This is a genomic window from Nocardia altamirensis NBRC 108246 (assembly GCF_001612685.1).
GTDB lineage: Bacteria > Actinomycetota > Actinomycetes > Mycobacteriales > Mycobacteriaceae > Nocardia > Nocardia altamirensis.
Genome location: NZ_BDAY01000073.1, coordinates 1 through 57,671, shown reverse-complemented (window position 1 = coordinate 57,671; position 57,671 = coordinate 1). Strand labels below are relative to the sequence as shown.

53 protein-coding genes (1 of these 53 running past the window's edge) are annotated in these 57,671 nt (G+C 67.5%); 18 read left to right on the top strand and 35 right to left on the bottom strand.

Annotated features, from left to right (window positions below):
* The 3 genes from NA11_RS32820 to NA11_RS32810 form a co-directional block, all read right to left on the bottom strand.
* Positions 1–37, bottom strand: partial view of an OsmC family peroxiredoxin gene (locus NA11_RS32820; protein ID WP_069165928.1) — the beginning only. It extends 404 nt beyond the left edge of the window; only the first 37 of its 441 coding nucleotides appear in the window; it begins with the start codon at positions 35–37; its stop codon lies beyond the left edge, outside the window.
* 196 nt (positions 38–233) lie between these two features.
* On the bottom strand, positions 234–554 hold the full coding sequence (locus NA11_RS32815; RefSeq protein WP_069165927.1) for a DMT family transporter: 321 nt from the start codon (positions 552–554) through the stop codon (positions 234–236).
* A gap of 1 nt (position 555) precedes the next feature.
* A complete protein-coding gene (locus NA11_RS32810; RefSeq protein ID WP_069165926.1) occupies positions 556–1,203 on the bottom strand; it encodes an FMN-dependent NADH-azoreductase in 648 nt (215 codons plus the stop codon).
* Positions 1,204–1,368: 165 nt separating this feature from the next.
* Between NA11_RS32810 and NA11_RS32805 the strand changes: the two genes are divergently transcribed.
* Positions 1,369–1,989, top strand: coding sequence for a TetR/AcrR family transcriptional regulator (locus NA11_RS32805; RefSeq protein WP_069165925.1), 621 nt, complete (start codon positions 1,369–1,371; stop codon positions 1,987–1,989).
* 104 nt (positions 1,990–2,093) lie between these two features.
* On the opposite strand, the gene NA11_RS32800 is transcribed toward NA11_RS32805, so the two are convergent.
* Positions 2,094–2,939 carry a hypothetical protein gene (locus NA11_RS32800; protein WP_069165924.1) on the bottom strand — a complete coding sequence of 282 codons (846 nt, stop codon included), beginning with the start codon at positions 2,937–2,939 and terminating at the stop codon, positions 2,094–2,096.
* Position 2,940: 1 nt separating this feature from the next.
* A complete protein-coding gene (locus NA11_RS32795) occupies positions 2,941–3,828 on the bottom strand; it encodes an ABC transporter ATP-binding protein (RefSeq protein ID WP_069165923.1) in 888 nt (295 codons plus the stop codon).
* A gap of 197 nt (positions 3,829–4,025) precedes the next feature.
* Here NA11_RS32795 and NA11_RS32790 point away from each other — a divergent pair, with 197 nt between their 5' ends.
* Positions 4,026–5,471 carry a sensor histidine kinase gene (locus NA11_RS32790; RefSeq protein ID WP_069165922.1) on the top strand — a complete coding sequence of 482 codons (1,446 nt, stop codon included), beginning with the start codon at positions 4,026–4,028 and terminating at the stop codon, positions 5,469–5,471.
* Between the two features lie 8 nt (positions 5,472–5,479).
* Positions 5,480–6,142: a response regulator transcription factor gene (locus tag NA11_RS32785; protein WP_069165921.1), complete on the top strand. Its 663-nt coding sequence runs from the start codon at positions 5,480–5,482 to the stop codon at positions 6,140–6,142.
* Positions 6,143–6,275: 133 nt separating this feature from the next.
* On the opposite strand, the gene NA11_RS32780 is transcribed toward NA11_RS32785, so the two are convergent.
* Positions 6,276–6,947, bottom strand: coding sequence for a vWA domain-containing protein (locus tag NA11_RS32780; RefSeq protein WP_245746355.1), 672 nt, complete (start codon positions 6,945–6,947; stop codon positions 6,276–6,278).
* A gap of 247 nt (positions 6,948–7,194) precedes the next feature.
* Between NA11_RS32780 and NA11_RS32775 the strand changes: the two genes are divergently transcribed.
* Both NA11_RS32775 and NA11_RS32770 read left to right on the top strand, forming a co-directional pair.
* Positions 7,195–7,461 (top strand): SHOCT domain-containing protein, encoded by a 267-nt coding sequence (locus NA11_RS32775; protein ID WP_069165920.1) that lies wholly within the window; start codon positions 7,195–7,197, stop codon positions 7,459–7,461.
* Between the two features lie 81 nt (positions 7,462–7,542).
* On the top strand, positions 7,543–8,340 hold the full coding sequence (locus NA11_RS32770; RefSeq protein ID WP_069165946.1) for an LLM class flavin-dependent oxidoreductase: 798 nt from the start codon (positions 7,543–7,545) through the stop codon (positions 8,338–8,340).
* Positions 8,341–8,515: 175 nt separating this feature from the next.
* On the opposite strand, the gene NA11_RS32765 is transcribed toward NA11_RS32770, so the two are convergent.
* Both NA11_RS32765 and NA11_RS32760 read right to left on the bottom strand, forming a co-directional pair.
* Positions 8,516–11,074 carry an ATP-dependent Clp protease ATP-binding subunit gene (locus NA11_RS32765; protein WP_069165919.1) on the bottom strand — a complete coding sequence of 853 codons (2,559 nt, stop codon included), beginning with the start codon at positions 11,072–11,074 and terminating at the stop codon, positions 8,516–8,518.
* 251 nt (positions 11,075–11,325) lie between these two features.
* Positions 11,326–12,264, bottom strand: a complete 939-nt coding sequence (locus NA11_RS32760; RefSeq protein WP_069165918.1) for an esterase/lipase family protein — start codon at positions 12,262–12,264, stop codon at positions 11,326–11,328.
* 219 nt (positions 12,265–12,483) lie between these two features.
* On the opposite strand from NA11_RS32760, the gene NA11_RS32755 reads away from it, so the two are divergent.
* Both NA11_RS32755 and NA11_RS32750 read left to right on the top strand, forming a co-directional pair.
* The gene (locus NA11_RS32755) at positions 12,484–12,984 is read left to right on the top strand and encodes a hypothetical protein (protein WP_069165917.1); all 501 of its coding nucleotides are present in this window, start codon (positions 12,484–12,486) and stop codon (positions 12,982–12,984) included.
* Positions 12,985–12,994: 10 nt separating this feature from the next.
* Positions 12,995–14,134 carry a DUF6545 domain-containing protein gene (locus NA11_RS32750; RefSeq protein WP_069165916.1) on the top strand — a complete coding sequence of 380 codons (1,140 nt, stop codon included), beginning with the start codon at positions 12,995–12,997 and terminating at the stop codon, positions 14,132–14,134.
* A 79-nt stretch (positions 14,135–14,213) separates the two neighbouring features.
* On the opposite strand, the gene NA11_RS32745 is transcribed toward NA11_RS32750, so the two are convergent.
* The 17 genes from NA11_RS32745 to ftsH form a co-directional block, all read right to left on the bottom strand.
* Positions 14,214–14,813, bottom strand: a complete 600-nt coding sequence (locus NA11_RS32745; protein WP_069165915.1) for an anthrone oxygenase family protein — start codon at positions 14,811–14,813, stop codon at positions 14,214–14,216.
* Between the two features lie 142 nt (positions 14,814–14,955).
* The gene (locus NA11_RS32740) at positions 14,956–15,516 is read right to left on the bottom strand and encodes an FHA domain-containing protein (RefSeq protein WP_245746344.1); all 561 of its coding nucleotides are present in this window, start codon (positions 15,514–15,516) and stop codon (positions 14,956–14,958) included.
* Positions 15,517–15,845: 329 nt separating this feature from the next.
* Positions 15,846–16,205: a histone-like nucleoid-structuring protein Lsr2 gene (locus NA11_RS32735; protein ID WP_069165913.1), complete on the bottom strand. Its 360-nt coding sequence runs from the start codon at positions 16,203–16,205 to the stop codon at positions 15,846–15,848.
* A 115-nt stretch (positions 16,206–16,320) separates the two neighbouring features.
* On the bottom strand, positions 16,321–17,820 hold the full coding sequence (gene lysS, locus NA11_RS32730) for a lysine--tRNA ligase (protein WP_069165945.1): 1,500 nt from the start codon (positions 17,818–17,820) through the stop codon (positions 16,321–16,323).
* Positions 17,821–18,123: 303 nt separating this feature from the next.
* Complete coding sequence (locus tag NA11_RS32725) at positions 18,124–18,546, bottom strand: rhodanese-like domain-containing protein (RefSeq protein ID WP_069165944.1); 423 nt, start codon at positions 18,544–18,546, stop codon at positions 18,124–18,126.
* 8 nt (positions 18,547–18,554) lie between these two features.
* Complete coding sequence (locus tag NA11_RS32720) at positions 18,555–19,178, bottom strand: cysteine dioxygenase (protein WP_084655257.1); 624 nt, start codon at positions 19,176–19,178, stop codon at positions 18,555–18,557.
* Between the two features lie 182 nt (positions 19,179–19,360).
* Positions 19,361–20,158 (bottom strand): type III pantothenate kinase, encoded by a 798-nt coding sequence (locus NA11_RS32715; protein WP_069165912.1) that lies wholly within the window; start codon positions 20,156–20,158, stop codon positions 19,361–19,363.
* 13 nt (positions 20,159–20,171) lie between these two features.
* Entirely contained in the window at positions 20,172–20,597 is a 426-nt protein-coding gene (panD, locus tag NA11_RS32710) for an aspartate 1-decarboxylase (protein WP_069165911.1), read from the bottom strand.
* A gap of 21 nt (positions 20,598–20,618) precedes the next feature.
* Positions 20,619–21,554 carry a pantoate--beta-alanine ligase gene (gene panC / locus NA11_RS32705; protein ID WP_069165910.1) on the bottom strand — a complete coding sequence of 312 codons (936 nt, stop codon included), beginning with the start codon at positions 21,552–21,554 and terminating at the stop codon, positions 20,619–20,621.
* Complete coding sequence (locus tag NA11_RS32700) at positions 21,554–22,483, bottom strand: Rossmann-like and DUF2520 domain-containing protein (protein ID WP_069165909.1); 930 nt, start codon at positions 22,481–22,483, stop codon at positions 21,554–21,556. Before NA11_RS32700 ends, panC begins: the two co-directional genes overlap by 1 nt.
* A gap of 158 nt (positions 22,484–22,641) precedes the next feature.
* A complete protein-coding gene (locus NA11_RS45910) occupies positions 22,642–23,712 on the bottom strand; it encodes a DUF6779 domain-containing protein (protein WP_069165908.1) in 1,071 nt (356 codons plus the stop codon).
* 70 nt (positions 23,713–23,782) lie between these two features.
* Entirely contained in the window at positions 23,783–24,253 is a 471-nt protein-coding gene (locus tag NA11_RS32690) for a DUF3180 domain-containing protein (RefSeq protein ID WP_069165942.1), read from the bottom strand.
* A 2-nt stretch (positions 24,254–24,255) separates the two neighbouring features.
* Complete coding sequence (gene folK, locus NA11_RS32685; RefSeq protein ID WP_069165907.1) at positions 24,256–24,804, bottom strand: 2-amino-4-hydroxy-6-hydroxymethyldihydropteridine diphosphokinase; 549 nt, start codon at positions 24,802–24,804, stop codon at positions 24,256–24,258.
* Positions 24,801–25,238: a dihydroneopterin aldolase gene (gene folB / locus NA11_RS32680; protein ID WP_069165906.1), complete on the bottom strand. Its 438-nt coding sequence runs from the start codon at positions 25,236–25,238 to the stop codon at positions 24,801–24,803. The genes folK and folB overlap by 4 nt, the downstream gene beginning before the upstream one ends.
* 14 nt (positions 25,239–25,252) lie before the next feature.
* Positions 25,253–26,119: a dihydropteroate synthase gene (gene folP / locus NA11_RS32675; RefSeq protein WP_174567764.1), complete on the bottom strand. Its 867-nt coding sequence runs from the start codon at positions 26,117–26,119 to the stop codon at positions 25,253–25,255.
* Positions 26,120–26,130: 11 nt separating this feature from the next.
* A complete protein-coding gene (folE, locus tag NA11_RS32670; protein WP_174567763.1) occupies positions 26,131–26,763 on the bottom strand; it encodes a GTP cyclohydrolase I FolE in 633 nt (210 codons plus the stop codon).
* Positions 26,764–27,058: 295 nt separating this feature from the next.
* Complete coding sequence (gene ftsH, locus NA11_RS32665; RefSeq protein WP_069165904.1) at positions 27,059–29,458, bottom strand: ATP-dependent zinc metalloprotease FtsH; 2,400 nt, start codon at positions 29,456–29,458, stop codon at positions 27,059–27,061.
* Positions 29,459–29,817: 359 nt separating this feature from the next.
* Between ftsH and NA11_RS32660 the strand changes: the two genes are divergently transcribed.
* The gene (locus tag NA11_RS32660) at positions 29,818–30,762 is read left to right on the top strand and encodes a hypothetical protein (protein ID WP_069165903.1); all 945 of its coding nucleotides are present in this window, start codon (positions 29,818–29,820) and stop codon (positions 30,760–30,762) included.
* Positions 30,763–30,772: 10 nt separating this feature from the next.
* Here NA11_RS32660 and NA11_RS32655 read toward each other — a convergent pair whose 3' ends face one another.
* A complete protein-coding gene (locus NA11_RS32655; RefSeq protein ID WP_069165902.1) occupies positions 30,773–31,603 on the bottom strand; it encodes a DUF1266 domain-containing protein in 831 nt (276 codons plus the stop codon).
* Positions 31,604–31,873: 270 nt separating this feature from the next.
* Here NA11_RS32655 and NA11_RS32650 point away from each other — a divergent pair, with 270 nt between their 5' ends.
* Complete coding sequence (locus NA11_RS32650; protein WP_069165901.1) at positions 31,874–32,107, top strand: DUF2277 domain-containing protein; 234 nt, start codon at positions 31,874–31,876, stop codon at positions 32,105–32,107.
* A 4-nt stretch (positions 32,108–32,111) separates the two neighbouring features.
* Here the strand turns inward: NA11_RS32650 and NA11_RS32645 are convergent, their stop codons facing one another.
* Positions 32,112–33,437, bottom strand: coding sequence for a PucR family transcriptional regulator (locus tag NA11_RS32645; RefSeq protein ID WP_245746342.1), 1,326 nt, complete (start codon positions 33,435–33,437; stop codon positions 32,112–32,114).
* Between the two features lie 158 nt (positions 33,438–33,595).
* Here NA11_RS32645 and NA11_RS32640 point away from each other — a divergent pair, with 158 nt between their 5' ends.
* The 3 genes from NA11_RS32640 to NA11_RS32630 all read left to right on the top strand — a co-directional run bounded on the left by NA11_RS32640 (position 33,596) and on the right by NA11_RS32630 (position 37,482).
* A complete protein-coding gene (locus NA11_RS32640; protein WP_084655253.1) occupies positions 33,596–35,260 on the top strand; it encodes an aldehyde dehydrogenase family protein in 1,665 nt (554 codons plus the stop codon).
* A 64-nt stretch (positions 35,261–35,324) separates the two neighbouring features.
* A complete protein-coding gene (locus NA11_RS32635; RefSeq protein ID WP_069165900.1) occupies positions 35,325–36,158 on the top strand; it encodes an SDR family oxidoreductase in 834 nt (277 codons plus the stop codon).
* 433 nt (positions 36,159–36,591) lie between these two features.
* Complete coding sequence (locus tag NA11_RS32630; RefSeq protein WP_069165899.1) at positions 36,592–37,482, top strand: LysR family transcriptional regulator; 891 nt, start codon at positions 36,592–36,594, stop codon at positions 37,480–37,482.
* 6 nt (positions 37,483–37,488) lie between these two features.
* Here the strand turns inward: NA11_RS32630 and NA11_RS32625 are convergent, their stop codons facing one another.
* Positions 37,489–39,036 carry an amidase gene (locus tag NA11_RS32625; protein ID WP_245746341.1) on the bottom strand — a complete coding sequence of 516 codons (1,548 nt, stop codon included), beginning with the start codon at positions 39,034–39,036 and terminating at the stop codon, positions 37,489–37,491.
* Between the two features lie 180 nt (positions 39,037–39,216).
* Here NA11_RS32625 and NA11_RS32620 point away from each other — a divergent pair, with 180 nt between their 5' ends.
* The 3 genes from NA11_RS32620 to NA11_RS32610 are packed head-to-tail and all read left to right on the top strand — an operon-like array spanning position 39,217 to position 44,758.
* Positions 39,217–41,814: a serine/threonine-protein kinase gene (locus tag NA11_RS32620; protein ID WP_084655252.1), complete on the top strand. Its 2,598-nt coding sequence runs from the start codon at positions 39,217–39,219 to the stop codon at positions 41,812–41,814.
* Positions 41,811–44,042, top strand: coding sequence for a protein kinase domain-containing protein (locus NA11_RS32615; RefSeq protein ID WP_069165898.1), 2,232 nt, complete (start codon positions 41,811–41,813; stop codon positions 44,040–44,042). The genes NA11_RS32620 and NA11_RS32615 overlap by 4 nt, the downstream gene beginning before the upstream one ends.
* A complete protein-coding gene (locus tag NA11_RS32610; RefSeq protein ID WP_069165897.1) occupies positions 44,039–44,758 on the top strand; it encodes a cyclase family protein in 720 nt (239 codons plus the stop codon). Before NA11_RS32615 ends, NA11_RS32610 begins: the two co-directional genes overlap by 4 nt.
* A gap of 42 nt (positions 44,759–44,800) precedes the next feature.
* Here the strand turns inward: NA11_RS32610 and hpt are convergent, their stop codons facing one another.
* From hpt to dacB, 4 genes are all read right to left on the bottom strand, one after another.
* On the bottom strand, positions 44,801–45,352 hold the full coding sequence (hpt, locus tag NA11_RS32605; protein ID WP_069165896.1) for a hypoxanthine phosphoribosyltransferase: 552 nt from the start codon (positions 45,350–45,352) through the stop codon (positions 44,801–44,803).
* Between the two features lie 109 nt (positions 45,353–45,461).
* On the bottom strand, positions 45,462–46,484 hold the full coding sequence (gene tilS / locus NA11_RS32600; RefSeq protein ID WP_069165895.1) for a tRNA lysidine(34) synthetase TilS: 1,023 nt from the start codon (positions 46,482–46,484) through the stop codon (positions 45,462–45,464).
* 139 nt (positions 46,485–46,623) lie between these two features.
* Positions 46,624–47,757, bottom strand: a complete 1,134-nt coding sequence (locus NA11_RS32595; protein WP_439957122.1) for a zinc-dependent metalloprotease — start codon at positions 47,755–47,757, stop codon at positions 46,624–46,626.
* Between the two features lie 85 nt (positions 47,758–47,842).
* The gene (gene dacB, locus NA11_RS32590) at positions 47,843–49,282 is read right to left on the bottom strand and encodes a D-alanyl-D-alanine carboxypeptidase/D-alanyl-D-alanine endopeptidase (protein WP_069165937.1); all 1,440 of its coding nucleotides are present in this window, start codon (positions 49,280–49,282) and stop codon (positions 47,843–47,845) included.
* A gap of 173 nt (positions 49,283–49,455) precedes the next feature.
* On the opposite strand from dacB, the gene NA11_RS32585 reads away from it, so the two are divergent.
* The gene (locus NA11_RS32585) at positions 49,456–49,947 is read left to right on the top strand and encodes an inorganic diphosphatase (protein ID WP_069165893.1); all 492 of its coding nucleotides are present in this window, start codon (positions 49,456–49,458) and stop codon (positions 49,945–49,947) included.
* A gap of 59 nt (positions 49,948–50,006) precedes the next feature.
* Here the strand turns inward: NA11_RS32585 and NA11_RS32580 are convergent, their stop codons facing one another.
* Complete coding sequence (locus tag NA11_RS32580) at positions 50,007–53,072, bottom strand: AfsR/SARP family transcriptional regulator (RefSeq protein ID WP_069165892.1); 3,066 nt, start codon at positions 53,070–53,072, stop codon at positions 50,007–50,009.
* A 495-nt stretch (positions 53,073–53,567) separates the two neighbouring features.
* On the opposite strand from NA11_RS32580, the gene NA11_RS32575 reads away from it, so the two are divergent.
* The gene (locus tag NA11_RS32575; protein WP_069165891.1) at positions 53,568–54,749 is read left to right on the top strand and encodes a serine hydrolase domain-containing protein; all 1,182 of its coding nucleotides are present in this window, start codon (positions 53,568–53,570) and stop codon (positions 54,747–54,749) included.
* Between the two features lie 66 nt (positions 54,750–54,815).
* Complete coding sequence (locus NA11_RS32570) at positions 54,816–56,336, top strand: alpha/beta fold hydrolase (RefSeq protein ID WP_069165936.1); 1,521 nt, start codon at positions 54,816–54,818, stop codon at positions 56,334–56,336.
* A gap of 102 nt (positions 56,337–56,438) precedes the next feature.
* On the opposite strand, the gene NA11_RS32565 is transcribed toward NA11_RS32570, so the two are convergent.
* Both NA11_RS32565 and NA11_RS32560 read right to left on the bottom strand, forming a co-directional pair.
* Entirely contained in the window at positions 56,439–57,083 is a 645-nt protein-coding gene (locus NA11_RS32565) for a response regulator (RefSeq protein ID WP_069165890.1), read from the bottom strand.
* The coding region (locus NA11_RS32560) for a sensor histidine kinase (RefSeq protein ID WP_245746340.1) at positions 57,071–57,671 on the bottom strand (601 nt) is incomplete at its 5' end. The genes NA11_RS32565 and NA11_RS32560, both read right to left, overlap by 13 nt.

Genomic DNA, 57,671 nt, shown 5'->3' with positions numbered 1-57,671 from the left:
TGCCGGTCCAGGCAGTACGCGCGGTACGTGTAGGCATCACAATCCTTTCGCTGAAAATCGATGTGAAGGTGCAGACCGAGCCTAGCCAGTCCGCGTAGCCGCGTCTCAGCGTCGGACTCGAGTGCAGGCTTAGCAACATCGGTGCCAGGGCAGCACAGCCGTCGACGGATATGGCCCGTGCCCGGCGAGCTGCCCGAGTGCACGCGAAACCAGTTGTCACGCTGCGCCGGTGGCTATTCGGGGTTGGTGACCCTGGCCAGCACGATGCCGCCGACGATCATCGACAGCGCCAGCGCGCGGCCGACGCTGAGCGGGTCCTTGTTGAGCACGATGCCGAGGCCGATGGCGCCGACCGCCCCGATCCCGGTGAAGATCGCGTACGCGGTGCCGACCGGCAGCGTCTGCATCGCCCTGGACAGCAGGTACACCGCGGTGACGCCGAGCACGAAGCAGAGGACGGTCGGCCACAGGCGGGTGAAGTTCTCCGTCGGCTTGATGCTCTGCGACCAGACGATCTCGACCAGGCCTGCGAGACCTAAGACGACCCAGTTCATTTCAGTACTCCTTCGCGAGTCGACGCGCCGTTTCCACGGCGAGCGCGAACGACTCGTCATGCTTGCCGCGCAGGTGTGCCAGCGCGGGATCGTGTCGCGCGTTGGCCAGCTCGGCGTTGACGAAAACCGTGTCCTCGACGGCGAAGTGGCCTGCGAAGAAGTCGCGCAGATAGCGTTCCTGATAGTCGTAGGCGGCCTTCGGCGCGCCGGGCGAGTAGGCGCCACCGCGGGCGGTTGCCACGACGAATCGTCGGTGCCCCAAGGACATTCGGGGAAAGGTGATCTGGTCCAGCCACGCCTTGAGCGCGGCCGGAATCGAGTAGTTGTACATCGGGGTGCCGATCAGGATGACGTCCGCCGCGAGCACCTCTGAGAGCAGCGGCTCCACGATCGCCCATGCCACAGCCTGCTCCGGCGTATCCACCAGCTCACCGAGCCGATAAGGGTCTGTACTACCGAGCGCGAGCACCTCGTCGCACAGTTCGGTCCACGCCTCGCCGATGAACGGAACCGGCTCGGCCGCGAGATCGCGGTATCGGTAGCCACCCCCGGGGTTGGCCGCGCGCCATTCGTCGGCGAAGGCGGTGCTCAGCTCCCGGCTGATGGAACGGCTGCGTGCGCTCGCGTCCAGGTGCAACAACGTGGTCATGATCAGGCCTCACTCTGCGGTTTCCAGCTGGTCGGCGGCGTCGTCCGTGGGGCGGACGACCCCTCGACATCAAATGGACGTCATGTCCACTTAGCGCCGGGACCGACTGTAGCGACAACTGGACAACATGTCCACTTATTTCGGAAATCGGGTACAGTCGGCACCATGACCAGCCACCATGACCTGCTCGGCGGGCCGGCACCCGCGGCGCCGCCCGAGCGCGCGGACGCTGCGCGCAACCGGGCCAAGGTGCTCGCCGCGGCCGTCGAGCTGTTCGCCGCCCGCGATCCGCGCACGGTGACCATGGACGACATCGCCAAGGCCGCAGGCGTCGGGCGCGGCACGCTGTATCGCCGCTACCCGGACACGAATTCGATCGCCGTCGCCCTGCTCGACGAACACGAGCGGGCGCTGCAGGAACAGCTGATCGGCGGCGAACCGCCACTCGGGCCCGGTGCGCCGCCCGCCGAACGGCTGGCCGCCTTCTACGCCGCGATGGTCGAATTGCTGGACGCGCACGCCTATTTGGCGCTCGGCGCGGAAACCGGTGGTGCGCGATTCGCGACCGGTGCGTACGGATTCTGGTCCGTTCATGTGCGAACGTTGTTGCAGGCGGCCGAGATCAGCGACCCGGACGCGCTCATCGATCCGTTGCTTGCCCCGCTCGCGGCCGAGGTATATCAGCAGCAGCGCAGCCGCGGACTGACCTCGACCCAGATCACGGACGCGCTGCGCCTCCTCGCGCACGCCGTGCTCGGCACCTCGTCGTCGGATCGCGCCGGTTAGCGCGGCCAGCCGCACGAATCGGATCCTTGCCGGTCGACGACCCACACCGACGCCGAAAACCGTTGGCAGACTTCTGCCAACGGTTTCGGACTGCACCCGCTCGGTCAGACCAGATCGCGCCTGCGCATCAACAACAGCGTGCCTGCAACGAAGAGCGCGATGTAGATCGCCAACACCACCACGGCCTCGGTGCGGGACAGGATGTCCAGCACGCCGGGCGTGCCTGCGCCGACCGTCCGCATCGCCCCTGCCATCGACCCGGCCGCCGTGCCGGGCAGGTGATCAGTAAGCACCTTGATCGGCTCGAAGATCGCCGCAACGCCGCGCAACAGGTTCTCCACCACCAGCACCCACACCAGGCCGAGACCGACCGCTAGCGCGGGGCCACGGGCGATCACCCCGATCAGCGCGCCCGCCAGCGTCCACATGCCGAGAATGGCCGTGCCCGTCAGGATTCCGAGCGCCGACTGATGCACCGTCGGCAACGCGAGCGACTGCGACTGCGACAGCCCGATCACCGACGCCACCCCGATGTCGACGACGAACGCGGTGAGCACCAGCCCGACCACGACGACCACCAGACTCACCACGACACCGCCGACCGCGGCGATCCGCGACGGTCCCTGGGTGAACACGGTCTTCCAGGTGCCCCAGCCGTAGCCGCTTCCGGTGGCCAGCGCGCCGAGCACCAGCATCAGCGCACCGCCGAACATCGCCATGCCCTGGGTGAACACGCCAGGCACCGCGGCGGGCAACATCTGCTGCAGCAGCTGGTCTTTCGGCAGGCCGTTGGACATCCGACCCGACTCGCCCGAGGTGTAGGCGAGATAATTGAACAGATACGAAAAGGTGAGATTCAGCAGAATCCAGGTGCCGAGAATGATCCAGAACGCGGGCCACTTGCGCAGTCGCAGCGCCTCCGCTCGCGTGCTGGCGATCAGGTCCTTCATGTCATTGTCCGCCCGTCATTTCGAAAAACACTTCTTCCAAGGACTTTTCGTCGAGCCGCAGCTCGAGCAGGTCCGCGCCGGACTCGACGACCGCGCGAGCCACCGCCGCCGCGGTACCGTTCCCCGCTTCGATCCGGATGCCGCCTGAGGTCAGCATTGCGTCGCCGACGACCCCGCGTACCGCCGGGAATGCCACCTCCATCGGTTCGGCCTTGAGCAAAAGCGAAGAGGCGCCGCGTAATTCCGCGATGGTGGACTCGGCGATCAACCGGCCCCGCGAGATCACGCCGACGCGGTCGCAGATTTCCTGCACCTCGCTGAGCATGTGACTCGACAGCAGCACGGTGTGCCCGTCATCGGCCAGAGTGGTGATCAACTCCCGCATTTCGGCCATGCCCTGCGGGTCGAGGCCGTTGGTCGGCTCGTCGAGGATCAGCAAGTCCGGCCTGCCGAGCAGGGCGGCGCCGACCCCGAGACGCTGTTTCATGCCGAGCGAGTAGGTACGGAACTTGTCGTCGGCGCGGGCGGCGAGACCGACCCGGTCCAGCGCATCCTCGACGTCGGTCCGGCCGATCCCGCGGTATTTCGCAAGCACCCGCAGGTTGTCCCTGCCGGAAAGATAGGGATAGAAGCCGGGGCCCTCGATGAGAACGCCGAGCTTGCGGACCACATCCGGATCGCCGGGCACGTGCCCGGCCACCGTCGCGCTGCCCTCGCTCGGGCGGATGAGCCCGACGAGCATCCGCAGCGTTGTCGTCTTGCCCGCCCCGTTGGGACCGAGGAACCCGTAGATCTCGCCGGCCGCGACGCGCATGCTCACGCCGTCGACCGCGGTGTTCGCGCCATAGCGTTTGGTCAGCCCTCGGGTGACCACGATCGAATCTTTCATGCATCGAGAATCCGCCGCCGCCCCACCCCGCCACATCCGCCGCGCGACCATCGCACAGGTACGTAACGCGGCTTACGCGAATGCCTTACCTGACTAATACGTAGCGAGGCGGACGCCGATCGCGGCGCGATCCGAATAGGCTGCTGGGGGTGAGGGCAGGCATTGCGAGTCGAAGCTCGCTTGGATGGGACTGGGGCGTGGCACTTGTGGTGGCCGCGCTGCAGATCGTCGGCGGCACATTCGCGAACATGAGGATGGGCGACAACTCGCTCGACGCGCTCGGCTACCTGCTACTACTTGCCGGTCCGGTGGCGCTGATCTGGCGCAGAGCCAAGCCGATTCCGGTGCTGCTCGTCGCGCTCGGCGCCTGCATCGCCTACCTCACCCTCGGCTATGGCTACGGGCCGATCTTCTTCTCGCTCGTCATCGCCTTCCTGACCGCGGCGAGCACCGGATCACGCTGGTGGACATACCCGCTCGTGCCGATCGGGTATCTCGTGCTGGTCTGGCCGCTGCCCGAACTGTTCGGGCGCGGTGCCAATGTGTGGCAGGTGTTCGCGCTGATGGCCTGGCTCACCGTGCTGCTCGCGGTGGTCGAGGGGATTCGGCAGCGCAATGTCGTGCTGGTCGCGCGCAGGCAGCGGGCCGAGGCCGCGCGCCGTGACGAGGAAGCACAGCGGGAGCGGCGGGCCAGCGAGGAACGCTTGGCCATCGCCCGCGAGCTGCACGACGTACTCGCGCACAGCCTTTCGCTCATCAATGTGCAGTCCTCGGTGGCGCTCGAACTGTTCGACAAGAAGCCGGAGCAGGCGGCCACCGCGCTGGATGCGATCAAGACCGCAAGCCGCGACGCCCTCGCCGAGGTGCACACCCTGCTGCATTCGATCCGCACCGGCGGCGCGGTGGCAGGCGAATCCGAGAGTGTGGCCGAGGAATTCGCCGACACCGAGTTTCCCGACAACCCACCCGCCGACGCCCAGCGCGGGAGCCGACGCCGCGGGCGCGGCTGGGTCGGCCGCAATTCCGCAGGCGCCGAGCGTGTTCCGGCCGAGGACGACCAGACCCGTGCTGCCGGTGCCGATTCCGTCGAGGAGGCGCCGCGGCCCGCCGCACCGCGGACACCCGCACCGAGCATCGCCGATCTGGACATGCTGCTCCAGCGCACCCGTGGCGCGGGATTGTCGGTGGGCACCAAGATCATCGGCACGCCCCAGCAGCTGCCAAGCGTCATCGATGTCGCGGCGGCCAGGATCATCCAGGAATCGCTGACCAACGTGGTGCGGCACGCGCCGGGCGCTGAGGCAACGGTGACCGTGCGCTACGCGGCGCAATCGGTCGACATCACCGTCGACAATTCCCGCCCGACCTCGACAGCGACCAGGTCGGGCACCAGCGGCGGCAACGGGATCATCGGGATGCGGGAGCGCACCCACGCCCTCGGCGGCGCACTCACCGCCGGTCCGCGCCCGAGCGGCGGATTCCGGGTCGCGGCCAGGCTGCCGCTGCGCCCGCTGGAACAGAGCGAGCGCACCCCCGCGCCGAGCCGATCCGACGAGGAGACCGCGCCGCGTCCCGACAACGTGCGCCAGATCCGGCCCGGCGACGCGGCGACGCAACAGCCGAGCGCACCGGGCAGCCGTTAGGAGACACGATGAGCATTCGGGTCCTGGTAGCCGACGACCAGGCGCTGGTACGCGGCGGTTTCGTGGCGCTGCTCGAGGCGCAGGACGGCATCGAGGTGATCGGCGAGGCGGACAACGGCGAACAGGCCGTGCGGATGACCCGCAAACTCACCCCGGACGTCGTGCTGATGGACATCAGGATGCCGATCCTGGACGGGCTCGCCGCCACCCGCATGATCGCCGAGGACGCCAAGCTCGCCGACGTGAAGGTGGTGGTGCTGACCACGTTCGAGCTCGACGAGTATGTCTTCGAGGCAATGCGTTCCGGCGCAACAGGTTTCCTGGTGAAGCACACCGAGCCCGCCGACCTGGTCCGGGCCGTTCGCGTGGTCGCGGCGGGTGACGCGCTGCTGTCCCCCGGCGTCACCCGCCGCCTCATCGCCGAATTCTCCGCACACGCCAAAACCCCGCCGCCCGCGACCCTTTCGGAGCTCACCGAGCGGGAACGCGAGGTCATGGTGCTGGTCGCCGAGGGACTCACCAACGCCGAAATCGGCGACCGGCTGTTCATGAGCCCCGCGACCGCCCGAACCCACGTCAGCCGCATCCTGATGAAACTCGGCGCCCGCGACCGCACCCAATTGGTCGTGCTGGCCTACGAATCCGGCCTGGTGCGCCCCGGCTGGCAGTAAGACGCCTCACCACAACGGGTCCCCTGCAAATGCGGCCAGCAAGCGAAATCCGCACCGGCTCTGTGGATCCGCACTGGTTCTGGGCGCTCAGAACCGGTGCGGATCGACAGAAGAGGTGCGGATTTCGGTTCGGTCAGGTGCCGGGGTTGGCTTGTTCGCGCTCTGCGTCGGTGAATCCGGCGGGGGCGGGGCCGCCGCTGCGCAGGCGCGCCGAATAGCTGGCCGCGGACCTGAATACTCCCGAGACACCTTGCGGCGCAGCGGCATAGGTGATCGACTGGCGCGGGTCGAAGCCCATTTCGCTGCCGATCGCGACCGCGTCCATATTGGCGCCGAGGAAGAGGAAGTTCCAGCTGTACACCTCGCGCTGCTGAGTGATCAGCGATTTCACCGCGGTATGCGTCCATTCCTTGCTGGCATTCTCGTGGCCGTCGGTGAGTACCACGACAATGACGGTGCCAGGCCGCTGCTGCTCGGGCCGTTTCGCCAGCTCGGCGCCGACGTCGGTGACGAGCCTGCCGACGGCGTCGTACAGCGCGGTCATCCCGCGCGGCTGCAGGTCGAGCGGCGGCACCTGCTCGATCGGCCGATTCGCGTAGACACATTCGTATTCGTTGTCGAATTGCGCGAGGGTCACCTCGACGCCGTCCGGCTGCTCGCGCTGCTTTTCGAGATACGCGGCGAAGCCGCCCTCGGTATCGGTCTTGATCGACTGCATCGACCCGGAACGGTCGAGCAGCACGGCAATCAATGTCAGATCTGGATTCGTCATGAGCACCCCCACTGTCGGTTCGGTGAACCTCATCCAACGTACCCCCCGCCAGGAAACATCGATCGGTGTCCGCTGCGACGATCGCCCGCGGTGCCCCCGGTCACCGGAAACACCCGCGTCTTCGTCCCACCGTCGACTCGCCGAGCAACAAATCGGCACCCGCGGCAAGGCCGCACCATCAGGAAACAGCAAACCCCGCGCACCGTACGCGTCGAGGCGTACGGGGAAGAGCGACGCTCGACCGATGCCGAGATATGGGTGCTCGGCGCACGCTTTCGACATGACCATTTTCACCCAACCCGAGGCGATGACCTTTCTCGCCGAACACTCCGACGGCTGGCACCCGTGGCCGTTCTTCTGGATCTTCCCGCTGCTGTTCTGGATCGGCTTCCTCGCCGTGGTGTTCTTCGCGCGCAGACGGTTCGCCGGGCACCAGAGCGGTATCGGCGCATTGCGCACCGCCTTCGCCAAGGGCGAGATCACCGAGGACCAGTACCGCAGCAGGCTCGCGGTCCTGCGCGAGCCCAGCCGCCCCGCCAAGAGCTGACGCTCCGACCACCTGATGCCTCGCCGACCGCCGTCGGATCTGCCGACGGCGGCGGACTTTCGACACCCGGAGATCACCACCATGAGCATGACATTCGGTATCGTCCTCACCCCGCGCTCCGGCGCCGAATGGGCCACCGCCGTGCGCGACGCCGAACAGCAGGGCTACCGGACCCTCCTACTGCCGGACACGCTCTACACCCCATCGCCGTTCCCGACGCTGGCCGCCGCGGCCGCCGTGACCACCACGATCCGCCTGCGCCCCAACGTCCTTGCCGTTCCGCTGCGCACCGCAGCCGCGACCGTCCGGGAAACCGCTGCGCTGCAATTGCTCTCGGACGGCCGCTTCGAACTCGGGGTCGGCTCGGGGCGCCCCGATGCGAGCTCGGAGGCCGAACGCCTCGGCATGCCATGGGGTTCCGCGGCCGAGCGCCGCGGGCAGGTGGCGGCCACCGTCGCCGCCGTCCGGGCTCAGGTCGACCCGGCGCCGCCGGTGATCGTGGCCGCCAACGGCCCGCGCATGCTCGCCGCCGCCGCCGAATACGCCGACCGCATCCTGCTCGCCGCAGCCCCGCAGGCCACCGAGGCGGAGCTGGCCGAGATGGTCCGCATCGTCCGCGACAACACCGACCGCGCCATCGCATTCAGCCACCAGCTGGTCGGCATCGGCGACCAGCTCCCCTACTGGACCAGCGCCCGCATGGGCCTCACCGCCGAAGGCCTACGCGCAGCAGGCGCCGCAGGCGTCCTAGACGCCGACCCCACCACCGCCATCGAAACACTCGAAACCCGAAGGGAGAAGTACGGAATCGACGAAGTAATCATCCCCGGCGAACTCACCGCCCCCTTCGCCCCCGTCCTCGCCCGCCTCCGCGCTTAGGTCCGGTGGGATCACAGAGGCTTCGCACCGTTCACAGAGGCTGGAGCTTCTGTGAACAGCGGAAAAGGTCTGTGGAACCCCACACAGACCGCCCGAAGCACGAAACAGCCCGCTTCCGAAAGGAAGCGGGCTGTTGTCGTTGTTCTTCACCTGCTCCCCGAGGGGAGCGACGGCGTTACTCGCCTGCGGCGGCCTCCGCGGTACCTTCCGCGGCACCGGTCAGCACGACCTCGGGCTTCTCCTCGGTCTTGTCCGCCTTGGTCAGCTTCGCTTTGCCGGTGAAGGTGAACTTGGCGTCCTCGCCGGAGCCTTCGCCGTCCCAGCCCTCGACGTCGACCACGATGGTCTGGCCGGGGCCGATCTCGCCGAAGAGGATCTTCTCCGAGAGCTGGTCCTCGATCTCGCGCTGGATGGTCCGGCGCAGCGGCCGGGCACCGAGCACGGGGTCGAAGCCACGCTTGGCCAGCAGCGCCTTGCCCTGCGGAGCCAGCTCGATCTCCATGTCCTTGTTCTTCAGCTGCTTGGCGACGCGGCCGATCATCAGGTCCACCATCTGCACGATCTGATCGGTCGTGAGCTGGTGGAAGACGATGACATCGTCGATGCGGTTGAGGAACTCGGGGCGGAAATGCTTCTTCAGCTCGTCGTTGACCTTGAGCTTCATCCGCTCGTAGTTCGAACCCTCGGCGTTGGACTGGGTGAAGCCCAGGCCGACCGCCTTGGAGATGTCCGAGGTACCCAGGTTCGAGGTGAAGATCAGCACGGTGTTCTTGAAGTCGACCGTGCGACCCTGGCCGTCGGTGAGACGACCGTCTTCGAGGACCTGCAACAGGGTGTTGTAGATCTCCTGGTGTGCCTTTTCGATCTCGTCGAACAGCACGACCGAGAACGGCTTGCGGCGCACCTTCTCGGTGAGCTGGCCGCCCTCTTCGTAGCCGACGTACCCGGGAGGGGCACCGAACAGCCGCGACGCGGTGAAGCGGTCGTGGAACTCGCCCATGTCGATCTGGATGAGCGCGTCGTCGTCGCCGAACAGGAAGTTCGCCAGCGCCTTGGACAGCTCGGTCTTACCGACACCGGACGGGCCGGCGAAGATGAACGAGCCGGACGGACGCTTCGGATCCTTCAGGCCGGCCCGAGTGCGGCGGATCGCCTTGGAGACGGCCTTGACGGCATCCTCCTGGCCGATGATCCGCTTGTGCAGCTCGTCCTCCATGCGGAGCAGACGGGTGGTCTCCTCCTCGGTGAGCTTGAAGACGGGGATGCCGGTCCAGTTGGCAAGCACCTCCGCGATCTGCTCGTCGTCGACCTCGGCCACCACATCCAGATCACCGGAACGCCACTGCTTTTCACGTTCCTGGCGCTTGGCGACGAGCTGCTTCTCCTTGTCGCGCAGCCGCGCGGCCTTCTCGAAGTCCTGCGCGTCGATCGCGCTTTCCTTCTCCCGGCGCGCATCGGCGATCTTGTCGTCGAATTCGCGCAGGTCCGGCGGAGCGGTCATGCGGCGGATGCGCATCCGCGCACCGGCCTCGTCGATCAGGTCGATCGCCTTGTCCGGCAGGAACCGGTCGTTGATGTAGCGGTCGGCCAGGGTCGCCGCGGCAACGAGTGCGCCATCGGTGATGGAAACCCGGTGGTGCGCCTCGTAGCGGTCACGAAGACCCTTGAGGATGTTGATGGTGTGCTCGACCGTCGGCTCGCCGACCTGGACCGGCTGGAACCGGCGCTCCAGCGCGGCATCCTTCTCGATGTACTTGCGGTACTCGTCGAGGGTGGTCGCACCGATGGTCTGCAGCTCGCCGCGGGCCAGCTTCGGCTTCAGGATCGAGGCCGCGTCGATGGCGCCTTCGGCAGCACCCGCGCCGACGAGCGTGTGCAGCTCGTCGATGAACAGGATGATGTCGCCGCGGGTGTTGATCTCCTTGAGCACCTTCTTCAGGCGCTCTTCGAAGTCACCGCGGTAGCGGCTGCCCGCGACCAGGGAACCCAGGTCGAGGGTGTAGAGCTGCTTGTCCTTCAGCGTCTCGGGAACCTCGCCATTGACGATGGCCTGCGCGAGGCCCTCGACGACGGCGGTCTTACCGACACCGGGCTCACCGATCAGCACCGGGTTGTTCTTGGTGCGGCGGCTCAGCACCTGCATGACGCGCTCGATTTCCTTCGAGCGGCCGATGACGGGGTCGAGCTTGCCCTCGAGCGCGGCCTGGGTCAGATTCCTGCCGAACTGGTCGAGCACCAGTGAGGTGGACGGCGTGCCCGCCTCACCGCGGGAGCCGGATTCGACCGGCTCCTTGCCCTGGTACCCGGACAGCAGCTGGATGACCTGCTGACGCACCCGGTTGAGATCGGCGCCCAGTTTGACGAGCACCTGCGCGGCGACGCCCTCACCCTCGCGGATGAGACCGAGCAGGATGTGCTCGGTGCCGATGTAGTTGTGGCCGAGCTGCAGCGCCTCGCGCAGGCTCAGCTCCAAGACTTTTTTGGCCCGTGGGGTGAACGGGATGTGACCGGACGGAGCCTGCTGGCCCTGACCGATGATCTCCTCCACCTGGCTGCGCACGCCCTCCAGCGAAATGCCGAGCGATTCCAGCGACTTGGCCGCGACACCCTCACCCTCATGGATCAGCCCCAGCAGGATGTGCTCGGTGCCGATGTAGTTGTGGTTGAGCATCCGGGCCTCTTCCTGGGCCAGGACAACGACACGCCTCGCGCGGTCGGTGAACCTCTCGAACATCGCTCCCTCACTCTCCTGCTCCGACATTCTGGCAACAGACGCCGCAGTGTGCTGTGTAACAACCGTGGGCGTCAGCCTGCCATGAAGCCCGGGGGTTGCGGCCCCCGCCTCCACTCTAGTTGGCAGGGAATGCTGCCGCCGCCAGTCCACCCTATTGGCGACCGGCGTCAGCACGGTCATTCACTCATAACGTGGGCGTTCCCGGATTCGTTTCAACTCGGGTTTTGCCCTCAGCGAACAGTGCTCAGCTGTTACCCCGTGAACGGCGCGATAAAACGGCACGGCACCGGCCTCGGGTGCGCCGGATCGAGGGCGTTGAGGACGAAGGCCGCGGCGCGTGGACTGCCCGCGATGCCTGCGTGTTCGGAAAAGTCCTGGCCGCAGCCGTCCTGGACGACGATGTTGGTGACGTTCGGGCCCGGTACCAGGCCGGAGGTGTAGGGCACGACGAGCTCATCGAGGCGGGTGGCGATGTTCGTATAGGTGATGTTCGGGTGATAGACGCCGTCGGCGTTGAGCGCGTTGACGAAGTCCGACCCGGCGACCACCTGACGGCACGCCTTGCACAGCGAACCCAGCACCGCATCGAAGGCAGGTCCGGCGCCGAGTCGCTGGCTGTAGGCGGCGACCTCGGCGATGCCTGCGACATCCGAGCCGAGCCACGGCGGTGCGAGGGCGATCATCTTGTCCACTTTGTCGGCGCCGCCGAGCCGCTTGATGAAGTAGTTGCCGATGAAGTTGCCCTGCGAGTGTCCGATGATGTCGACCCGGGCCGCGCCGGTCGCGGCGCGCACCCGGTCCACGAACGCCGCGAACTGCGGTGCGCTTTGCTCCATCGGAAGCATGCCGCCGATGGCCGAGATCGGCCACGGCAGGTCGTAGGCGCCGTAGGTGGTCGAGTACACGCAGTAGCCCTCGTTGGCGAGCAGCGGCGCGTACACACCCCAGTTCGTCTGTGCGCCACCGCCGGTGCCGTGCGCGAGGACCACCGGGTTCGGATGTTCGGTGCTCGGGCGGCACGACCAGTCGTTGGCGCCAGGTAGCGAGCCGCCCGGATGCAGCAGCTCGTTCGGGATGCCCGCGAAGAAATTGTAGTCGACCGGTAGCTCCGCGCGCGCGGAGCTCGCGGTGGTTGTGCACAGCGCGGCGATCAGGATGACAAGCAGGGAAAGGCCCGGGATGTGCCGCACGGGTAGCCTCCAGCATCTAGAACGTGTTGCAGAAAGCTACCGCAGGTGGCGACCGAGCCGCGGTCGAGTCGCGAAAGTCGCTGCGGCTTCGGCAACCTCGTGCGGATTGCCGCGAACCATCGCATGATGGAGCCACCGATCGGCCGGTAAAGTTTCGTCTACGACGCCCCGCTACGTCGCAGACACCGAAATCGCGACCCGGCAGCCGAACAAAGAGGCATGGTGCACTTCAGACAGCGAGATCCGGCGACCGAACAGGTCCACCGGCTGGTGCGGACGCTCGCGGTGCCGCGCTCGTGGGATCGCACCGCCCTTCTCGCGCAGGTCGCGGCGCTGGTGCACAAGCGGATTCGGCTGATCCCGCTCGAGGCGGACACGGCAGGGAAACTGCCGTGCGGGCTCGTGCTCGAACGCGCCGACGACGTGGTGATCGCCTACGACGCGACCGGCTCGGAGTATCACGCCGACCACATCATCCTGCACGAAATCGGGCACCTGCTGCTCGAACACGGTGGGCGGCAGCCGACCAACGCCATGGACTCGGCGGTGCGGATCCTGTTCCCCAACGTGAATCCGGATACGGTGCTTCGGGTGCTGCATCGCGGCGACTACGACGATCTCGCCGAACGACAGGCGGAGTTGTTCGCCTCGATCATCATGTCCACCGCGCGGACCGCGACGTCGGACTCACCGCTGCGGCGCGTGCTGTTCCACGACTGAGCGCCCTGCGGTGCATTCTTCCTGGCCTACCGCGCTTTCCGCGCCGGTCGTCGGTGTTTCGCTGGCGCTGGTTGTGGTGCGGACTGTCGCATTCCGCGCGACCTACCTCGACCGTCGGGCCAACCTCGCGGTCGCGGGCCTGGCCGTCGCGACCGCAATGCGCGAACCGACATTCCAGAGCTGGCTGGTATCCGCTTCTGCGGAACGGCTTTCGGAAGTCCTGCTCTTCCAACTCGCAATATGCGTGCTGGTCCTGTTGGCGGCCAGCACCATCGTGACGCTGGGATCCGTCCTGGGCAAACGCTATTCGACGCCAGCACTGCTCGGCGTCGCACTGGTCTGCATCAGCGTCGGGCTTGCCTTCGGTAGTCGCGCCCGAGCGGCGGGCATCATGATCGAAGAAGACGTCGGCCTGTTCGCGACCGGCTTCTGGCTGTCGCTGTGCCCGTTGATCGTCTGGATGGACGTACTTTTCATTCGGGTCGCCATCGCTGAACTGCGAGCAAGCACCGATCGGCGGGATCTCGTCGTGCCTGCGATGTGCATCGCGCTGGTGAGCATCCACCTCCTCAGTTTCGTGTGGGGGCCGATCGTCGGCATGCAACAGAACTTCGGCATCTTCAATGCCTTCACCAGGATTCAAATCGCCACCGATCGCGACTTCATGCTGTATCAGCTCATCGTGTTCGCCGCGGTCACGGCCATTCCGGTGTGGTTGCGCTTCGCGGCCTGGATCGGCATCGACTATCCGGCCCGATGCCGCAGGCGATTGCTGCCGCTGTGGTCGGACCTGACTTCGGCGTGCCCGGAATGCATTTACGGTGGGCCGGTGGACACCGGGCTCGGCAGTCGATTCCTGCTGCATCGCACGGTGATCGAGATCCGTGACTGCCTGCGGATCCTGTCGCGATACGACATGGCCGACGGCACAACGATGCCCGACGACGCGAGCCGAGATGCGCTCGAGCACTATGCCGTTCGGCTCGCGCGTGCCTGCACGGCCAAACAGCGGGGCGAGCCCCCTGCGGGCGGCACCGTCACCGTGCCGTCGTCCGCGGAAGACGTCGACGACGAAATCGCCGAGCTCACCGCGCTTGCGAAGCGCTGGGGTCCGGCCCGCGCCGCCGTTGCCGCCGAATTACGGCGCTGAACGGCCGCGACCCCGGCCGCCGCGCCGGACTCGTGTCGGGCGGGCGCCGGGGTCGCGAAAGCGGCTGCGGCGGTAGGTGCTAGCGCTGCTGGTAAGGCTGCTGGTAGGACTGGGCGCTCGGCTGGCCGGAGAAGTGGCCATGTGCCGCCTGCGTGGCCGACCCGCTCGCGGCATTCGCCTTGCCCTGCTGCATCCCCGAGGCGAACAGCGCGCCGCACAGCACCACGAAGGCCAGCGTGTGCAGCACCGCGCGGACGATGTTCCAACGGACCCAGCTGGCTTCGAAGTCGGCACGCACGGCGGCCAGGTCACCGATCTGCGCGGGATCGCCCGCGGCGGCCAGCTGATCGTTCAGCGGCACGTTCAGCCCCGAGGTGACCGCGAACGCGATCACGTTGATCACCAACGCAACACCGATCCAGATCAGTACCGTGCGCTGATCTTTGCCGAGGTGCAGCGCCGCCGCCAGGATCGTGAAGCCGACGGTGCCGAGGAAGCCGATCATGAACACCGGGTTGATGATGACCACGTTGATCTTCTGCATCACGTCGATCATCGTGCGATCGTCGGTCTGATTCAGCGCGGGCATCACCGAGTTGGCGTAGCCGTAGAAAAGACCCGCGATCAAGCCGGTGGCCAGCGTGGCAAGCACCAGGGCGATGATTCGTCCGGCGGTCATTGTTCCTCCTGTGTGAAACCTGACCGGAGCCCTCAACGCTCCGGTTCGACGCTTCTCAGTCAAGCCGGTGCCGAGGCCACTCTCCATGGCCAGGACGCTCAGCTGACTAAGCAATCGTCTACGGGAGTCTCACACACCGGGCTCAGAGGTCGCGATCGGAAATGAGTCCGCTGTGGATCGCCAGATACGCGAGCCGAACCCGCTTCGCGTTCTGCGGCAGGTCCTCCACGCCGAACTTGGTGAACAGCGCGCGCAGGTGCGTCTTGATCGCGTCGACACTGAGGAACAGTTCCTCGGCGATCTGCTGATTGGAGGCGGGGGTGGCGAAGGCCGCGTTGTTCTTGTACGGACGGCACAGCGCGATCAGCACCGCGCGCTGAGTGTCGGTGAGCTGCCGCAAAGTTGGGATGGAGCCACTGGAGACGCGGGTGATGTCGTCTGTGACGCCGCCGAATTCGTGGAAGGACACCCGCGACGTGCCGACCCGGATGACATCACCCGGGTCGAGCCTGCGTCTGCCGACCAGCCGCTCGCCGTTGACGAATGTGCCGTTGCGCGAAAGCCCGTCGTCGATGATCGTCCACTGCGCACCGAGGTACTCGATCGCCGCGTGCAGCCGAGACACCTCCGCGTCCCACGGCATGGCGAGATCGGCCTGCGGGGAGCGCCCGATGGTCAGCCGCTCGCGGTCGGGGTCGAGCATGAATTCCTGCTGACGCCCCGTGTCATCTTGGAATCGTAAAAAAGATCCGACGAATCCAGTCACTGCGCTGATACCTCGCCTCTCCATACCGCCAGTGACCGTCGCACGTTATCCATGGTGCCGCGTCCTGGAACAACGAGCAAGATCGACCCGCGCGCCACGCCCGGCAGCGTGTCATCCGGACGTACAGCTATATCGAAGGCCTATTAAACACAGTCGGCGCGAGTCTCGCACGACCTCCACCCTCGATCGTGCGAGGGCGAGGCAGAAACAAGACCGCCGCCCCGGCGTCGCACGATTCGCTGGGACGGCGGGCGAAAAATATGAAACTAACCCTTGGCGGCCTTGTTGTACGCATCGGTGATGTCCGCGGAGATACGCCCCCGTGCAGACACCTTGTGTCCATTCCGACGTGCCCACTCGCGAATTGCCGCACTTTGTTCACGGTCGATCGAGACCCGGCCCTTGGGGGCACCCGTCGCGGTCGCGGCAGCCTTGACCCGACGACGGCCACTGACCCGGCGCGCGCTCGAAACCCACTCTTCCAGACCGTCGCGCAGCTTCGCCGCATTTGCCGACGACAGGTCGATCTCGTACGACACACCGTCGATCGCAAACTCGATGGTCTCGTCCGCGATGGACTCACCATCGACATCGTCGATCAGGCTAACGGTGACCTTCTTTGCCATGAGATGAACGTCCTCTCGAAATCGTGCGACCCGCATACTAGGCCGATTACCCGAGGCAAGAATACCTCGAAATTCAAATTTTCCAAGACAGGGCCGAAATTTTGCAATCAGCTGGTCACCGAGTGACCGGTCGCACAATTGGGAACAGTATTGTTTCCCGGATTCCGAGACCCGTCAACGCCATCAACAGACGATCGATTCCCATACCCGTACCAGTCGTCGGCGGCATGCCGTGCTCCATCGCGGCCAGGAAGTCTTCGTCCAACGCCATGGCTTCGTCATCACCTTGCGCGGCTAGTCGCGCTTGGTCGACGAAGCGCTCGCGCTGGATCACCGGATCCACCAACTCCGAATAGCCAGTAGCCAACTCGAAGCCTCGGACATACAGGTCCCACTTCTCGGTGACCCCTGCCCTGCTCCTATGTTGCCTGGTGAGCGGTGATGTCTCCACTGGGAAGTCACGGACGAAAGTCGGTGCGTAGAGCTTGTCGCCGTACTGGTGTTCCCACAGTTCCTCGACAAGTTTGCCGTGCCCGTAGCCCTTGTCCTCCGGAATTTCCAGACCGACCCGATCGGCGAGCTCGAGTAATTCGGCAACCGACGTTTCCGGCGTCACGGATACGCCAAGGGCGTCCGAGAGCGAGGGGTACATCTCGACCGTTGCCCACTCCCCGCGCAGGTCGTATTCGGTGCCGTCGGCGAGCGTCACCACCTGGGTGCCGAACACCTCCTGGGCGACCTCCTGGACCAATTCCCGGGTCATCCGCGCCGAGTCGTCGTAGGTGCCGTACGCCTGATACGTCTCCAACATCGCGAACTCTGGCGAATGCGTGGAGTCCGAACCTTCGTTGCGGAAGTTCCGGTTGATCTCGAAGACCTGCTCCAGCCCGCCGACCACGCAGCGCTTGAGAAACAGCTCAGGCGCGATGCGCAGGTAGAGATCCATATCGAGCGCATTGGAATGGGTGACGAACGGCCTTGCGGCCGCCCCGCCGTGCAGCGTCTGCAGCATCGGCGTCTCGACCTCGAGGAAACCACGGCGCTCCAGCGCATTGCGCATCGCGCGCACCACCGCGATCCTCGTCCGTGCCATTTCCCTGGCCTCCGGCCGCACGATCAGATCGACATAGCGCTGCCTGACCCGCGACTCCTCGTTCATCTCCTTGTGCGCCACCGGCAACGGGCGCAGCGACTTGGCCGCCATGAACCAGGAATCGGCCATCACGCTCAATTCGCCCGTGCGGGAGGAGATCACCTCACCGTGCACGAAAACGAAGTCGCCGAGGTCGACATCGGACTTCCAGGCCGCGAGCGCCTCGGCGCCGACGCCGTTCAGGCTGATCATCGCCTGCAGCTTGGTGCCGTCGCCCTCCTGGAGGGTCGCAAAACACAGCTTGCCGGTATTGCGCATGAATATGACGCGTCCCGCGACACCGGCCTGTAGCCCCGTCTGAGTGTCCGCCGCGAGATCGGGATAAGCCGCCCGAATTTCGGCGAGGGTATGCGTCCTCGGCACCACGACGGGATAGGCCTCACCGCCGTCCGCGAGCAACCGCTCCCGCTTCTCCTTGCGAATCCGTATCTGCTCCGGGGCGTCGTCGGCGTCAGGCGCCACGGCAGGCCGCGAATCCGATCCGGGATCGCTGGAGGGGGAAGTGTTGCTGGTGCTCACATCCAACAACCCTAGCGTGCATCGGAAATCGTTTTGCGGGCCGCCCGTCCTACTTCGCGTAGTAACGAATCGGCATCGGTTCCCACCCGCCCGCGGCGCCGGATTTGCACGGTCCGCGTTTGCTTACCCGCTACCTTCGGCACCACGTCCAGCCAGGTTCCTGGCGCAAGAAATAGCGGATGCGCATCGCCGTCAGCCCGAAAGCACTTGCGCGCCCGTATGTTTCGAAGTGGAAGCGAAAGGGAATTACAGCGAGGCGAGCGAGGCGACCTCGCGGGTGAAGTGCGGAGCCTGGATTCCGATGTGCAGCAGCCCCGCCGCCTTCAATGCGTGGTAGCCGCCGACCAGATCGGTCGCGCGGTGCAGCCCGAGTTGCTGCAACGAGGCCGCGGCAAGACTGGAGGTATAGCCCTCGGAGCAGGAGATGATCCATTCCACATCGTGATCGGTGGCCAGCGCCAAACGGGCCGAACTGGTCGGATCGAGCCGCCATTCCAGGACATTCCGCTCGATCACCAGGGCACCGGGCAACGCGCCTTCGCGGGCGCGTTGCGCCTGCGGCCTGATGTCGACCAGAATCGCGCCTCTGGCCAGAGCCTTCGGCAATTCGAAGGCATAGATCCTGGTCAGCTGGGACCGTGCGTTGTCGAGCATCTGATCGATGGTCAAACGGTTCATTACATATCACCTTCGGGCTGGTCGGTGAGAACGGTTCTGGTGCGCCGCAAGGTGCCGTGGCCGGTGACCTCGTAATAGGACATGGCAGACAGCGGCGGGGAATAGGCGTGCACGCTGAGCGTCGGGTCGAGCAGTGCGGGATCGAGTGCGGTTTCGGTGGCGGCGTCGACGACCGCGTGCGCGGGGGCGCGCATCACGTCGTGCACCCAACCGATCGGGAACGACGCTTGATCGCCCGCGGAAAGGATGCGGCGACGTAACTCGGTGCCGTTCCATCGATATTCCGATAGGGCGCCGCTGAGTACGGTCAATGCGCCGAGCGAACCGGCATGGTCGTGCAGTTCGGTGGATTTTCCGGGGGTCCAGCTGATCAACCAGACATCGACTTCGTCATCGGTGAGCAGCCGGGTCGCCCACCGTTCATCCGACGGCCAGATGCCATTTGTGGGTAGCAGATGGTCATACCGGCCGGCCAGTACGTCTTCGGCACCTTCATCGGTCAACCGGAGCAAATCGGCGGGGCGCAAGCGCGTCGGCAATGCGGAAGCGACGGCACGTTCGAGCGGCGGGGTAGCCGAAAACGCATCACGTGCGGAGGTAAGGGAGAGAACAGAAGAACGCATGAGCGAATCTCCAGGAGTAAGTGAACGGTCGAGGGCGGTGGTCAGCCTCGATCGGTCGAGGCCAGGTCAGCCTCGACAACACTCCTGGGTGCGCACGCGGAAATACACGTCGGTGAGTGTAGCAGGCGCACCGGCATTATCGGCAAGACCCCGCCGGTGCGACAAATCCGACATCGCGCGAATCAGACAGTGCCCTTGCGGCGTTGGTTGCGCTCGTATACGAGGCGCAAACCGGTCAGGGTGAGGTAGGGGTCGTGGTCGTCGATGGTCTCCGACTCCGGCACGATCAGCGCGGCGCTCGGCCCGGTGGCGACGACCGCGACATCGTCGCCGGCAAACGCGGCGAACTCGTCCCTGATCCGGTCGATCAGCCCGTCCACCATTCCGGCGAAACCGAAAACCGCACCGGACTGCATGCATTCCATGCTGTTCTTGCCGAGCACCGAACGCGGCCGCGCCAACTCGGCTCGGCGCAGCGCGCTGCGCTCCACCAGCGCTTCCATCGAAATCTCCACGCCGGGCGCGATGATCCCGCCGAGGAATTCGCCCTTGGCCGAGACCAGGTCGACACAGATCGCGGTGCCGAAATCGACGACGATCGCGGGCGAGGAATAGTGCTGATAGGCGGCGAGGCAGTTCACGATGCGGTCGGCGCCCACCTCTTTCGGGTTGTCGACCAGCAGCGGAATACCGGTGCGGACGCCCGGCTCGACCAGCACGTGCGGCACATGGCCCCAATACTGGCTCAGCATTGTCCGCAGTTCCCGCAGCACCGGCGGCACCGTTGACAGCGCCGAAACTCCGATCACCTCATCGAGTTGCGCACCGACCAGCCCGCGGACCTGCATGGCGAATTCATCGGCGGTCAACAGCGGATTGGTATGAATCCGCCAGTGCCGCACCAGTTTCGCATGTGCGCCGCTGCCCGAGAACAACCCGAGCACGATGCTGGTGTTGCGGACGTCGATTGTCAGCAGCATTGACCGGCCCTGTTCAGCCGTGCGCGATGGACAGGGAACGCGGCGAAGTCAGGCCGGAACCCGCTGGCGCATGCGCCGGATCCGAGCCGAGTTCCACCGGACGATTGCGGTCGTCCACGAAAACAACGCGAGGGTCGTATTCCGCGATTTCTTGTTCGTTCAACTGGCCATAAGCGATCAAAATGACCAGATCGCCAGGGTGCACCAAATGCGCTGCGGCGCCATTGATGCCGATCACGCCGGAGCCGCGGGCGCCCGCGATGACATACGTCTCCAGTCGAGCCCCATTGTCGATATCGACGATGCAGACCTGCTCGCCCTCGAGCAGATCGGCGGCGTCGAGCAGGTCCTGGTCGACTGTGACGGAACCGACGTAGTGCAGATCGGCGTGGGTCACCGTGGCGCGGTGGATCTTCGACTTCATCATGGTGCGCAGCATGGCGTCGCCCTTTCGTTGCTTCTAGGCCTTGGCAGGCTGGGAGTTCCGCGGGGCGGAGACGTTGGGATGGCCGTCGATCGGTGCGCCGAGGGTGACGGCGACGTTGTCGATCAGGCGGGCAGGGCCGACCTTGGCGGCAACCAGCAGCCGGGCGTTGCCGGTCACCGGCGCGGGTTCCAGGTTGGCGGAACGCAATTCGAGGTAGTCGACCTCGATGCCAGGCATCGCGTCGAGGACCTGGCGGGCCGCGGCCAGCACCGCGTCGGCGCCGAGGCCGCCCGCGTGCTTGCCCGCCACCAGCGCAGCGGACAGTGCCAGCGCCGAAGCACGTTGCGTCGCATCGAGATAGCGGTTGCGCGACGACATAGCCAGGCCGTCCGGCTCGCGGACCGTGACCACCGGCTTGATCTTCACGTCGATGTTCAGATCCCGGACCAGCTGGCGGATCAGCGTGAGCTGCTGGTAGTCCTTCTCCCCGAAATACGCCTCGGTCGGCCGCGCGATCTGCAGCAGCTTGGCGACCACGGTCAGCATGCCCGCGAAATGCGTTGGCCTGCTTGCGCCTTCGAGCTCGGCACCGAGCGGGCCCGGCTGCACGGTGGTGCGCTGGCCGTCCGGGTACATGTCGGCCGCGCTCGGCGCGAACACCAACTCCACGCCCTCCCCGCGCAGCAGCTCGACATCGGCGTCCAGTGTGCGCGGGTACTTGTCGAGATCCTCGTTCGCGGCGAACTGCAGTGGGTTCACGAAAATCGAGACGATCACGACCTGGTTGGTCCGCTTGGCCTGCCGCACGATTTCCAGATGCCCCTCGTGCAGCGCACCCATCGTCGGCACCAACGCGACGGTGCGGCCGACGCCACGCAAGGCGTTGGATACCTGAGTGATCACCGCAGGGTCATGGTGCACGGTCAGTTCACCGGGGCGGTATGCGCCACGGAGTTTCGGGTCGAACATCAGCGCCCTTTCAGCAGCTCGATGACGGCGGGATTGGTGCCTGCCCGCTCGGCGGTGCGCAGCGACAGCGCGCGATAGCCCTCGGCAAGACGGGGGTCGACCGACTGCAGCGCGGTCAGATGCGCGGCAACGACGTCCGCGTCGCCGCGGGCCACCGGCCCGGTCAGCGCGGACTGCCCGCGCCGCAACGCGTTGTCCAGCGCGGCCGAGGCGAGCGGCGCGAGCAGCCGCTCGGCCAGCCCGTTCGGTTGATCATCGACGATCTGCTGGCCGAGCAAACCAGGTCCCGACAGCGCGACCCGCAGTGCCGCAAGGGCATCCACGATCACCGTGACCAGGTGATTGCTGCCGTGCGCGAGCGCCGCGTGATAGAGCGGGCGGTGCTCCTCTTGCACCCGGACCGGCTCGCCGCCCATCTCGATCACCAGCGCCTGGCCGATCGCATAGCCGATCTCGTCGGCGGCGGTGATGCCGAAACACGCGTTGCCCAAACGGGAAAGGTCCTCGTCGTGACCGGTGAAGGTCATCGCAGGGTGGATGGCCAGCGGCATAGCGCCCAGTTCGGTGAGCGGCGCGAGCACGCCGACACCGTTGGCACCCGACGTGTGCGCGACGATGGTGCCGGGGCGAACCGCCTTGGCGCTCGCCAAACCGCGGGCCAGGCCGGCCAGCTCGGTGTCGGGCACGGCGAGCAGCAGCAACTCGCTGCGGGCCGCGATCTCCTCGACCGGGAGGATCTGCGAATCGGGCAGCCGGTTCTGCGCGCGCTGCACCGAGGCATCGGAAATCGCGGCGACACCGAACACCACATGTCCGGCGCGCTCGAGTGCCGCTCCCAGTGCGGAGCCCACGCGTCCCGCCGAGACGATTCCCACCGTCAGGCGTGCAGGCGCGGGGTCGTAGCCCGAAGTCGCGTTGTCAGGATTCACGCTTCTCGAGGTCAACGTTGTCCTCTCGATGTCGTTCCAGTCCCGCCATGCGGGTACCGGACGTTACGTCATCGAGAATATCGGCCTAACGTTCGCGGATGCCACGGGCCTGGCCGTGATTTACACCGCAGTGCCGATTCGCGCGGCTAGCAGGGCGTTCACCGACGGTCGCGGCTCTGTTCTTCCGACTGCAGGTTCGCCATGATCTCGGCGACCGAGAGTCTGCGCTCCGGCGTTGCGGAGTCGGTGTCGGAGTCGGCGCGCCGGCGCCTGCGCGAGCTTGCGGTGCCGACTGTCGGTGCCTGCGTCGTCGGCCAGGCCGAGGGCCGAGTCGAGGGCGCGGGGGCACTGGGCGGTTCAGGGGCAAGGCGCGGTTCGGGGGCAAGGCGCGGCTCAGGCGCAGGGCGCGGCTCGGGGGCAAAGCGTGGCTCGGGCGCAGGCTGGACGACCGGTCCCTCGGTGAACGCGTCGGCCCAACCAGACGAGGACTGCGTCACCTCCTCGTACCGATGGACGTTGTCGTGCCGACGGTCGGTGAGGTCGACGTCGGTCACCTCGGCGTCGCTCTCCTCGTAATCGGGTGAGACAACAGATGTCTCGGCGGTGACCGGATCGTCGAAGGGGCTGGCGAAGAGCGGCGGCTCGGGATGGTCGGGCACGAACACCGGGGTCACGGTGCTGCGCGGTTGCTGATTTCCCGGGTAGGACCAGACGCCGGCATTCGCCGAGCTATTATTCGCCGGATCGCCTACCGCGCTGGTCAGCTCCTGAATTCGGGTCGCATCGGCGCGCAATGCGGGGCGCTCCATCAGCAGGTCACCATCGAACAGCCGCTGCAGGCTCTGCCGGAGCACGGTGAGTTCGGCGCGCAGCGCGGCCAGCTCGGCGGCATCGGCGCCCACCTCCTCGCGCACTCGCGTCTCGATGCCGAGTTCGAATTCGCGCCTGGCCGTCACTTCGCGCTCGAGTTGCAGCTCGTACACCGTCTGCAGGTCGCGGACCTTGGCTTTGTCGATCGTCGCTTCCTTGCGATATCTCGTCGCAGCTAACGCGCCGATGACGGCCGCCCACAGAGCCGCTACCAGACCGATCCGTACGAACTGCAAGCTGTTGCTGAAGACCAGAAAAACGCTGGCAACCAGACCGAGCAGAATCAGCACACCGATGAACAATTTTCCCGCGTCTTCCCGCCGCCGACGGGAAGTGCTGGTACGGGAGGGTGAAACCATGCACGCCAGGGTAGCTTGATCGTTCCGTCCCGCCCACAGCATCGCGCGGTGATTCCGAACGAGATAATCGCTACGTGGTTGCCGGATCGTCGGTGGGGTCCTCAGGAGCCCGGCAGCAATACTCGAGCCACAGCGCCGCAGCAACCAAAGCGACCCCCGCCAGCATCCCGACGATCGCACCGGGACTGTCGGCTGCCGCGGCACCCAACGTGCCGCGCTGCGGGAGCACCCAGCACAGGAAGCCGAGCCACACGCCGGCGGCGATCGAACCGACCTGCAGCGAGGCCTTGGCCAGCGCGACCGCGCGCGCCGCGGTGATCGGATGCAGCTGATGCCTGCCGTCGCCGAGCTCGTTGTCGTTCACCCTGGCCCGAATCACGAACGCCAGCACCGCCTCGATGGCCGCGACCGGATACAGCGACGCACCCGCGAAGACCGAGATCGGCGGAAAACTGTTGTAGGCCATCCTGGTAGCGATCCACGCGACGATCGCCGCGATCACGACATTCGCCACCAGATCGAGCACGCGCGTCGGCTTCAGCTTCACAGAGCCGATCCTTCGGCGGCAGGTAACAGCGAGAGTTCGGTGCGGTGCACGCCGGCCCGCTCGTCGACGGGGAGCTCGTCGAGCAGATCGGTGATCGCCTCGGTGTGCCCGTCCACCTCCAGCGTCGCATCGGATTCCACATCGAGCCAAGGGATCAGGACGAAAGCGCGGCGGTGCGCCTGCGGGTGCGGCAACGTCAGCGTCGGGTCGTCGCTGCGACAGACAACGAGCGCGCCGTCCACCCGCTCCGCACACCAGATCACGTCGACATCGAGAGTGCGTGCGCCCCAGCGCACTTCGCGGACCCGATCGGCGGCCTGCTCCAGTTGCTGCCCGAGCCGCAGCCAATCCGCGCGGTCGAGCTCCGGATCCTCCACCACGACAATGGCATTGAGATAGTCGTCCTGTTCGACACCGCCCCACGGCGCGGTCGTGTACACCGGCGACACCGCGACGACCCGGTCCCCGAACCCGTCGACCACGCTGCGCAGATGCGCGAGCCGGTCGCCGAGATTCGAACCGATCGAGAGCACAGCACGACTCATACCGCGGGCTCCCCACGATGGCGTGACGTGACGACCCTGACATCGGCGAAGGCGTGCGGAATAGGCGCGGCGGGTTTGTGCACAACCACCTCGACGGAGCTGATGCGCGGATCGGTCATCACGTCGTCGGCGATCTCGGACACCACGGTCTCGATAAGGTTGCGCGGCGGGCCCTGGATGATCCGCACCGCGTTCTCGGCGAGCTGCCCGTAGTCGACGGTGGCCACCAGATCGTCGGAGGCGGCGGCGACGGCGAAGTCGACCCACACGGTCAGGTCGACGACGAACTCCTGGCCGTCGCGACGCTCGTGATCGAACACCCCGTGATGCCCGAACGCGCGTAGGCCGCGCAGCTCGATCCGATCGGCACCGCGGCGGATCGACGAATGTGCCTGCGCCGCAGCGTGCTCGGTGGCGACCGGGGATTGGTTCATCGGTGGGGTACTCCTCACGAGCTCGACGGCCTGGCGATGGTGTGCCCGGCCGCTGTCCGCCAGGCGTCGGTCACGGTGATGGCGTCCAGCGAGGCGCGCACGTCGTGCACGCGCACACCCCAGGCGCCGTGCATGGCGGCCAGCGCGGAGACGGTGGCGGTGGCGGTCTCACGGCCGTCGGGCGGTCGCGGACCCGCGTCGTCGGCGAGCAGCGCGCCGAGGAAGCGTTTGCGGGAGGCGCCGATGAGGATCGGCAGGCCGTCGGCGACGAGCTCGGGCAGCGCGCCGAGCAGTGCCCAATTGTGTTCGGCGTTCTTGGCGAAGCCGAGGCCAGGGTCGAGGATGAGCCTGGCCGGGTCGACGCCCGCGGCGACGGCCAGGTCCACCTGCGTGGTGAGTTCGGCGAGCACCTCGGCGACCACGTCGTCGTAGTGATCGGCCGGGCCGGTGTGCCGGTAGTCGGCGCCCGCGCGCCAGTGCATCAGGATCCACGGAACATCAGCGGCGGCAACGGTCTTCACCATGTCGGGGTCGGCGCGGCCGCCGGAAACGTCGTTGATCACCGAGACGCCCACGTCCAGCGCGGCCTCGGCGACCCGGGCGCGCATGGTGTCGACGCTGGTCGGGACGCCCGCCGCGACCAGGCCGCTGATCACCGGAACCACCCTGGCCGCTTCGGCTTCCGGATCGATGCGCACCGCGCCTGGCCTGGTCGACTCACCACCGACATCGATGATGTCGGCACCCGCCGCGTAGAGCTCGACACCGTGCGCGATCGCGAGTTCGGGATCGAGGTAGCGCCCGCCGTCGGAGAACGAATCACTGGTGACGTTGACGACGCCCATCACCACACAGGAACGGCCGTCACGCGCACCAATCATGTGTTCGTCACTCACTTCCGCAGAATCAGATCGAGCGCCTCGGCACGCGAGGACGGGCTGGACTGGAGCAGGCCGCGCACCGCCGAGGTGGTGGTGCTCGCGCCGGGTTTACGGATGCCACGCATCGCCATGCATAGGTGCTCGGCCTCGACAACGACGATGGCGCCGCGCGGGTCGAGCTTGCGCATCACCGCGTCGGCGATCTGGCTGGTCAGTCGTTCCTGCACCTGCGGGCGCTTGGCGTACAGGTCGACAACGCGAGCCAGCTTGGACAGCCCGGTCACCCTGCCGTGCTTGCCGGGAATGTAGCCGACGTGCGCGACGCCGTGGAACGACACCAGGTGATGTTCACAGGTGGAGTACATGGGGATGTCGCGGACCAGCACCAGTTCCTGGTGGCCTTCGTCGAAGGTGGTGTTCAACACCGCGTCCGGCTCGACATACAACCCGGCGAACATTTCCCGATAGGCGCGCGCGACGCGGGCGGGCGTATCGATCAAACCGGGGCGGTCGGGATTTTCTCCGACAGCGAGCAGCAACTCGCGGACCGCAGCTTCGGCGCGCGCCTGGTCGAAGGGCTGCCCCGTCTCGAGGGCGACCAGCTCTGGCCTGGTCACACCGTTTCCGGAACCGTTTTCCGCGATACCGTCCGGATCGGCTAGCGCGTGGCCGCCGACGTGTTTATTGGCCGACAATCGAGGACACCTCCAAAATCTCGAGTGCCGGCAATTACTCGGCACCCCGATGGTCGAGCCTAATCGTCGCCACTCGCGCGGCGCGAGCAGGAGGCCCGGAGGCGACGGCTCGGATAACCATCGAGGTAACGCAAGCGCCGCCGATCCAATTCCGCACCTCTGTCAGGCCCGGACGTGTCCGCACCTCTGCCGGGCCCGGACGTGGCACTTCGGCAAGCCGAGCTCGCCGAAGTGCCGCCAGTCTTCAGTGTCGACCGTTCGGTCCATCCCATTCGCCGTTGTCGCTCTCGCCGTTGGGGTTGGCGCGACCAGGCTCGGGATAGCCGGGTCGATCGGCGTAGCCACCGCGGTCGTAGCCGCCGTCCTGCGGGCCGCCCTGCGGAGCCCACGGCTGCTGGCCGTGCCGCTGCTGCGGTTCGGTCCAGCCGCTCGGCTGACCGGGCTGCTGCTGCGGCTCCTCCCGCGGCGGCCAGCCGGGGGCCGACCAACCGGCCGGAGCGCCGTAGTCGGGGCGTGAGCCGTGCGTGCCACCGCGCTGCGGGTAGGCGGGCGACGGCGCCTGCGGCAGCGGGTAGCCGCTCGCGGGCTGCGCCGGGTAGCCGTACTGCGGCGGTGTGGTGTAGCCACCTTCCTCTGGATAGCCGTTGGCAGGCTGGCTTTCCCGTGCCGCGCCCGCGGGCGCGGGCACCTGCTCCGGCGGCGGCCACGGCTCGCCGCGTTCGATCGCCAGCTCGCCAGGCGTCTTGACCGGCGGCTTGGTCGAGGGGACGCGATCGCCGAAGTCGTTGAACGCGGTGATCCTCGGCCGCTTCTCCACCGTGGCGAGCAGCGTTTCGAGTTCCTTGCGGTGCAACGTCTCTCGCTCGAGCAGCGCCGTCGCCAGCACGTCGAGCACATCGCGGTACTCGTTGAGGATGGCCCACGCCTCGGTGTGCGCGGCCTCGATCAGGTTGCGCACCTCCTCGTCGATGGCGCCCGCGACCTCGTGCGAGTAGTCCGAGGCCTGGCCCATCGAACGGCCGAGGAACGGATCGCCAGCCTCCTGGCCGTAGCGCACCGCGCCGAGGCGCGAGCTCATGCCGTATTCGGTGACCATTGCGCGCGCGATCTTGGTGGCCTGGTCGATATCCGAGGACGCGCCGGTGGTCGGCTCGTGGAACACCAGTTCCTCGGCCGCGCGACCGCCCATCGCCATCACCAGGCGGGCGATCATCTCCGAGCGGGTCATCAGGCCCTTGTCGTCCTCGGGCACCGTCATGGCGTGGCCGCCGGTGCGACCGCGGGCCAGGATGGTCACCTTGTAGACCGGCTCGATATCGGGCATCGCCCACGCGGCGAGCGTGTGGCCGCCCTCGTGGTAGGCGGTGATCTTCTTCTCGTGCTCGCTGATGATCCGGCTCTTGCGGCGTGGGCCGCCGACGACCCGGTCGACCGATTCCTCCAGCGATTCGCCGGTGATGACCGCGCCGTTCTCACGCGCGGTGAGCAGCGCGGCCTCGTTGATCACGTTGGCCAGGTCGGCGCCGGACATGCCGACGGTGCGCTTGGCCAGGCCGTCCAGATCGGCCTCGGGCGAGATCGGCTTGCCCTGCGAGTGCACCCGCAGGATGGCGCGGCGGCCTGCCAGGTCGGGGTTGCCGACCGGGATCTGCCGATCGAACCGGCCGGGGCGGAGCAGCGCGGGATCGAGGATGTCGGGGCGGTTGGTCGCCGCGATCAGGATGACGCCGGTGCGATCGCCGAAGCCGTCCATCTCGACGAGCAACTGGTTCAGCGTCTGCTCCCGCTCGTCGTGGCCGCCGCCGAGGCCTGCGCCGCGCTGGCGGCCGACCGCGTCGATCTCGTCGACGAAGATGATGCACGGGCTGTTCTGCTTGGCCTGCTCGAACAGGTCGCGCACCCGGGAGGCGCCGACACCGACGAACATCTCGACGAAGTCCGAGCCGGAGATGGTGAAGAACGGCACCCCTGCCTCACCGGCGACGGCGCGCGCGAGCAGGGTCTTACCGGTTCCCGGCGGGCCGTACAGCAGCACGCCCTTCGGGATCTTGGCGCCGAGCGCCTGGTAGCGCACCGGGTTCTGCAGGAAGTCCTTGATCTCGTAGAGCTCTTCGACCGCCTCGTCGGCGCCTGCCACGTCCGCGAACGTGGTCTTGGGCATGTCCTTGGACAGCTGCTTGGCCTTCGACTTGCCGAAGCCCATCATGCCGCCGCGGCCACCGCCCTGCATGCGGGCCATCACGAAGACGAACAGGCCGAGCAGAATGATCATCGGCAGCACGAAGAGCAGGATCTGGGTGAGCCAGCTCTCCTGCTTGACCACGGTGTTGTACGGCGCGCCCGAAGCCTTCACTGCATCGAAGACCTGTCCGGACGTCTGGCTGCCACCCGGGTACTTGGCGAGGATCTTGCTCTGGCCACCGGTCGCGTCGTTGCCGTTCTTCAGCTCGATCCGCAGCTGCTGCTCGCGGTCATCGATCTGGACGTTCTTGACGTTGCTCTTGTCGGTCAGCTGGCTCAAAGCGACGGATGTGTCGACGTTCTTCCAGCCGCGCGTGTCATTGCCGAAGTAGCTGAACGCATAGATCACGAGCAAAATGCCCGAGACTATGGCCAGGGTGCGAAACACAGTCTTGCGGTTCATAGAGCGTCGGCCGGCCGGCCAGTCCTTTCCGGTGTCTCCGGTTCTTGCTAGCGATGCGTCGGGCGCGTCCGGCTCCGGGAGGGTTCGGATGCGGACATGCCACGTTACCGCGTACGGTCTAGTCGATACATCGCGCAGTTCGGCTGCAGGTGCAGTTAAAGAGGTCAACGGCGAAGGGACGTCGGTGGTTCCCGAAGTCCTCCGTCTGTGTTACTCCAAGTGGTCACAATCATGGCATGTTCGGCCTATCGTGAGCGACGACACAACACCGCTGGTGCGAACGACAGGCACGAAAGCGGTAGCTTGCGTAATCACGTAGTGCCCCGCGAGCACCGCCAATCCGACAGAGCGCAGGGGGTATGGACATAGTCGAGCTACGGACACCCACAGCGATAGTGCGTCATGGCCGCGGGCGATTGATCGTCCTGCGTCCTGGCTCCGATGGCGAGCGGGTGCTCGACGTTCCGGTGACGGACCTGCTGAAGGTCCGGTTGAACCGGCGCGCCGATGACGCCGTCGTCATCGAGATCTACCTTCGGTACCCGACCCCGGTACTGACCGGCGTGCCCGCGGACCGCACCCCGCTACCGGTCCTCATCGCCGAGCACGACGTGCCAGCGGCCACCGAGATCGTCGACCGGATCAACGGCCAGATCCTGGCCACCCAGCGCATCGATGTCGCCGCCCCCGACCTGAATCCGCCAGCCCCCACCTGGGGCAAGTCCGGCCCGACCCGCGCCGACGTCGATCGCGCGGTGCGCAGGATGGCGCCGAATCGCGAGGCCAAGACGGCGATCGCCGCGCTGCATCGCTATGTCACCCCGGACGAGTACGTGCTGGAGACCGCGATCGCGGCGGCGCACCCGCCCGTCGCCAGCGGTCAGGGCCTGCTCGCCGCGACGACCGGGCGGCTGCTGTTCATCTCGCTCGGTGCGAGTGATCGCTTCGCGCACGAGTTACCCGTGTCCGCCGTGCTGTGGGCCCGCAACACCGAAGGCACCCCCTTGGTGCCCGGCGACGACGCGGTCCGCGGCGAGGCGAACATGGACGTGCACGACGGCAACGTCACCTTCCGTTTCACCGGCGCCGATCGGGCCGATACCGAGCGCGTCACCTGCGCGGTGAACTTCGCGGTGCGCCGCGATTCCGCCGACGGTGCCGCAGGCCCGGCCGATCCCGGTGTGGCGCAGCTGTATTCGGAGTGGGAGCTGCTCGTCGAGCGGCATTCGCTCGGCATGGTCGACGACGCCCAGTTCCAGCGCTACGGCCGCGGCATCCTGCGCTCGCTGCCCGACGGCGGCTGACCAGGCGAACCTACGGCTGCGCCACCGGGGTCAGCCCGATGCGCCGCCATGGGCTGGTCGGACGCATCCACAGGCGCAGCAGTTCCATGCGGCGGTCGACGCCGCCGTTCTTCAGTTCGGCAAGGTCTTCGCAGGCCTGCCAGTAGGTCCAGCCGGTCAGATACGCGTCACCGAACTGGCGCCAGTTGCGGTACTTGCTCTGCGCGATGGGCAGTGCGCGCGCCAGGTAGTCCCAGGCCAGGTCGGCGTCCAGGTAGCCGGCGGTGAAAGCCATCCGCGCGACCGCGACAACGCGGGCCAGATCCCATGCGTGGATATCGCTGGGCAGCGGCCTGGCGAGATGATCGGTGAAGCCTATCTTGATGGCCTGCGACCAGATGTCGTAGTCGCGGACAAGCGCCTCCGGGTTGTCCATCCCGCGGAACGCGCCGACCTGCCGCAGGAACGCCCGGTGCCGATCGGCGCGCTCGCCGAACCGGTCCCGCTCGCTGGCATTGATCGAGGCCATCACCAGCGGATGCACCAGCGCGTACAGCGGCGCGTGCATGCCGTCCAGCAACTGCTCCATCGACGCCTGTGCCTCGGTCCCGTCGGTGATGCCCCACGCGCCGGTGAGCGTGTCGATGGCGAGCTCGCGGCGGTCGCCGAGCGGATGCTCGCGCTCAGGGCCGAGCAGCAACGCGTCGTGGAAGGCGTCCCAGCGGGCCGAGTAGAACGCACCGAGCGCCAGCGCTCGCAGTTCGTCGTCGGCGACCGCGGCGCCGGACCAGTGGTCCTCTTCGCGCTGATCCAGCTCCTCGTACGGGAAGGTTGTCAACGTGGGTACACCGCGGGCAGGCATGCCACCGATTGTTCCCCATAGATCTTGGAGGAGCCTGTGTAACCGAACGAATTCTGCGTGTCCGCATTGATCGGCGGCACTGATGGGCGTGTCCCCCGGCCACGCTGCGCACCTGTTGCACACTGTCCGATTTTCGCCGCATCGGTTTCATGCCCTGCCGCGCAGCGTGCCAGAGAGCTACTGTGCACGCATGAGCGAGCGCAGCGAGCGAACATCAGACACAGCTACGAGCGTGCTCGTGCTGGAGCCGAGCGCTAGCGAGGCGCAAGCATGAGTACGAACATCACCCTCCTTCGTGGCCTGGAACCTGCCGCTACCGAGCAGGAAATCTATGCTGCCGCACTGCAGTACGTGCGCACGGTCGGTGGTGTGTCCGGCCTGAGCACGACCACCAAGGCGGCCGTCGACAAGGCGGTCTCGATCATTGCCGCGGCGACCACGCAGCTGCTCGCCGACCTACCCGAACGCCCGGTCCCGGCAACCCGCGAAGCGGCGGCCGACTGACCGTTCACCGGGCCTCCGGCCGGTCAGGCAGCACATCTACGCCGTAGACCGCGAGGCAAGCGAGGGCAAGTTCCAGCGGAAGGCTGCGCTGCTCGATCGGACGACCGAGCAGTTCCTCGATCCGCTGAATCCGGTAGCGGACCGTGTTCTTGTGCACCCCAAGCAGTTTCGCCGTCGCTTCGGGGCTGCGATGGCTTTTCAGATAGGCGTGCAGCGTCGCGCGCAGCCGTGCCGAGTTGGCGTCCCGCCCGGACAGCGCCCGGAGTTCCCTGCCGATCAGCCCGCGCATCGCCGCGTCGTCGGCGCCGGCCAGGTAGGCGATCTCCACCTCGCGATAGTCGATGACGCGGTGCGCGCGGACCGGACCGCGCTCGGCGACCTGCCTGGCGGCCACCGCCTCGCGGTGGCTCTGCCGGAAACCGGCGATCTGACCGGCGGGCGCACCGAACGCGACTCGGACCGGCGCGTCGACCAGGTCGCCGATGCGCTCCAGTGCGCCGATGTCGGCGGCGCCCTGCTCGATTCGACCATGGCCCGGCTCGGAGTCGTCGAGTCCGGCCCACGCCCACATGCCGCTCGCACCGGACGCGGCGGTCAGCACCCTTCCGGCGCCGACCTCGGCCGCCACCTTGGCCGCCACCCGCTCGAGCAGGCCGATGACCTCGCCGTCCCCGCTGCCCGACTCGCCCTCGTCGGTCCACAGCACGAACGCGAGATGCCGCTGGTTGAGCCGGTAACCGAGCCGGACCGAGGCCTGATCCGCATCGATGTCGTCACCGGCGAGCAGCGCACGGATGGTCTCGGTGCGCCGGTTGAGCGCGGCACGCAGCACCCGCTCGCGTTCTTCCATGTAGGTGTCGGTGAGCAGCTCGACCGACATGTTGACCCATTTCGTCGCCCGGTCGAACATGCGAAGCATGACCGCGCGCTCGATCTCCTGCGGCGCGGGCCGTTCCTCGATCGCATCGGTCATGTAGTCGATGACCGCGTCCAGGCCCGCGTGGTAGGTCCGCAGCAGTACTCGCAGATCGAAACCACGACGGGCGATCGTTCGGGCGAAGGCGTGTGCCTCCTCCGGGAGCACGTATTCGAAGGTGTCGCTGGTGATTCCGCTCAGCGTGGTCCTGGCGTGCGCGCGGGTGCTCGCGGCGAGGTCGCGGCGCACGTCGCGGTCGGAGAGTTCCGGCACCTTGGCGACGATCGCGCTGTCGAGCCGGCTGACGACCTGCTCGAGCGAGTCGGTACGCATCGTCTCGTACACGTAGTCCGCCAGCCAATCGCGGACCACTTCACTGTTGGGTCCGATACGCTCCGGTGAGGCGGCCGTCACAACTCCTCCGATTTGTTCTCCGAGCACAATTTTGCTCGATCTCATTGACAAACTACGCCAAGAACGTCCCCCAACGTTGTGTCACGATCATAGTTCAGTGTCCTGATTCACAGCAGTCAGCGCATGCGTTCACAGCACAACGTCAGTGGGAGAACAGCGTGACCAACACCGAGCCAGCGGCGAGCGCGACCAAGAAGCCACCCGCGCGCAAGACCGCACCGAAGAAGGCAACGCCGCCGAAGGCGGTTGCGGAGCAGGCGGTTACGGCACCGAGCGCGCCGACGACCGATCCCGCCGTGCTCGAGGTCCACAATCCCGGCACCGGCGAACTGGTCGGCACGGTGCCGGTGGCGACGGCCGACGAGGTCGCGGCGAAGGTCCGTGAGCTGCGGCTGTACCAGCCGGAGTGGGAGGCCATCGGCCCGAACGGCCGCAAGGAATGGCTGCTGAAGTTCCAGGACTGGCTGATCGACAACACCGAGCAGATCGCCGACGTTGTGCAGTCGGAAACCGGTAAGCCACGGGTGGATTCGCTCATCGATCCGGCGTTCGCGACCGACCTGGTCGGCTACTACGCGCGCCGGGCCGCCAAGTTCCTCGCCGACGATCATCCGTCACCGCACAGCCCGCTGGCCAGGGTCAAGAAGCTGACCACGGTGTACAAGCCCTACCCGGTGGTCGGCGTGATCACGCCGTGGAACTTCCCGGTGGCCATGCCCGCGCTCGATGTGTTCCCCGCGCTGGCCGCCGGCGCCGCCGTGCTGCTCAAGCCGTCCGAGGTGACGCCGCTGTCCGCGCTCGAAATGGCAAGGGGCTGGGCCGAAATCGGCGCCCCGCCGGTCTTCGCCGTGGTCACCGGCGCAGGCGCGACCGGCGGCGCCGTCGTCGCCAACGCCGACTACATCCAGTTCACCGGCTCGACCGCGACCGGCCGCAAGATCGCCGTGGCCTGCGCCGAGCGGATGGTGCCCTACAGCCTGGAACTCGGCGGCAAGGATCCGGCCATCGTGCTCGCCGACGCCGACCTGGATCGCGCCGCACACGGCATCGCGTTCGGCGGCATGTTCAACTCGGGCCAGGTCTGTATCTCGGTGGAGCGGGTGTATGTCGAGGCGCCGGTCTACGACGAGTTCGTGGCCAAGCTGACCGCGAACGTCAAGTCGCTGCGCCAGGGCCTGGACGACCGCGAGTCCAAGCACGACGTCGGCGCGCTGGCCAACGAGAATCAGGCGAACATCGTGCAGCGCCACGTCGACGAGGCGGTCGCGGCCGGCGCGAAGGTGCTGACCGGCGGCAAGCGGGCCGGGTTCGGCACCGCGTTCGAGCCGACCGTGCTCGTCGATGTCGATCACACGATGTCGTGCATCACCGAGGAGACCTTCGGGCCGACCCTGCCGGTGATGAAGGTCGCCGACGAGGCGGAAGCCATTCGGCTGGCGAATGATTCGATCTACGGGCTGTCAGCGACGGTGTGGACCGGCGACAAGGAACGCGGCGATCGGGTCGCCAGGCAGCTGAACGCGGGCGCGGTCAACATCAACGACGTTTTCGCCAACCTGTTCAGTTTCGCGCTGCCGATGGGCGGTTGGGGTCTTTCCGGTGTCGGCGCCCGCTGGGGCGGCGCCAACGGGGTGCGCAAGTACTGCCGCCAGCAGGCGATCACCACGCCGATCCTGCCGACCCAGCAGAAGGAACTGTTCTGGTTCCCGTACCAGATGCCCAAGCTGCTCTTCGCGGTCGGCGCCATGCGCGCCGCCGGTGCCCGCGGCCTGCGCCGCATCGATATTCCTGCCGTTCTGAAACTCAAGGGAGACAACAAGTGAGCTTGCGAACCGAAGACACAGCACCCCCTGTCATGGCGGAGCCGAGCGCCAGCGAGGCGCAGTGATGACAGCTGCTTCGAAGGTTCGCGGCAAGGTCGTCGTGATCACCGGCGGTGCCCGTGGCATCGGCTTGGCCACCGCGACGGCATTGCAGGCGCTCGGCGCCAAGGTGGCGATCGGCGATATCGACGAGGCCACCGTCAAGGAGTCGGGCACTGCCCGCGGCTTCGAGCACTACGGCAGGCTCGACGTCACCGACACCGGCTCGTTCGAGAGCTTCCTCGACGAGGTCGAGCGCACCGTCGGCCCGATCGACGTGTTGATCAACAACGCGGGCATCATGCCGACGGGGCGGTTCGTCGACGAGCCGGACCAGCTCACTCGCCGGATTCTCGACATCAACGTCTACGGCGTCATTGTCGGTTCCAAGCTCGGCCTGGCCAGGATGTTGCCGCGCCAGCGCGGGCATGTCATCAACATCGCCTCGCTCGCAGGCGAGACGCACATTCCCGGCCTGGCCACCTACAACGCGAGCAAGCACGCGGTGCTCGGGTTCACCGACACCCTGCGCGAGGAGTACCGGGGCTCGGGCGTGCACTTCTCCTCGGTGCTGCCGACGCTCACCAACACCGAGCTCGGTTCCGGCGTCACGGCGCCGAAGTTGTTGCGGCCCGCCGAGCCGGAGGAGATCGCCGATGCCATCGTCGCGCTGATCGTCGCGCCGAAGTCGAAGGTCAGGGTGACCGCGGTGGCCGGCCTCGTCTCGCAGCTGGTCGGGCTGCTGCCGGAGGCGGTCGGTGACGGCATCGCCAGGGCGCTCGGTTCGGGTCGCGCGTTCCTCGACGATGTCGATTCGGACCGGCGCAAGGCGTACGAGGACCGGGCACGCAGCGCCTGACCGGTGGGCAGGTCGCTGCGAAGCGAGCGCTGCGGCCGTGGATTCGTCCACGGCCGCAGCGCTTTTCGCACGTTTGGGAGCAATTCAAACGGCAATACAAACCTTTTTGTGACGAAAATCACTATAGAGGGTACAAATGACTCCCCACTGGTCAGAAGCGGGCCATCAGCAGCTGAGTGGCAACCATCCCGATCGGTCGTTCCACCGCCGTACAGCACACCTTAACGATCATCTATGCTGGTCACGCGCCCAACTGTTTTCGAGGGCGGCACAAGGGGGCGGAAGCCGAACATTCGCGGAGTCGATGGTGCATCACACCATCGCAGGCAATATGCTGTCCCTAACAAACCTGTCGAATGTTTTGATGCCCGTATCCGAACTTTTTGGCCTGATAAGGCTGGAAATTCAGGACCGATTCTGATAGCAAGGGGCTATGGACCCGCATTTGCGCGACCTGCGGTATTTCGTCGCCGTCGCTGAGGAACTGCACTTCACCAACGCCGCCCAGCGGCTGCACATCGCTCAACCAACGCTGTCGCGTCAGATCCGGCAGCTGGAGCGTCAGCTCGACGTTGTCCTGTTCGACCGCAACCAGCGCAGCGTCGCCCTGACCGTCGCTGGCAAGGAACTGCTCGAAGGCGCCCGCAAGATCCTGGAGCTCTGGGAGGTCACCAACGTCTCGCTGCAGGAGGCGGGCGAGGTGCTGCGCGTCGGCATCCAGTCCGCGCTCGGGCGCGGACTGCTCAACGACCTGGAGAGCGCGAGCGGCCACCGGCTCGCCCTGCACGCGGCCTCGTGGACCGACCCGTCCAGCGGTCTGTCCGGCAGGCAGGCGGACCTGGCCCTGGTGTGGCTGCCGCTGCCCGACCCGAACCGCTACCGCTGGCAGGTGCTGCGCACCGAGCCGCGCTGGGTGCTGCTCCCGGAGAACCACCCGCTGGCCGACCGGGAAGCCATCGAGTTCGCCGACCTGCTCGACGAGCCGTTCATCGCGCTGCCCACCGAAGCCGGTGCGGTGCGCGACTTCTGGCTCGGCAACGACGCACGCAACGGCCGCCCGGCGAAGATCGGCGCCGAGGCGGCGACCCCGGAGGACAAGCTGGAGGCCGTGAGCCTCGGCCTCGGCGTCTGTTTGCTCGCCGAGAACAACGTGCCCATGTACCGCTGGCCCGGGCTCACCGCCCGACCGGTCGCCGGGCTCGCGCCGTGCGAGCTCGCCGTCGCGTGGCGTGCCGACGACACCAGGCCGACCATCCTTGAATTCGCGGGCCGTGCGGCCGACGGCGGGTTCTCGGTACAGCAGCAACCCGCCGTCAGCGCGTAACGCCGCTCAGTTGATGGTGCGCCGCCACGGGTGCAGCGCCTCTATTTGCGCGGACAACCGCAGCAGGGTGGATTCGCTGCCAGGCGGGCCCGCGAACTGGGCGGCCACCGGCGTTCCGACATCGGAGTGCATGCCCATCGGGAGGGAAGCGGCGGGCCAGCCGACCAGGTTCCACAGCGGGGCGAAGGGGAAGAATCGCATGCCGGCAAGCACATTCAGCAGCCAGCCGCAGGTGTGCCATGCCCGCGCCTTCGGCGGCGGGCCTGCGAGCGTCGGCGTGATCACCACGTCGTAGCGTTCGAAGAATTCCAGTAGTCGGGTCTCGACCCGATCGACCTGAGACGGGCGCACCAGGCGTAGTCGCTGCACCGCGCGGCCGAGCGCGAGGTGGCGGCGGGTGCGCGGCTGTAGCCGCTCGGGATGGGGTAGCGCCGCGCCGTCGCGGGAGCCGACGACCAACCAGCGCAAGAAGAGCGAGAGCATCGCGTCGCCGTAGGGCAACGCGGTCGGCTCGACCAGATGTCCGGCCGCGGCGGCCACCGAGGCGGCGGTGCGGGCGGCGTTGGTCCATTGCCGATCAACAGGAAAGAGGCGGGACGGCGGAGCCACGGCTAGTCCGATGCGTAGTCGACCAGGCGGGTCCACCTCGGCTAGGTCCGACCGGGCGGCCAGCACCGATAGCGCGAGCGCTGCATCGGCGACTGTCGTTGCCAGCACGCCGTTTTCGACCATGCCGGACCAGGCGTCGACGCCGATCTCCGCGGGCACGGTGTAGCGGCCCGGCTTGATGCCGAAGACACCGCAGCAGGCCGCGGGGATGCGGACCGAGCCGAGCCCGTCGTTGCCGTGCGCGATCGGGACGAGCCCGGCGGCGACCGCAGCGGCCGCGCCGCCCGACGAGCCACCGGCGCTGCGGGCGACATTCCATGGGTTGCTGGTAATCCGGTCCGGGCTGTCGGTGGTACCCCACAGACCGAGTTCAGGAACGGTGGTCAGCCCGACGATCACCGCGCCTGCGGCGCGCACCCTGCGCACCACCGGATGATCGTCGGCGACCGGACGGGCGTCGGTGGCGGCGGAACCTGCGCGCATCGTCTCGCCCTGCACCGGGATGTTGTGCTTGATCGCGATCGGCACGCCGGCCAGCGGCAGCACGTCGAGGTCGGACCGCTGCTCCAGCGCCGCGGCCTCCGTTCGTGCCTTCTCGGTGCGAATGACGCTGAAGGCATTGGTGATCCGGTGCTCGGCAACGATCCGGGCCAGCGCGGCGTCGACCACCTCGGTCGGGGTCAGCGATCCGTCCCTGACGCCCGCCGCGATCGCAGTGGCGGTGGCGCGGGCGATGTCCACAGCTGGTTCGCCCGTGCCAGGCAGTTCTCGATCGACGTGGTTCGGCGGTGCCTGGGCGACGACCGTGCGGCGGACCGTCGGCTGCTGCGCAACTGGCGTCTTCGCGACAGCCGGGTGGCTTGTCGGTGTCTGCGCGGAATTCTCGGTGGCAGCGGTTTCGGAAGCGAGCGAGCCGTCCGCCACCGCTGTGGCCTTGTTGAACATGTGCTGGTCATCCCCCGTCGCATCGTTGTCGAATTCGGGTGATCGCTGTTGTGCCGCAAGTTATCATTTCGAATACTGCTCGGGGGACGATGGCGTCGGGTGTGGCGGGAATTTCTCCGCTACCTCCTACGACCGACCAGTGCGGATTTCGCGGTATCCGCTGAGCCACTAGGTCCGGGAATGAGTGCCAACTCCGATAGAAGTTCCGATTCCACCCCTGCCGGTGTCGCTTATGGCGACCTCTCGCGCAGCGCCGAATTCAGCGCGGTTGCGGCGTTCTCCGCCGCGTGGGCGGACACCGCAGCCGAATCCGCGCAGCGGCCGCCCGAGATAGCCGAGTACCTGCCGGACGCACACACCCTGCGCACCGAGGCGCTGCTCGAGCTGATCCGAGTCGATCTTCGGCATCGCTGGTTGCGCAGGACGATGCTCGGCACGGGGGCCGAGCAACCGGCGGCACGCAAACGGCTCACCGAATACTGCGCCGAATTTCCGGAACTCGAACCAGGCATCATCCCGGCGGGTCTGGTGTACGAGGAGTTCGTCATCCGCAGGCACAGCGGCGAACGGGTCGACCCTCGGGAATGCCTGCGCGAATATCCGCACCAGGCGACCGAACTGCGCGCGCTGCTCAACGCCGACGATGTCGATCAGAGCACCAGGCGAGCGGCACTGGAGGATTCGACGATCGCGGCACTCACCCGCATCAAGGCCACCTTCGTCGAAAGCGAATTGAACCAGACGGCCACGGCGCTTCGTAGTTCAGAAGTGACCCGAGCGTCAGTGACCCGAGTGACCGCCGACCAGACCGGAACGATGACCTCCGTGCCGACCGGCACGATGACGTCCGCGCCGACCACGATCCCCACCCGGCCAGGCCACTTCGCCGCACTGGACCGGATCGAAATCGGCCAGCGGATCGACGATTTCGACCTGCTGACCGGGCTCGGCAGCGGCGCGTTCGCGCGCGTCTTCCTGGCCAGGCAGCGCTCGCTGCAGCGGCTGGTCGCGGTGAAGATCTCCGCCGACCACGGCACCGAACCGCAGACGCTGGCCCAACTCGACCACGACTACATCGTGCGCGTCTTCGACCAGCGCCTGCTCGACGACGCCGAGGCGGGCACGGCACGCAGGCTGCGACTGCTCTACATGCAGTTCCTGCCCGGCGGCACGCTGCTCGACGTGCTGCGCTGGGTGCGCGCCACCCCGCCCGCCGAACGCAACGGCCAGTTGCTGCTCGACGGCGTCGACGCGGCGATGGAGGAGAAAGGCGAGATCCGCCCGACGGATTCGAGTGTGCGCGCCGAGATCGCCGGGCTCAGTTGGCCGGAGACGGTCGCCTGGCTCGGCCGCAGGCTGGCCGAGGCGCTGGACTACGCGTCCGCGCAGGGCGTGCTGCATCGCGACGTGAAGCCGGCGAACGTGTTGCTGACCGCGGAGGCGGTGCCGAAACTCGCCGATTTCAACATCAGCTTCAGCCGCAATGTGGAAGGGACGAGCCCGGTCGCCTATTTCGGTGGGTCGCTGGCGTATATGTCGCCGGAACAGCTGGAGGCCTGTCATCCCGGATTCGACCGCACCGCGGCGGATCTGGATACCCGCGCCGACATCTATTCGCTCGGCGTTGTGCTGTGGGAATTGCTCACCGGCGCCAAACCATTCGACGACAGCACCGCGGGCGGGAGTGGCGCAGGCGACGAGACGACGCTCGAGGCCATGCTCGAGCGGCGCAGTGGTGGGGTGGACGCGGCCGCGCTGGAACGCGTGCCCGAAGACTGTCCCGCCGCGCTGCGGCGGGTGCTGCTCACCTGCCTCGAACCCGAGCGCGCGCGGCGGTGGGCCTCCGGTGCCGTGCTGGCCAGACAACTGGAGCTGTGCCAGGACGCACGCGCACGGGAGCTGGTCGACCCGGCGCCGAACAGCTGGCGACTGCGCCTGCGGCCGTGGCGGCTGCTCGTCGCCGCGCTCGCGGTGGGACTGCCGAATGTGCTTGCCTCGCTGTACAACATCCAACACAACCAGCACCTGATCATCGACCGGCTCCCCAAGGACGCCCAGCACAGCTTCGTGGTGATCACCGGCGTGGTGAACGCGGTGTCGTTCCCGCTCGGCATCGCGCTGCTGGTGTACATGTCGCGCTACCTGCTGACCGTGCCACACGGGCTGGCCAAGGGCAGACGCTACGACCCCGAGACGCTGCGGCATGCCAGGCGTGATGCGCTGTTGCTCGGCGATCGTGCAGTGGCCGTGGCGTTTTCGCTGTGGGTGCTGTCCGGGTTCGTCTTCCCCATCGCACTGCAGCTGGTCACCGGCGACCTCCCGGCGAGTGCGATCGTGCACTTCCTGGCCTCGCTGGTGGTGTGTGGCGCGATGGCGGTGGCCTACCCGTTCTTCCTGCTCACCTTCTACATGGTGCGCTGCATCTATCCGCTGTTCCTCCGGCACGGCGATATCAGCGCCGAGGACGCGGTGTGGCTGCGCGGCCTCGATCGGCGCTGCAACGGCTACCTCGCGGTGGCCGCGTCGGTGCCGTTGCTCGCGGTGGCAGGCGTGACCTTCCTGCCGCCCGCCGACATCCCGATGGTGATCTTCGCCGTCCGGGTGCTGTGCGCAGGCGGTATTGTCGCGTTTGTGGTGTCCTACCTGCTGTTCCGCGCGCTGGAGGCGGATCTGCGCGCGTTGGAGCGAGTGGTCTCGCCGGAATCGGTGGGAAAGAATTCGGCGTCGGCGATGACACGGAACCGGGGCGTGCCCCCGGTACGGGAGACCGCCACGTGAGTAGCGGGCACGTCGATGCAGTCGCCAGGTTCACCGCCGAGTGGCAACGCAGCCTGCGCAGCACACGATTCGTGCCGCCGTCGCTGGCGGACTATGTGCCCGACGGCGCGCAGGCGCGCGTCGAGGTGCTGACCGATCTGGTCCGGATCGACCTGCGGGCCCGCTGGGCCGCGTCGCTCGGTAAACGAATCAGTGAATACTGCAAGGAGTTTCCCGAGGTCGAGCACAGTCCGGAGCTGGCGGACCTGGCGTGCGAGGAGTTCCTGGCCAGGCGCCGCACCGTCGCGCTCGGAATCGAGGACTTCCTCGCCGAGTACCCCGATCTCGCCGCCGAGGTGCGCGCGCGTCTTGCCGCGTTCGCCATCGACGACACCTCCGCAGGCATCGCCGAAACCACCGAAGCGGTTGCGGCACTTGCGGATCTGGCGCCCGGCCACCGGATCGACGACTTCGACCTGCTCACCGACCTCGGCAGCGGCGTGCTCGGCCGAGTCTTCCTGGCCAGGCAGCGATCCATGCAACGGCTTGTCGCGGTGCGGCTTTCGGCGGGCCGGGCCGGCGCGCCACACACCATGGCGCAGCTCGACCATCCCCATATCGTGCGCGTCTTCGACCAGCGGGTGTTGGGCGCACCGGAGTCGGCCGAACAGGCACTGCACACCGCGGCCGAGCCTCGGCTGGTCTACATGCAATACCTCCCCGGCGGCACCGCGATCGGCGTGCTCGAGCAGCGGCGGATCGGTCCGGAGTCCGCCGGTGGCGCGTTGCTGCTGCGCGCCATCGACGCGGCAATGGAGGCGAAAGGCGAGATCCGGCCGTCGGATTCGAGTGTGCGCGCCGAGATCGAGGGACTGAGCTGGCCGGAGACGGTGGCATGGGTGGGCAGGCGGCTCGCCGACGCGTTGGACCACGCCCACCACCATGGCGTGCTGCATCACGACATCAAACCGGCGAACGTGCTGTTCACCGCCGAGGGCATTCCGAAGCTGGCCGATTTCGCGCTGCGCGAAGCAGGTCCGCGACCTGCTGCCGCGGATTCGACCGAGCGCACCGATCATTCGCTGCCCTACCGCTCGCCGGAACAGCTGGCCAAGCTCCTCGACCCGGCCGCGCCCGCACCCGGCGCCCGCAGCGATATCTATTCGCTCGGCGTGCTGCTGTGGGAAATGCTCACCGGCACAACTCCCTTCGAGGATGCGCCGGGTCCGACGGCCGCCGACATCTACTCGACGATGCTCGCTGAGCGTCGTGCGGGAGTCAGCGCGGACGCGCTCGCGCGCCTGCCCGCGGACACCCCGGCCGCCCTGCGCCGGGTCCTGCTCGAATGTCTGCATGCCGACCCGAAACGGCGCTGGCGCAACGGCAGTGAGCTGGCCGGACAGCTCGACCTATGCCTCGACGCCCACGCGCGTGAGCTGGTCGACCCGTCGCCGACCAGCCTGGCCTATCGGTCGCGCGGCTGGCTGGTTCCGTGGGCAGCGGTGTGCATCGGCGTGCCGAACGTGCTTGCCAGCGTGTACAACATCCGGCTCAACCAGTCCCTCATCATCGATCGCATGTCGGCGGTGGACCAGCAGAAATTCGAAACCATCGGCCTGGTCCACAATCTGATCTTCTTTCCCATCGGCGCCATGCTGCTGATCTACCTGACCCGGCGCGTACTGACCGTCGAATACCGGTTGGCGCGCGGGCGCGAATACTCTGCGCGCACGCTGGCCAAGGCGCGCCGCGACACCCTGCTGATGGGCGACTGGGCCGTGTTGGTGCCGTTCGCCGTCTGGATGATCGCCGGGATCGTCGGGCCGACCTGGCTTGCCCTGTCCGGAATCGAGCTGCCGCCCAAGACATTTCTGCATTTCTTCACCGCGCAGGTGGTGTGTGCCGTCATCGTGCTCGCCTACCCGTTCTTCCCGGCCGCCCTGTTCGCCGTCCGCTCGGTCTATCCACGGTTGCTTGCGCGCGGCGGCATCGGGCCCGGCGACGAACGACAGCTGCGAAACCTGGCCAGGCGCGCCAACTTCTATCTCGGGGCGGCCGCGTCGGTGCCGCTGCTCGGCGTGGCGAGCGCGACCTTCGTCGACGCCAACGATCTCGGGTTGGTGATCGTTCCGGTGCGCGCGCTCAGCGTGGGTGGCATTCTGGCATTCGTGGTTACCTACCGGATGTTTCGTTTGCTGGAGGCCGACCTGCTCGCGCTCGCCCGCACCATTCCGCAGCGCACGCGATGACCTCGCCGCGGCCGTTCGGGCGACTGGTGAACCTGTCGCATGTGCACGATCCGGCCACCACGCCGCTCTACCCGGACGACCCGGAGTTCCGCACCGACATCGTGGCCACCGTCGCCAACGACGGCTACTACCTGCGCTACATCCAGCAGGGTGAACACACCGGAACCCATTGGGGCGCACCGATACACTTCCATGCCGACGAGCTCGGCGCGGATGAGCTCGACCTGGACGATCTGCTGCTGCCCGCCGTGAAGATCGACGTCCGCGAACCGTGCGCGCGCGACCGCGATTACGCCATCACCGTCGCCGACCTCAAGCGCTGGGAGGGCAGGCACGGCCGCATGCCCGACGGCGCCGCGGTGATCGCCTGGACCGGCTGGGATGCCAACTGGGGCACCCCGGAATTCCTCGGCACCGGCGAATCCGCCGGCCACCAACCGGGATTCGCGGTCGAGACGGTCGAATGGCTGCTGCACACCGGCAGGCTCGGCCACCGTGGCGCGCTCGGCATCGACACCTTCGGCCCCGATCTCGGCATCGACGACACCTATGCGGTGTCCAAGCTGCTCTATCGAGAGCACCGCATCAGCCTGGAATGCCTGGCCAACCTCGCGGCGCTACCGGCGACCGGCGCGTGGATACTCGTCGGCGCTGCGCTCTATCGCGCCGGATCCGGCTCGCCCGCCACCATTTTCGGCATCCTCCCGGACCGCTAGCCGACATCCCGCACCCAGGTCATGGGTGCGGGAACGCGCGAGTCAGGAATAGACCTTCGGGTCGAGGGTGCCGATATACGGCAGGTCGCGGTAGCGCTCCGCGTAGTCGAGGCCGTAGCCGACGACGAATTCGTTCGGAATGTCGAAGCCGACATGGGCGACGTCGACGTGGGTGCGCAGCGCGTCCGGTTTGCGCAACAGCGTCACCACCTCCAGCGAGGCGGGGTTGCGGGTGGAGAGGTTGCGCTTGAGCCAGGACAGGGTGAGCCCCGAGTCGATGATGTCCTCGACGATCAGCACATTGCGGCCGGCAATGTCCTTGTCCAGGTCCTTCATGATGCGAACCACACCGGAAGACGAGGTGGACGATCCGTACGACGAGACGGCCATGAACTCCATCTGGGTCGGGATCGGCAGCGCCTTGGCCAGGTCAGTCATGAAGAAGATTGCGCCTTTGAGCACGCCTACCAGCAGCAGGTCGCCCTCGGGGGCATCGGCGGGATAACGCTTGGCGATGAGCTCGGCCAGCTCCTTGGTTTTGGTGGCGATCTCTTCCTCGGTGATCAGCACCGACGCGATGTCGTCCCCGTACACGTCAGCTGTTCCCTTCCGTGGTTTTCGCTCCCGAACGGCTGATCATTGGTGGGTCGATCAACCGGCGCAGACTGAGCAACATTGGCGACGTTTCCCTGGCCCTGCGTGGTCACGCTTCGCTACCGCTTCGGGCCTGACGCTCATGCCGCAGTGTCAGCCTGCCATGTTCGCGCGCCGCGACCAACCTGCTGTCCGGTTGTCCGCCGCCGACGGCGACTCCGCCCTGGCCACGCCACTCGGTGATCAGCTCGTCGACCGCCCGTAAATGCTTGCCGGTCAGTGCTTTCGCCCCGCCCGTGAGCAGCCAGGATCGGATCGCCCGGCGGCGCAGCGCCTGCGGCGCAGTGGCGAGCGTCTCGATCGAGAGAGTCGCGCCATCACTGGCGGTGTGCAGCAACTCCTCGGCCAACGCGTCGAGCACCGCGCCGTCGTCGCGCAACTGTGCGGCGGTGCGGGCAAGAGCAGGCGCGACCCCGCCGCCGAGCACCTCCTCCAGCAGCGGCAACACCTCGGTGCGCAGCCGAACCCTGGTGAATTCCGGCGCGGTGTTGTGCGGGTCCTCGTGCGGCGCCAACCCCAGATCCACGCACAGCTGACGGGTCTGTGCCCGCCGCACCTCGAGCAGCGGCCTGCCCCACGGCTCGGCCCACTCGGCCATCCCTTGAATGGACCTGCCACCGGAGCCACGCGCCAACCCGAGCAGCACCGTCTCGGCTTGGTCGTCGAGCGTGTGCCCGAGCAATACCGGCAGACCGTCGCGCGCGTCATCCAACGCCGCGTACCTGGCCTGCCGCGCCGCCGCCTCCACTCCCCCGTCCCGTCCCACTTGCACGGCGAGTACCCGCGCCGATCGGCACCCCAACGCCAACGCCGCCGAAGCCGCATCGGCGGCAACCGCATCCGACCCTGCCTGCAATTGATGATCGACCACCAGCGCGTCGACGGTCCCCAGTTCGACCACCGCCGCAGCCGTCAACGCCAACGAATCCGCCCCACCGGACAACGCCACCGCAACCGCACCGGCAGGCGCACACCACTCAGCCCACGACCGAACGGCCTGCCGCACCGCCAACACCGCAGGGGTCTCCGGCAACCGCCGCGCCCCCGCTCGCTCCCCCGGCGCCGACCTCATACCCGCAGCGTACCGACCCTCCCACGACGACCACGGGTGCGAGCCCTCGGGATCCGCACCGGTTCTGTGGATCCGCACCGGTTCTGGGCGTCCCGAGCGGGTGCGAGTGCACAGAACGGGTGCGGAACTTCGGCAGCGGTCAGCCGAGGACGCGGGCGACCCAGCGTTCGGGGGCTTCGATTTCCTCGGGGCGGGGCAGCGTTTCGGCGTCGGTCCAGATGGTGTTGAAGTCGGCCATGCCGACCTGGCCGACCACGGCGTCGACGAAGGCCTTCCCTCGGACGTACTGAGCGACCTTCGCGTCGACACCGAGCAGCGCACGCATGATGCGCTGCACCGGGTTGGTCGGGCGTTTGCGGCGGCGGTCGAAGGCGGCGCGGATCTGCTCGACCGACGGGACGACGGCGGGGCCGACGGCGTCCATGACGTGGTCGGCGTGGCCTTCCAGGAGGGTGCCGAGCATGAGCAGACGGTCGAGGGCCTCGCGTTGCGGCGGAGCCTGGGTGGCGCGCAGCAGGCCGACGACGCCGCGGGCCGATGGATCGTCGGTGGCGGTGCCGCGGCGGCGGTCACGCACTTCCTCGAGGAGTCGCTGCAGCATCTCGTTGAGCGGCTCGTCGCCGACCTCGCCGAGCACCTCGACATTCGCGCGCATGTAGTCGGCCAGCCACGGCGCCGACGAGAACTGCACCCGGTGGGTCACCTCGTGCAAGCAGACCCAGAGCCGGAAGTCGCTCGGCGAGACGCCGAGCGCCCGCTCGACGGCCATGATGTTCGGCGCGACCAGCAGCAGGGTGCCGTCGGGCCCGGTGAACGGGTCGTACTGACCGAGGATCGCGGTGGACAGGAAGGCGAGCATCGCGCCCGCCTGCACGCCCGCCGGCTTGCCTTGCAGCAGTCCGCGCTCGCCGGTCTCGCCCTCGGTGCCGGTCAGCTGAGACATGGAGGCGGCGGCCGCCTCGATCCAGCCGGGCCGGTCGACGATCCGCGCGGCGGGCACCGGCTTGTCGTCGAGGAGCCCGCTGACCTCGCGCACCGGGCCCTCGGCCCGTTCGGAGGCGACGGCCAGCTCGGCGACGACCTGCTCGGCCGCGAAGCGCGAGGTGCGTGGCCCCGACGGGACAAGGGCCGCACCGGTTTTCGCGGCGAGCCGCCAATCGACGGCGCCGGCGAACCCGGAATGACTCGTCGGCTTCTCGACCGCGTCCGCGGTGACATCCGCCACCGCACCGCGTGCCCGCGCAGGCCGACCTGCAGCATCCGGATCTGACACACCCCCGCGATCGGCCCCGTTGGCGCCGGACGCGGTCCCATGATCACCTGGGTCGGAACCTTCTCGCTGCATTGTCAACCACCCGTCACGAGCATCCGCAGTTACGTAGCGTGCCCGCGATAGCGTCCAGCGCGGGCCTGCTCACCTCCGGCGGCCGATCGTTCGACATCAGCGCGAAGGTCAGTACCCGCCCATCGGCGTCGAGCACATACCCGACCAACGCGCTGGACACCGACAGAGTTCCGGTCTTGGCCCGCACCCAGCCTGCGGCATTGCGATTCCCGGTGACGTAACGGCTGGTCAGCGAGCCGGTCGCACCGGCGATCGGCAGGTCGTCCAGCAGCGGAGCCAAAGTGGCGGCGAGCCGGTCGTTTTCGGGGCGTGCCATGGTCCCGACCGGTTGGATCGCGGTCGCGGCGCTCGGCTTGGCCGCGGTCGCCATCACTCGATCGAGCAGCCTGGCCGGGATCCGGTCGTCCACCGAAAGTCCGCTGTTGTCCTGCATGCTCAGGCCGCTGAGGTCGAATCCGGCCTTCTCCAGCGCGGCGCTCACCGCGGCGACCGCGCCGTGGAACGAGGCTTCGTAACCGGTGGCGACCGCGATCTCGCGGCCGATCGCCTCGGCAAGCACGTTGTCGGACCACACCATGGTGTCGCGCAACCGATCTCGCAACGGCGCCGACTGCACGACGGCCACCTGGGCGGCGCCTGGCGCGGCGGCGCCGATCCTGACCCGCGCCGGATCGAGCCCGAGTTCGAAGGCGAGCCGTCGCCCGGCGTCCAGCGCCGGGGTCGGGGTGCGCGGTGAGTATTCGACAAGCGGCTGCAGCCTGCCGCCGTCGATCATCACCGATTCGAGCGGCGCGATCGAGCCGTCACCGATGTCGACCGGGTCCCAGCCCTGCGCCATGGTCGGCCCGGCATAGGTGGAGGTGTCCACCACGATGGTGTCGACGGCCCGGCCGGACTTCTTGATCTGCGCGACCAGATCGGACACCCGAGGTCCGTGCGGGTAGTACCCCTTGCCTTCCGGCTCGGCGGTCAGCGTCGGATCGCCGCCGCCGACGAGCACCAGCTCGTTGGGCGCCGACCCGGCAACCACCTTGGTGCTCACCCGATGCTCCGCGGGCAATGCCAGCAGCGCCGCGGCCGTCAGCAGAATCTTCGCCGTGGACGACGGGATCATCGGCCTGCCCGGATCACCGCTCCACAGCACCGTCGCGCTGTCGGCGTCGGTGACCTGCCCGGCGAACGCGCCGAGATCCGGATTGCCGATGACCGGCGCCAGCGCGGCCGCGACACCGGCCGGGCTCGGCGCAGGCGCGTTCGAGGGCGCCGGACTCACCTGAGGGAACGGCCGCACCGGCGCGGGCGGCGCCGCGATGGTCAACCCACCGTGCCGGAATTCGTCGGTCCACGGCTTCACTGTGAGCAGCACGCCGACCCCGGCCGCGAGCAAAACCGCGAGCGTGGTGCCGAAGCCGATCCAGAGATTGCGGCGCCGCCGGGAGGCCAAGCCACCGATGTTCTTACCAACCACTGACCGCAGCTCTCCTCGACTGATTTCCGCAGCAGCCGCCTGCCGCACCCATGTCCCCGCCGACCACACTATCCTCGTTGCGCAACCGTTCCCCCGAACAACCTGGCGAGTCGGCAGTAGTTACTGCTCATGCCTATAGATGCACCGAAGGAGATGGCGTGGAGTTCGACGTCACCATCGAGATCCCCAAGGGCTCTCGGAACAAGTACGAGGTCGATCACGAGACCGGACGGGTCCGGCTGGACCGGTACCTCTACACGTCCATGGTCTACCCCGCCGACTACGGCTACATCGAGAACACCCTCGGCGAGGACGGTGACCCGCTGGACGCGCTGGTCCTGCTGCCCGAGTCGGTGTTCCCCGGCTGCCTCATCGAGGTGCGCCCGGTCGCGATGTACAAGATGGTCGACGAGGCGGGCGGCGATGACAAGGTGCTGTGCGTGCCTGCCGGTGACAAGCGCTGGGACCACATCCAGGACGTGAAGGATGTGCCGGAGTTCGAGCTTGCCGCGATCAAGCACTTCTTCGAGCGCTACAAGGACCTGGAGCCGGGCAAGTACGTCAAGGGCTCGGAGTGGGTCGGCCGCGCCGAGGCCGAGGCCGAGGTCGAGGCGTCGGTGCAGCGGCTGAAGGACCAGGGCGGCCACTGAGCCGCCGCGAAGCGGGAAGTCCGAGGCTCCGGGCTTCCCGCTTTCTGCTGTCGTCTCCGTTACGAGGGTGCGCCGACGGCGCGGTCACGCCGCTCGTTGCGCTCCGTGATCACCTGGTCCAGGTGTTCGCGCAGCAGCGCGAGGATCGGCCCCTCCAGCTCGCCGTCGAGCCGTTCGTGGCTGTCGTGCGCGTCCCCCATCGGCGCGAAAGCCTCTGCCGCCGAACGGTATACGCAATACGCCTGATGGGTCCGGCCGAGCGCCTGCAGGATGAGCCCGTGCATCACCAGCACCCTGGCCCTGCTCAGCGGCCCGATCGCCCGGTTGAGCATCCGGATGGCGCCGTCGGCGATCGGCTCGGCCTCGTGTAGTTGGCCTGCCATCATGTGCACGTGCGCCAGCCGCGCCAACGCCCAGCCTTCCCGCAGCTCGACGCCGCTGAGCCGAGCCAGCTGCACCGACTCGTTGCACAGCTCGATCGCCTGCTGGTGGTTGCCGAGGAAGCCGCGGGCCGCCCCGAGCTCGTGGGTCGCCATCGCTTCCAGCCCGGCGTTGCCGATCTTCGCGGCCAGCGTCTTGGCCGTGCTCGCATGATGCTGCGCCTGCTCGAATTGGCCTGCGTCCGAGAGTGTTTTGGCCATGTTCACCAGGCTGGCGCACTCGACCGCCGGATCGTCGACGCGACGCGCGAAGCGGATCGCGCGTTCGGCGTGCGCGATCGACGCCGCGGTCTCGGTGCCCATCCTGGTGGACGAGGAGAGCAGCTGCGCCGCGAACGCCACCAACCGCAGGTCGCTCGCCGAGCCGGGCGGCAGCGTCAGCGCGATGCGCTGATGGTCGCGACCCTCACGCAACGTGCCGAGCGAATAGCAGCAGATCGTCCCTAGCGTCACCCGGATCCGGCATTCCACGCCGCGGTTGCCCGCCCGGATCGCTGTGTCGAGCAGCTTCTTCAGCACCCGCGACAGCTCCCGGCAGTGCGGGCCGCCGTCGATCAATTCCGCGGTGGCCCATGCGATATCGGCGGCGCGCTCCAGCGCGGGACCGCCGACCCGTGCCGTCTGCTCGTAGAGCGAGATCAGGTTCGGGCGTTCGGCGTCGAGCCAGTACTGCGCGGCGATGCTGTCCACGAACGAGAGCCCGTGCGCGACGGTCGAGCCGAGGTACTCCGGCAGCGTCGACCCCGGATTGCACACCACGACCAGGTTTTTCATGGTGGCCAGGTAGAAATCGAGCAGCCGCACCAGCGCACCGGACACCGGCTCGGCCGCCTCGGGGCCGAGGTGCAGTTCGCGCGCGAACAGGCGCGGCAGGTCGTGGTAGGTGTAGCGCCCGGACGCGCTGGTCTCCATCAGGTTCAGATCGACGAGGGACTCACACAGTTCCTCCACCAGCACCCGATCCGAGCCGAGAATGGCGGCTGCGGCGTTCAGCGAGATCTCGGCGACCTCCGGCACAGCCAACATCCGAAAGGCCCTGGCCTGTGCACAATCGAGCTGGTCGTAGCTGAGCCGGAAGGCCGCCTCGACCGCGAGGTCGCCGCTGCGCAAGGTGCCGAGCCGCTGCTTCTCGTCGGCAAGTCGCTCGGCCAGGCTGCTGATGCTCCAGTTCGGCCGCGCCGCCAGCCGCGCGCCGACGATCCGGACGGCGAGCGGCAGCCCGCCGCACGCGTCGAGCACGCTGTCCACCGCGGCGGGTTCGGCGGCGACCCGGCGCAGGCCCGCGATCCCGGCGAGCAGGGTGCGCGCCTCCACCCTGGCGAGCACGTCCAGCCGAACGCCGAGAGTGCCTACCATGCATGGCAATTCGGGCATGGACGAGCGGCTGGTGATCAGCACCGCCGAGCCTGGAGTGCCGGGAATCAACGAGGCGACCTGATCGATGTCGCGCGCGTTGTCCAGCACGACGAGCACCCGCTTGCCGTCGAGGAAGCTGCGGAACTGCGCGGAACGCTCGGCGAGCGTCGGCGCGATCTCACCCTCGGGCACACCGAGAGCGCGCAGAAAGTCGCCGAGCGTGTCGGTGGCCGGGGAGCCGGACCGGTCCCCAGGCCCGCGCCCACGGGCCGCCGCGAAGCCGTGCAGGTCGACATGCAGTTGTCCGTCCGGGAACTGGTCCCGGATCAGATGCCCGACGTGCACCGCGAGCGCGCTCTTTCCGATGCCGCCCATGCCACCGATCACGCACACCGGCACCGAGAAACCGTCTGCGCGGGTGAGCCATTCGCTGATCCGGCGGACCATGTCCGCGCGGCCGGTGAAGTCGACGACGTCGGCGGGCAGCTGCGCGACCCTGGCGACCGCGCGCCGCGGCGGACGCACCGCAGGCGCCGCGCTTTCGGTATTCCGATGTGGTGCAGGCAGATCCGCGCGCAATATGCGTTGGTGCAGCTCCGCGAGCTGCTGTCCGGGCTCGATGCCGAGCCGCTCGATCAGCACCTTACGGGTGTCGGCGTACACCGCGAGCGCCTCGGCCTGGCGGCCCGCGTGATAGAGCGCGGTCATCAACAATCCGCGAATCTGTTCGCGCATAGGATGTTCGGCGCACAGCGGGGTCAGCTCGGCGATCACCTCGGTGTAGCGGCCGAGCCGCAGATCGAGTTCGATGCGCTGTTCCAGCAACGTGACTCGCCGCTCGATCAGCTGGGTGCGCTGCCGGTCCGCGTAGGGCCCCGGCAGCCCGGCCAGCGGTGTGCCCGACCACAACCGCAGTGCGGCATCGAGACGTTCGCGGACCAGCTCCACCGCCTGCGGTGGCTCCGCGCCCTGCCGATCCGGGTGCACCTCCAGCAGCATGTCGTCGACCTGCTCGACATCGACCGAGCCGGGAGCAAGGCGCAGCGCATAACCGCCGCCGAACCCGACCAGCACCGTGGCGGGCGCGCCGGACGGGCGATCCGGCTCGAGCGCCCGGCGCAGATGCAGGATGTGGTTGCGTAGCGCGCCGATCGCGCTCGGTGTCGGATGCTCACCCCAGACACCGTCGATGAGTTCGGGTACCGTCGCTGATCGTCCGCTCCGTAGTAGCAACGCCGCCAACAAGGCTCGGCGCTGCTTGGACCCGAGATCGAGCTCCAGTTCGTCTCGCCAGGCACGAACCTCGCCCAGTACCGCGAACTTAAGCATGTGGAGCCCTCTCTCACCTTCGACCGTTCTAGTAAAGAACGTAGACAATCGTCCGGCCGCGTCGAGGACCTCGCCGACCGACGTCACCGATGAGCCACTGATGACCTGACGTCATCGATACGGACATTTGACCAATCACTTTGTGAGATTTTGGTGATCTCGGACTGATTCGCCCTCAGTATCGGACATGTATGTGGCGGCATCTGACGCTATGAGTTCTTCTGATTGTTCTTGAAATAGACAGCAGATGTACATGTTTCATTCATCATCCGTTTCCGCTCAGCCCCGAACACAGTCGCGGTGCCCGACGACCTGCCGTTCTGCCGCGGGCCACAGAGATGTCTTTGGTGGTGCTAGCGCCACCACACGCCACCAGCTGGCGGTAGTCGACATTCGGGTGTTTGCGACATGGGCGCGGGCGAACCGAATTCCTAGGCTCGAGTTGTCGCCGAAGCGTGCATGGCTTGCGGCTCGAACTGGAGGAAATCACTGCTCATGAACCAATTTCGGCGCTACTCCGGAAAGGCGACGCTCTCGGCTGTCGTCGTTGGCGCGATGTTAGCTGCGGCCGCGTGCGGCGGGGCGAGCTCGACCGCGCCTGCCGACACCGGGAAGACGCCGCCCGCAGCGCTCGCCGCCGCGATGGACAAGGTGGTGCAGAGCGGCATCCCTGGCATCCAGGTGGTCATCGACGGGCCAGGCGGCCATCGCGTCTACACCGCGGGCACGGGCGATCTGTCCACCGGCGCACCGATGCCTGCGGACGGTCGGGTCCGAATCGGCAGCAACACAAAGTCTTTCGTGGCGGTGGTGGTGTTGCAGCTGGTGGCGGAGGGCAAGGTCGAGCTGGACGCGCCGATCGAGCGCTACCTGCCCGGCGTGGTCACCGGCAACGGCAGCGACGGCAACCGGGTCACCGTGCGCCAACTCCTGCAGCACACCAGCGGCCTGCCGGACTACCTCGGCGGCGGCCCCAACCAGGAAAACAAGCCGGGGCAACTGACACTGGACAACGAAGCCCAGTTCTGGCAGCAGTTCGAGGCGGCGGACCTGGTGCGCACGGTGCTTGCGGCACAGCCGCCGATCTTCGAGCCCGGCGCGAAGATGGTCTACACCAACACCAACTACCTGCTGCTCGGCATGCTGGTCGATCGGGTGGCCGGACGACCGGTCGCCGAGGAGATCAGCCGCCGGATCCTCGAACCACTCGGCCTGCGCGACACCTACTTTCCGCCCGCCGGCGAAACGGTGATCCGCGGCCCGCACGCCCGCGGGTACGAGATCGTCAACGGTAAGCAGCTCGATCTCACCGACTACAACCCGTCCTGGGCCGGCGCCGCTGGCGCGATGGTAGCGACCCCCGCCGACCTGAACCGGTTCTTCACCGCGCTGCTTGCCGGAAAGCTGCTTGCGCCAGCGCAATTGGCAGAGATGCAGCGGACAACATCCTTCGACCGGATGCCGAGCGCCACGTACGGGCTCGGGCTGGTCCACCTGCCTGCGTCCTGCGGCAAGGAGGTGTGGGGGCACGGCGGCAGCATCCCCGGCTTCGGCACCAGGAACGGTGTGGCAGCCGACGGCACCGCGGTGACCGTGACCGTGAACCGGCTCGGGGACGACGAGAAGACCAGCGAGATCGTCGCCGCCGCAGTCGATGCCGCTTTCTGCGGCGCGTGACACCCCCCAAGCAGTCCGTCCGCCGCACCGATTCCGGTGCGGCAGAGCGAAATCGGAGACCAGACAGTGAAACGCACCCGAGGACTGACGGCCGCCGCGAGCATCGTCACCGCCCTCGCCGCCTGCGCAGGGCTGATCGGCTGCGCCGGACCCACCGCCGAAGCCGACGCGGCGCCGTCCGCGCTCGACCGCTTCACCGGCCAGACCTTGCAGTGGAAGGCATGCGACAACCCGAAACTCGACAAGGCAGGCGCGCAGTGCGCCGACGTCACCGTGCCACTGAATTACGCTGAGCCACAGGGCGCCACCCTCACCGTGGCGATTTCCCGGCTGGCCGCCACCGACCCGGCGCAGCGGCGGGGCGTGATGCTGTCCAACCCCGGCGGCCCAGGCGGCCCCGGTCTCGACCTGACGGTCGATATCGGCGCCGCGATGACGCCTGACGTGCGTGCCCGCTACGACCTGATCGGCATGGACCCGCGCGGCGTCGGGCGCTCGTCGATGATCAAGTGCCACTGGCCCCGCGGCTTCGGACTGCAGTCGGCAGGCATCGATGCCGCCGGCTTCGCGGAATCCGTGGCGATGCAGAGCGAGCTGGCAATGCGTTGCGCGACAACGGAAGCGGCCAGACTGCCCTACATCACCACCCGCAACACCGCGCGCGACATGGATCTCATCCGCACCCTGCTCGGCGCCGACAAGGTCAGCTACTTCGGCACCTCGTACGGCACCTATCTCGGCGCGGTGTACACCCAGATGTTCCCCGACCGCGCCGATCGGATCGTGTTGGACAGCTCGGTGGATCCGGACCAGTACGGGACGGTCGGCATGATGCGGGCGATGGGCCCGGCCAACGAGGCTGCGCTCGATCTGTGGGCGGATTGGGCGGCGGCCAACGACGGCACCTACCGCCTCGGCACCACCCGCGCCCAGGTCAGGGCCACCGTGGTGGAGTTGATCCGCCACGCCGCCGAAAAGCCGATCAGGTTCGGCGAATTCGAGATCGACGATCACTGGTTGCCGTTGGTGCTGTTCGTCGGGTTGGACGACCCGCGGCAGTACGAGATGGTGTCCGACCAGGTGCGCATGCTCGCCGATGCCGCCGACGGCAAGGCCGTTCGGCCCGACGAGAAGTTGACCGGCATCCTCACGCATGCGCTGAAGGCGGAACCGGACGAGAGCTCGTCGCAGATGGCCATCCTGTGCGGCGACGTGGCAGCGCCGCGCGATCCCCAGTTCTATTGGCGCAATATCGAGGCCGCGCGTGCCACCCAACCGGTGTTCGGTGCGTTCGCCAACAACATCACGCCGTGTGCGTTCTGGGCGCCGCCCGCCGAACCGGCCACGGTGGTGCGCAATTCGGTGCCGACCCTGATCGTGCAGTCCACCGGTGACACCAGGACCACGTACGACGGTGCGGTCGCCATGCACAAGGACCTGAGTGCGTCGCGGATGGTCACCTTGCAAGATGTGCCGATTCACTGGATCTTCGGCCGCTACCCGAACGCCTGCGTGTACTCGGCGGTGAACACCTACTTCCGTGATGGCACGCTGCCCGAGTCCGACGTCACCTGCCGCGCGGACTAATCCACTGGGCCCCAGCGGATTCCGATAATCATGCGACTTGGCCGACCGAGCAACGACTGATCGAATATCGAGACTGCCCGGACCCCAACGGGTCCGGGCAGCTCACACCTTCAAATAGGTCAGCACCGCAAGCACCCTGCGATGCCCGACGTCCTCCGTGGAGAGCCCGAGCTTCGCGAAAATGCTCCGAATGTGTTTGTGCACAGCGCCTTCGCTGACCACCAGCCGCTCGGCGATGGTGCCGTTGTTGTGCCCCTCCGCCATCAGCGCCAACACTTCTCGCTCGCGGGCAGTCAACGCCGCCATCGGATCGTCGGCCCTGCGGCGCACCAGCAGCTGCGAGATCACCTCGGGATCCATCGCGGTGCCGCCCTCGGCGACCCGGCGCAGCGAATCGAGAAAACGGTCAACCTTGCCGACCCGTTCCTTCAGCAGATACCCCACGCCGCCAGCGCCGTCGCCGAGCAGTTCGGCGGCGTAGCTGTCCTCCACCCAGGACGACAGCACGAGTACCGGCAGACCCGGGTGGATCTCACGAGCGCGCACCGCGGCTCGCAGGCCGTCATCGGTGAAGGTCGGCGGCAGCCGGATATCGACGACCACCGCGTCCGGTCGATCGGCTGCGACCGCGGTCAGGAAGTCGTCGGCGTTGTCGACGGCGGCGACCACGTCGATGCCTGCCGTGCTCAGCAACAGGACCAGGCCCTCGCGCAGCAGGGCGTCGTCCTCGGCGATCATGACCCGCACGGCAACTCCACCCGCAACACAGTAGGGCCACCGGGCGGGCTCGTCAGCACCATCCGGCCGTCCAGCGCCTCGGCCCGGCGGCGGATGCCTGCCAGGCCACCGCCGTAGGTCTCCACCGCGCCGCCGGCGCCGTCGTCGCTGATCTCGATGGTCAGCAGTTCGGGCGCCCCGCCGAGCACCAGGGAAATGCCCTCGGCGCCTGAGTGTTTGGTGGCATTGGTGAGCGCCTCGGTGATCACGAAGTAGGCCGCCGCCTCCACCGCGGCCGGCCGCCTGCCCACCCCGGTGAGATCGAGCACACACGGGATCGGGCTGCGCGCGGCAATGGCCGAGATCGCACCTTCCAAGCCGCGGTCGGAAAGCACCGGCGGATAGACGTTGCGCACCACGTCGCGCAGTTCGGCCAGCGCGGCCGTCGCGGTGTCCTGCGCCTTGCGGACCAGCCCGTCGGCCGCCGCCGGATCACGTTCGCGCAGTTGGTCGGCCAGTCCGAGCTGCATGATCACCGCCGCGATCCTGGCCTGCGCACCGTCGTGCAGATCCCGCTCGATGCGGCGCAGCTCGGCGCCGTGCGCGTCGAGCGCCGCC

Bases quoted from the DNA above. Each gene is read 5' to 3' on its own strand.
- NA11_RS32775 (WP_069165920.1), top strand. From the start codon at position 7,195: ATGACCATTTTCACCCAACCCGAGGCGATGACCTTTCTCGCCGAACAC.
- folP (WP_174567764.1), bottom strand. From the start codon at position 26,119: ATGATTGGTGCGCGTGACGGCCGTTCCTGTGTGGTGATGGGCGTCGTC.
- NA11_RS32650 (WP_069165901.1), top strand. From the start codon at position 31,874: ATGAGTACGAACATCACCCTCCTTCGTGGCCTGGAACCTGCCGCTACC.
- NA11_RS32755 (WP_069165917.1), top strand. From the start codon at position 12,484: ATGGTGCACTTCAGACAGCGAGATCCGGCGACCGAACAGGTCCACCGG.
- NA11_RS45910 (WP_069165908.1), bottom strand. From the start codon at position 23,712: ATGGTTTCACCCTCCCGTACCAGCACTTCCCGTCGGCGGCGGGAAGAC.
- ftsH (WP_069165904.1), bottom strand. From the start codon at position 29,458: ATGAACCGCAAGACTGTGTTTCGCACCCTGGCCATAGTCTCGGGCATT.
- NA11_RS32770 (WP_069165946.1), top strand. From the start codon at position 7,543: ATGAGCATGACATTCGGTATCGTCCTCACCCCGCGCTCCGGCGCCGAA.
- NA11_RS32715 (WP_069165912.1), bottom strand. From the start codon at position 20,158: ATGCTGCTGACAATCGACGTCCGCAACACCAGCATCGTGCTCGGGTTG.
- NA11_RS32620 (WP_084655252.1), top strand. From the start codon at position 39,217: ATGAGTGCCAACTCCGATAGAAGTTCCGATTCCACCCCTGCCGGTGTC.
- NA11_RS32740 (WP_245746344.1), bottom strand. From the start codon at position 15,516: ATGCTCGACCCCGACCGCGAGCGGCTGACCATCGGGCGCTCCCCGCAG.
- NA11_RS32785 (WP_069165921.1), top strand. From the start codon at position 5,480: ATGAGCATTCGGGTCCTGGTAGCCGACGACCAGGCGCTGGTACGCGGC.
- NA11_RS32795 (WP_069165923.1), bottom strand. From the start codon at position 3,828: ATGAAAGATTCGATCGTGGTCACCCGAGGGCTGACCAAACGCTATGGC.
- NA11_RS32780 (WP_245746355.1), bottom strand. From the start codon at position 6,947: ATGAGGTTCACCGAACCGACAGTGGGGGTGCTCATGACGAATCCAGAT.
- NA11_RS32610 (WP_069165897.1), top strand. From the start codon at position 44,039: ATGACCTCGCCGCGGCCGTTCGGGCGACTGGTGAACCTGTCGCATGTG.
- NA11_RS32635 (WP_069165900.1), top strand. From the start codon at position 35,325: ATGACAGCTGCTTCGAAGGTTCGCGGCAAGGTCGTCGTGATCACCGGC.
- panD (WP_069165911.1), bottom strand. From the start codon at position 20,597: ATGCTGCGCACCATGATGAAGTCGAAGATCCACCGCGCCACGGTGACC.
- NA11_RS32810 (WP_069165926.1), bottom strand. From the start codon at position 1,203: ATGACCACGTTGTTGCACCTGGACGCGAGCGCACGCAGCCGTTCCATC.
- panC (WP_069165910.1), bottom strand. From the start codon at position 21,554: ATGTTCGACCCGAAACTCCGTGGCGCATACCGCCCCGGTGAACTGACC.
- NA11_RS32735 (WP_069165913.1), bottom strand. From the start codon at position 16,205: ATGGCAAAGAAGGTCACCGTTAGCCTGATCGACGATGTCGATGGTGAG.
- NA11_RS32765 (WP_069165919.1), bottom strand. From the start codon at position 11,074: ATGTTCGAGAGGTTCACCGACCGCGCGAGGCGTGTCGTTGTCCTGGCC.
- folB (WP_069165906.1), bottom strand. From the start codon at position 25,238: ATGAACCAATCCCCGGTCGCCACCGAGCACGCTGCGGCGCAGGCACAT.
- NA11_RS32815 (WP_069165927.1), bottom strand. From the start codon at position 554: ATGAACTGGGTCGTCTTAGGTCTCGCAGGCCTGGTCGAGATCGTCTGG.
- NA11_RS32660 (WP_069165903.1), top strand. From the start codon at position 29,818: ATGGACATAGTCGAGCTACGGACACCCACAGCGATAGTGCGTCATGGC.
- NA11_RS32720 (WP_084655257.1), bottom strand. From the start codon at position 19,178: ATGCGTTCTTCTGTTCTCTCCCTTACCTCCGCACGTGATGCGTTTTCG.
- NA11_RS32745 (WP_069165915.1), bottom strand. From the start codon at position 14,813: ATGACCGCCGGACGAATCATCGCCCTGGTGCTTGCCACGCTGGCCACC.
- NA11_RS32800 (WP_069165924.1), bottom strand. From the start codon at position 2,939: ATGAAGGACCTGATCGCCAGCACGCGAGCGGAGGCGCTGCGACTGCGC.
- tilS (WP_069165895.1), bottom strand. From the start codon at position 46,484: ATGAGGTCGGCGCCGGGGGAGCGAGCGGGGGCGCGGCGGTTGCCGGAG.
- NA11_RS32625 (WP_245746341.1), bottom strand. From the start codon at position 39,036: ATGTTCAACAAGGCCACAGCGGTGGCGGACGGCTCGCTCGCTTCCGAA.
- NA11_RS32630 (WP_069165899.1), top strand. From the start codon at position 36,592: ATGGACCCGCATTTGCGCGACCTGCGGTATTTCGTCGCCGTCGCTGAG.
- NA11_RS32805 (WP_069165925.1), top strand. From the start codon at position 1,369: ATGACCAGCCACCATGACCTGCTCGGCGGGCCGGCACCCGCGGCGCCG.
- NA11_RS32655 (WP_069165902.1), bottom strand. From the start codon at position 31,603: ATGCCTGCCCGCGGTGTACCCACGTTGACAACCTTCCCGTACGAGGAG.
- NA11_RS32580 (WP_069165892.1), bottom strand. From the start codon at position 53,072: ATGCTTAAGTTCGCGGTACTGGGCGAGGTTCGTGCCTGGCGAGACGAA.
- folK (WP_069165907.1), bottom strand. From the start codon at position 24,804: ATGAGTCGTGCTGTGCTCTCGATCGGTTCGAATCTCGGCGACCGGCTC.
- NA11_RS32575 (WP_069165891.1), top strand. From the start codon at position 53,568: ATGAACCAATTTCGGCGCTACTCCGGAAAGGCGACGCTCTCGGCTGTC.